This is a genomic window from Streptomyces sp. NPDC002870 (genome assembly GCF_042888505.1).
Classification (GTDB): domain Bacteria; phylum Actinomycetota; class Actinomycetes; order Streptomycetales; family Streptomycetaceae; genus Streptomyces.
This window is the reverse complement of record NZ_JBIAPW010000026.1, coordinates 56,311-112,574: the sequence shown is the minus strand read 5'-3', so window position 1 is coordinate 112,574 and position 56,264 is coordinate 56,311. Positions and strand designations below refer to the sequence as shown.

The window sequence follows — 56,264 nt, the reverse complement described above, 5'->3', positions numbered from 1 at the left end:
CCGGGCCGGGCCGACCCGGTTCGACGGGCCGGCGGCGTTCCAGCAATTCCCTAGAGTTCGGGGCAGTCGCTGGCCGGGGTTCCGCCAACCGTGCTGGGCTGGGGCCGTCCCACCGCCGATCGGCTCCTCGCCTCGGCTTGGCCCACCGGAAGCCGGCACTCGGACGGATGCCCCGGTTCGCCGGCACCCGAACCCCACCGACCACGAAGAGAGCGACGTCGAGTGATGGACCTGCAGAAACTCTCGGACCGGCCTGCGGAGCACGCCTGCCCCGTCCCGGTCGGCATGTCATGACCACCGCGGTCAAAGCGGCAATCAAGGCGGAAGATCTCAAGAAACGCTACGGGCACATCCAGGCCGTCGACGGGGTGTCGCTGACGATCGAGACCGGCGAGTTCTACGGCATTCTCGGCCCCAACGGCGCGGGCAAGACCACCACCCTGGAGATAATGGAAGGCGTCCGCCGGCCCGACGAGGGGCATATCGAACTCTTCGGTCTCAGCCCTTGGCCCCGCAACACCAAGCTGCTGCCGCGCATCGGTGTGCAGTTCCAGGCCTCGTCGTTCTACGAGCGGCTCACCACACGCGAGACCATCCGCCTCTTCGCCTCCTTCTACCGCATCAGCGCCCGCGATGCCGACATGTGGCTGGAGCGGGTGGGACTCTCGGAGTTCGGCGGGGTCCACGCCGAGAAACTCTCCGGCGGGCAGGCCCAGCGGCTGTCGATCGCCTGCGGTCTGGTGCACAACCCGGAACTCGTCTTCCTCGACGAACCCACCGCCGGCCTGGACCCGCAGTCCCGCCGCAACCTGTGGGATCTCCTGCGCGACATCAACCGGGAGGGCCGCACCGTGGTCCTCACCACGCACTACATGGACGAGGCAGAGATCCTCTGTGACCGGGTGTCGGTGATGGACCACGGCAAGGTGCTCAGGACCGGCCCCCCGGCCGCACTGGTCCGGGAGCTGGACGACACGGTGCGGGTGAGCGTGGAGTCCGGGCTGGTCTCCACCGACGCCGTGCGCGAGCTCCTCGCCGCGGGCAATGCCGAGATCTCGTCGGTGGAGGACGACGGCGTGTCACTGACGCTGTCCACCCGGGTGCCCGGGCCGGTGCTGTCGGTCCTGGCCGCCCAGGGCGCGCTGCGTGGCCTGCAGGTACGCGGCGCAACCCTGGAGGACGTCTTCCTCCAGCTGACCGGACGGGAGTTGCGCACGTGAGCATCGATCACACCGAGGAGGCGACGGCCGAAGGCACGCAGGGGCAGGCGGACCCGGCGCCGGAGAGGCGTACGGCGCCGGCGGGGGAACCGGGGTCGGACCGGAAGAAGGCCGAGCGGCTCAGCGCCTTCCGCGAGCTGTCCCGCGTGATGTACCTGGTCTTCGCCCGTGACAAGGCAGCGGTCTTCTTCCTGATCGTCTTTCCCGTGCTGTTCCTGCTGCTCTTCGGCACCCTCTTCAGAGGGGAAACGACCGGGCACGCAAAGGTCGCGGAAGTCGGCAGCGTGCAAGTGCTGGACGCCGTGCGGGGCAAGGACCGTGCAGAGCTGGACAAGGTGCTCAGCATTACCCGCGTGACGGACGAGGCGGATGCGCTGGCCAAGGTCAGGAAGGGCGAGTACGACGCACTGATCAAGCAGGGCTCCGGTGGCACGGTCGTGCTCCACTACAGCGCCACCGACCAGGTCAAGGCGGGCACCGTCCGGGGGGCGGTCAACGCACTGCTGGAGCGGGCCAATGTGGCCGCCACCGGCAAGCCGCCGACCTATACCCTGAGCAGTCAGACGGTCGAGGACGAGTCCCTCAAGCCCATCCAGTACATCACCCCGGGGCTGCTGGGCTGGGCGATCGCTTCGGGCGCGGTGTTCAGCACGGCACTGACGCTGGTGTCCCTGCGCCGCAAGAGGGTGTTGCGGAGGATGCGCCTGTCCCCGATCAGCGCGGGATCGGTCGTGGCTTCCAGGATCGGCGTGACCATGTTCATCGCCTTCAGCCAGACGGCGCTCTTCCTCGGCGTGTCCACGCTGCCGTTCTTCGGGCTCCGGCTGTCCGGCAACTGGTGGCTCATCCTGCCGCTGATCGCCTGTGCCACCCTTTCCCTCATGTCGATCGGCCTGTTGGTCGGTGCGGTCACGAAGACCGAGGAGTCGGCCGGCGGCCTCGCGCAGCTGCTGGTGCTGCCGATGTCGTTTCTGTCGGGCTCGTTCTTCACGCTCGACGACTCTCCGGGCTGGTTGCAGGGGATCGCTTCCGTGATGCCCCTGCGGTACCTGGTGACGGGCAGCGAATCCGTGCTCAGTCGCGGCGGCGGCGTCATGGACGTACTGCCGACGATGGGCGGCATGCTGCTCTTCGGTGCCGTGATGACCGCGATCGCCTGGCGCTTCTTCAGCTGGGACGACACGTAACCCGCACGCGCAACTGGCAACACACACGGAGCCGTACGCGCAGGTCTGGCGTACGGCTCCGTGCGTTGGGCCGAGATGGCCGGTGCCCGGCAGCGCCCGGCGGCGCCCGGCAGAGGCGACGAGTGCCGGACGCAACAGGGCCAAGCCCAGGACAGAGGCATAAGACGATGCAAACCCAGACCACACGGCGCATCCACCTTGACCCACCGGCCCGCCCACACCTGCCGACACTGTTGTCGGTTGATGAGACCTCTGATGAGACCTCGAGCTCGACGCTGGCTCTCAGGCTGGGCAAGGCCGGTCTCGCCCTCGGCGGGGCCGTGCGCTGGGGAAGCGAAGAGGCCTGCGCCGCCATGCTGGAACGAAGACCGGCGATGATCCTGCTCGATGTCCCCACGACCGAGGCCGACGGGCTGGCACGACTCGTCCGCGCCGCGTCATTGATCGCCCCCGTCGCCGTCCTGCGCCACCAAGGACGCGACGCCGTCGCAGCGTTCACCGCCGGAGCAGTAGACGTGCTCGACCGGCAAAGACCCGCCGCCGAACTCGCCTGGCGCATCCACGCCGACCTCAGACGTCGCCCGCCACTGCCCGCACCACCTCCGTCAGCAGCAGGAACCTCCGGTCAACGCCTGCTCTTCGACGTCATCGCCAGAGCGCAGGCCCCCATCTGCTGCCACCACCTCAGACTGCTCCTGGGAACACCCTGCCTCCCCATGACACTTCGGGCGCTCAAGGCACGAATCCAACGACTACTGCCTGTCTTTACCCATCACGGACTGACACTCGTCGTCCATCACCAGTGGGGGCTGGCGACCTACCACACCCGCAGCGCGATAGCCCCAGAGACCACAGGCTCCTGAACGTCCGGTCTCACCCGGTCGAAGGAGCCGGCTGTTCCACGGCCGGTCCGGTGATTGCGCTGTAGTAGACGGAATTCTGCTGCTTGGTGCGCTCGCTCTGGTTCTTTGCGACCGATGCTTCCAAGGCGTTGCGCACCAGTGTGACGTTCACCGTGCGCTTCGGGTGTGCCTGCGCCAGCTCCTTGGTGACTTCGGCCGCTGACCGCGGTTCATGGTGCTCAGCGAGCAGGGCGACGACGAGCTCGCGCAGCGGCGGCCCGGCAGGTTGGGCCTTTGCATCGGCCTTCGTCTTTGGCGCATTCTTGGGGCGTTTGGCCTTGCCGGCAGCCGTGTTGGCGCGCCGCGCGCCGGGAACCACTGCGGTCGTTGCCGCTGTGGATTCCGTTGCAGGGGCGGCCCCCAGGGCCGTCTGCATGCTCAACAGCAGCTCGTGATCCTGCTGCAGCGCCTCAAGCTGTTCCTGCAGTTCGGCAGCCTCGGACTTGAGGCGTTCTTGTTCTCTCGCGTTGGCCTCGATGTCGGCAGCGACCTGCTTCGCGTATTGAGACTTCAGGGTGGGGTTGTCCTCCGGCACGCCGGATCTCTCTTTCCTCGTGGGTATGTTGATGGCGGATGCTACCCACACTCACCCCATTTACAGAACGGTGAAGTAGCTGGTCAGTCTCGTACCCCACTGCCGGCGCGAGTGAGGCGCCGCCGTCGCCCAGTACCCCGTCGTGTGTCCAGCGCACCGAATTGCTCGTCTGCGAGCGGCAGTTCAGGGCACTTATGGTTCGGCCTCAACTGCGGCCCGCGGCCCCGGCCTCCCGAGCCTGGTCCGTCGTGCCACCACCGGGCTTCGCACGGAAGGACCTTCGGGTTGTCGCTCTTCACGCGCTCTTGTCAACTGCCGGATACGGACAAGGCAACCACCGAGGAGGGCCTGACGCCGGACGACACCGCCGCGGATCAGGACGACCCGGACGAGGCTGTCGCAGGTGACGGCCGGCGGGGCAGGCATCCGGCCGCGGCGCGGGCCGTGACGTGGGTGACCACTGCCCTGGCCGCCATGCTTGTGATCTTTGCCCTCCTCCTGCCGAACGAGCTCACCCGCCTCACTCCCGGCGCGTTCGCGCGCATTCCGGTGGAGGGGATACTCGGGGCCGCGTTGCTGCTCGTCCTGCCGCCCAGGGCCAGGCGGGTGGCGACGGTGCTCGCCGGCATGGGCCTGGGCGTGCTGACCATCCTGAACTTCCTCGACATCGGCTTCTACTCGTCTCTCGACCGGCCGTTCGACCTGATGCTCGACTGGATCCTGTTCGACGACGCACAGGCGTTCCTCAGGGACTCGGTCGGCCAGGCCGGCGCGATCGGTGCCGTGATCGGGGTCGTCGTCCTCGTCCTCGCCCTGCTCGTCCTCATGACGCTGGCGGTCGTCCGGTTGAGCCACCTCATGGTCCGGCACAGCACCACGGCCACCCGCACCATCCTGGTACTCGGGACCGCGTGGATCACCTGCGCGGCGCTCGGCGTGCAGATAGCCGGCGCACCGCTCGCTTCCAGAAGCAACGGCCGTGCTCGTCCAGGACCGTGCGCACCAGGTGCGTGCGGGCCTGACGGACGAGCGGGCGTTCGCCAAGGAGGCAGCCGACGACGACTTCCGCGACACTCCGGCCGATCAGCTGCTGACCGGGCTGCGCGGCAAGGACGTCATCTTCGCCTTCGTCGAGAGCTACGGCCGCAGCGCGGTCCAACGCCTGGAGCACGGCCAACCCGCGAGCCACTGATGGCGGAGATCATCCTGGTCTCCAGCCACAACCCCTGGGCGCCCCTCCCCAAGATGATCGGCTGGGATGAGGTCGGTGACGGCTCGGTCTACGACGCCATGAACATGGCGGGAAAGGACCCCAAAGAGGTGTGGAAGGACCCCAACCAGGTGCGCACCGAGTACCGGCGCTCCATCGAGTACTCGCTGAGCAGCCTGATCTCCTACATGGAGAAGTACGGCGACGAGAACACGGTGCTCGTCTTCCTCGGCGACCACCAGCCCGCCCCGATCGTCACGGGCGACGACGCCGGCCGGGACGTACCGATCGCGATCGTCGCCCACGACCCGGCCGTGATGGACCGTATCTCCGGCTGGGGCTGGCAGGACGGCCTGAAGCCCGGCCCGAAGGCCCCGGTCTGGCGGATGGACACCTTCCGCGACCGCTTCCTGACCGCCTACGGCCAGGGGCCGGGACCGGAGCGCGGGGGCGTCAGCCGTCCACCGGCAGGCCGCGAGGCTCCTTGATCCGCTTCATGACGATCTGCGAGTTGACCTCGGTGACGCCGGACAGCGTGGTCAGCTTCTCGATCCACAGGCGCTCGTACGCGCGCAGATCCGCGACCGCGATACGCAGCAGGCATCCCGGGCTGCCGAAGAGCCGGTACGCCTCGATGACGTCGGGGATGTCCTGGAGGCCGGCCTCGAAGGCCTCGACCACCTCACGGTCGCGCTTCACCTCGATGGAGACGAGGACTTCGAAGCTCCGGCCGACCGCCTCCGGATCGATCACCGCTCGATAGCCCTGGATCACCCCGTCCTGCTCCAGCTGCCGGACCCGGCGCATGCACGGTGAGGGCGTCAGCCCCACCCGCTGCGCCAGCTCCTGATTGCTCAGCCGTCCGTCGCTCTGAAGCTCACGCAAGATATCTCGGTCGATCGCGTCCATGACGCAATCATCCACGAGCCGGTGCCGCGGAAGGGCCAGAATTTGGCGATCACATTGCGGGGAAAGGCTCCTATCATTGCGTCGGACTGCCCCGGCATCCCCGGGTCAGCCATGGGGCGCAGCCCGGCCGGGGCCACGAGCAGGGCCGGGCAGCGTGCCCCGCCGAATTCGCCGCCACACCCGCGGCACGAACGAGGAGTGGGCACTGTGGGACGCGTCGTCGTCATCAGCACCGGCGGGACGATAGCCAGCCGCTGGCAAGGTTCGGGATTCGCCGCCGACGCAGGGGGCCAAGAGGTCATGGCGACCGCCGCGGTGCCCGAGGGCATCACCATCGAGGTCGTCGATCTGTTCAGCATGAACAGCCCGCGTCTCACCACCGCTCACCAACTCACCCTGCTCCGCACGGTGCACGAGGTACTCAGGGACCCCGACGTGCAAGGCATCGTCGTCACCCACGGCACCGACACCCTGGAGGAGTCGGCGTTCCTGGTCGACCTCCACCACGACGACCCGCGCCCGGTCGTCTTCACCGGCGCCCAGCTTCCGCTCGACGCGGCCGACGGCGACGGACCCGGCAACCTCCATGACGCGTTGCTGACCGCCGCGACGACGCGTGGTCTCGGGGTGCTGGTCGCCTTCAACGGCAAGGTGCACGCAGCCCGCGGCACCGTCAAGACGCAGACGCTCGCCGCTGACGCCTTCGGCGACCCGTCCGGCGCCCGCATCGGAAACGTCGGCTTCGGCCGGGTCTTCGTACTGCGCCACCCCCAGCGCCCGGCCGCGCTGGCCCTGCCCCACGTGCCGGACGACCTGCCCCGCGTCGACATGGTGATGCACCATTCCGACGCCGACCCAGTGCTGCTGGAGGCGGCCGTGAGCGCGGGGGCCCAGGGAATCGTCCTGGTGGCCACCGGCGCCGGCAACGCCACCCCCGAGATCGCCGAGGCCGTCGCCTCCGTCACCTCGCGCGGCGTGCTCGTCGCCCTGACCACCCGTGTCCAGGCCGGACCGGTCACCGAGATCTACACCCAAGGCGGCGCGGTCGACCTCGTGGCCGCGGGCGCCGTGCCGACCGGCACGCTGCGGGCCGGCCAGGCCCGGATCGGCGTGCTCACCGCGCTGCTTGCCGCCACCGACCCACGGGAGCGGGAACGGATACTGCGCCACACGCTCGGCGAGGCCGGGTCCGGCGACGCCGGCCCGTCGGCCGAACTCGTCCACGCCGTCGCCGGACGCCGTTGACACACCGTCATGGCTGACGGATCCGGTGTCGAGGGGGCGACATGAGTCTCGCGGAACTCGGAGCAGGAGATCGAAGGCGGCCCGGACCTCGTCCCAGTGGCGGGTCTGCGGCTTCTTGACGTCCGGGTGGAGGTCAGGCCTGCCCTGTTTGAGCAGCCCGTCCGGAACTCGCGCCCGGCTCGGATCCGGCCCAACCTGGAATCAGCCCCTCGATCTACGAAGCCTCGTGTACGAAGGAGCTGACAGCCATGACGATGACACCGGCGACTTACCCCCCGGTGAGAGTGGATGCGAATCTGGACGCACCGCTGTCGCGCTGGTTGTGGCTGGTGAAATGGCTGCTCCTGATCCCGCACTACATTGTGCTGATCTTCCTGTGGATCGCCTTCCTGCTGGTCAGCGTGGTCGCGTTCTTCGCCATTCTGATCACGGAGCACTATCCGCGGCCGCTGTTCGACTTCAATGTCGGGGTGCTGCGCTGGACCTGGCGGGTCACGTACTACGGGTACGGAGCGCTGGCCACCGACCGCTACCCGCCGTTCAGTCTCGGCGCGGAGCCCGGCTACCCGGCCCGGCTGGACATCGCCTACCCAGAGCGGCTGTCGCGCGGCCTTGTCCTGGTGAAGTGGTGGCTGCTCGCCATCCCGCACTACATCGTGATCGGCTTCTTCGTCGGCGGCTTCCACGGTGGCTGGTGCGACGGTGGGCTCGTCTCCGTGCTGGCCATCATCCTCGCCTTCACCGGCAAGTATCCCAAGGACCTGTTCGACCTCATCATCGGGCTCAACCGCTGGGTGCTGCGGGTTGCCGCCTATGCGAGCCTGATGACCGACACGTACCCGCCCTTCAGGCTGGACATGGGTGGTGCGGAACCCCCTGCCCTGCCATGACCGCGGCACGAGGCCGCTGTCCGCCAGTGCCGCCTCGTGAAGTCTGTTCGGATGGGCGTTCGAGGGTGTATGAAGGTGCCACCCCCTGCCGACGCCGCTGTCACCAGTCAGCATCGGCTCCGTCGGTCGCCTTGAAGGGGCGTCGGCCATGCCCGCGAAACCGAGATCAGCCATAGCCACACTCGCGATGCTGATGGCCGCACTCGCCCTTGCCGTGTCGGGGTGCCAGGGCGGCCAGAGTACGCAGCCGCCCGATCACCGCGCCCCGTCCACCGGGGAATCCGCGCCCCGCTCCCACGTCCTCGCGGTCAAAATCGACAACGTTGCGTCGGCCCGGCCCCAGACAGGGCTCGACAAGGCGGACATCGTCTACGTCGAACAAGTTGAGGCGGGACTCAGCCGGATACTCGCCGTCTACTCCTCCCAGCTGCCGCCCGTCATCGGTCCCGTGCGCAGCGCCCGTGAAAGCGACCTGGAGCTGCTTCGGCAGTTCGACCGGCCGACCCTCTCCTTCTCCGGGGCACAGACCAAGCTCTTGCCCCTCATCGAGGCAGCCCCAGTGGAGGCGCTTTTGCCGGAGGAGGCACCGGACGCGTACTTCCGCAGCCCGGACCGAGCCGCCCCGCACAACCTCTATCTACGCCCTGAGCGCGCCCTGCGCGACACGTCCGGTGTGAACGCCGCCGACTACGCCGGCTTCGGCTTCGGTCCCCCGCCGCCGGGCGGAAGACCGGTGACCGAGTACAGCGTCAACTATCCGGCCGCACGCTTCGGCTTCACCTGGTCGGCAGCCCGGCAGAAGTGGCTCGTGGCGATGGACGGGTCCCCCTCCCGCACACCGGCAGGGCAGCAGTTGGGTGCGGCCACCGTCGTCGTGCAGTACGTGACCGTGCGCTCGTCGCGCTTCCGGGACCGAGGGGGGAACACGTCTCCGTACACCGAGACCGTGGGCTCCGGCACCGCCCTCGTCCTGCGCAACGGCAAGGCACACGAGGCCGAGTGGGAACGGGGCACCGTCGAGTCAGGGACCGCATTCACGACCTCTGACGGCAGGGCCATAGCCTTCGTCCCGGGACAGATCTGGATCGTGTACGCGCCTCGCTGACGTCGTCCGGGTAGCGCACGATGGGACGGGTACCGGCGTGGCGCAGAGCGCTGAGAGGGCGGGAGTGGCGGATGGGTGGTGACGTTGGCGGGGGACGGGTGTTGGTGGTGGATGACGATCCGGCGATCCGGCGTTCGCTTGCGCGGGGACTGCGGTTGGCCGGTTTCACCGTGGCCCTGGCCGAGGGAGGGCGGCCCGCCCTGGTCCATGTGCGCCGGGGGCCGACGGATGTGGTCGTGCTGGACATTTCCATGCCGGATCTCAGCGGAATTCAGGTGTGCCAGGCGCTGCGCGAGGACGGTAACGACGTGCCTGTGCTGATGCTTTCTGCGCTCGACGAGACGACGGACCGGATTGCCGGGCTGCAGGCGGGTGGCGACGACTATCTGGTCAAGCCGTTCGCGTTGCAGGAGTTGGTGCTGCGGCTCGAAGCGCTGTTGCGCCGGCGGCCGCCGAGGGCCACGGACGTGGTGCGCATCGGCCGCCTGGTGCTGGATCCCGCGGCGCGCGAGGCGCGGCTGGGCGATGAGTCGCTGACGCTGACCCGGCGGGAGTTCGAGCTGCTGGAGGTCCTGGCTCGCAATGCGGGGATCGTGCTCACCCGGAGCCAGTTGCTGGAGCGGGTCTGGGGGTACGACTTCGACGTGCGCACGGATGCCGTCGACACCTTCGTCAGCTACTTGCGGCGCAAGCTGGAGAGCGGCGGCAGGGCACGCCTGATCCATACCGTGCGGGGAGTCGGCTTCGTTCTGCGCTCGGACAGCGGCTGGTCGGACAGCGGGGGCCGGAGCACGTGAAGCTGTCCGCGCGTATCGCTCTCGCCGTTGGCCTGACCGTGCCCGTCCTGGTGCTGGCGGCGGGATGGTTGCTGCTCCAGCTGGTCGCCCGCGATCTGCATGCCGAGCAGGACGCGCACCTGCGCGAGCGCGCGCTCGTGGTGGCCAAGGACGCCCGGCGGCTGCTGCGGGCCACCGCCGCCGACCGTCCCGCGGCTGTCGAGCAGGCGCGTGAGCGGCAGTTGTACGCCTCAGGCCTGGATGTCGGCATCCGGCTGACCGGACCGCAGGGCACCGTCTCGGGCGGACCGCAACCCGATGCTTCCGTGCCCCTGCCGGACAGCGCGCGGGGGCCGGTCACCATCGAAGACGGCGACCGGAGCTGGCGGGTGCTACTGGTCCGCGTGCAGGGCTCGCGTCCTGGCGTCGATGGCACGCTGTGGCTGTTCTCCCCTGACAGCGCGAGCGAGAACCAGTTGACTCTCGTACGTCGGCGCGTGGTGACGGTGGCGCTGCTGGCCGCTCCGGTTTCCGGTCTGCTGGCTCTGGCTGTCGCCTCACGGGCGAGCCGCCCGCTGCGCCGGCTGCAGCAAAGCACGAACGGTCTTGACCCGAGGGCGGATACGGCGAGGCTCGACCACACACGGACCGGGGTCACCGAGGTCGATGATCTCGCCCGGACGCTGCAGACGGTGCTTGCCCGCTACGACGAACAGGCCGCCCGGACCACGGGCGCCCTGGCCACCGCCCGGTCGTTCGCGGCCGCCGCGGCGCATGAACTGCGCACCCCGCTGATGAGCATGCAGACCAACCTGGAGATCCTCACCGAACATCCCGGACTCGGACCGGCAGACAGGGCGGAGGTGCTGGAGGATCTCCGCGCTGAGCACTCCCGGCTGCTGGGCCTGCTGGTGATGCTGAGGGAACTCGGGCGGGGCGACCTGATCGAGGCCGACGCGTTCGGCTCGGTGGACCTCTCGGAGGTGATCGACGCGTCGGTCGCCGACGCCCGGCGCAGGCATTCCGCGTCGGAGATCACTGTGCCGGTCATGCCACGTCTCAGGGTGCATGGTTGGGAGCCTGGAATACGGACGATCATCGACAACCTTCTGGCCAACGCCCTTGTTCACGGGCGGGACAGGGACGGTCGGGCCCGGATAGAGCTGGGCCTGCGAGCGGGCGGACATCCCGCGGGATCGGTCGCGGTGCTGACAGTGGACGACCGCGGGCCCGGCATCCCGCCGTCACGCCGTGACTCGGTCTTCCATCGCTTCGAGCGCGGGCCGGGCAGCCCCGGCTCCGGGCTCGGCCTCACCCTCGTCGCACAGCAGACCGCACTGCATGCAGGCAGCGTCCAGCTCCAGGACCGGCCTGGCGGCAGGGGCACTCGGATCGAGGTCCGGATCCCCGTCCGAGAGAGCAGGCAGACCGAGATCCCCTTGCCGGCCGAGCGGGACTGGCTGATCGGAGCTGCGGAGCACCCACAAGGTTTCCACAAGGACGGCTCCTAACTTCTGGGCACGCGCAGGCAATCGGGCCTCGCCGTTCGTTCTCGTTCCCGTCCCGTTCCCGTTCCCGGAGGAGAAGCCGTCATGAGGCTTGCATGGACCGCTGCCCTGGCTCTGACCAGCGCCACCGCACTTCTCGCCACCGCGGCAGGCACAGCCTCCGCCGGCGGGGGCACACCCTCGCCGGACACCGCGCCAACCGGTGACGGCGCGCAAGCCCTCTGCAAGCGGGTACCCAAGATCGAGAAGCGTCTTGAGCGGGCGCTGGACCGCCTCGACGGGGATGCGACTCAGCGCGGCTCCATCGCCCGGCTGGCGAAGCGGGTCGAGAACGCCAAGGCAGCCGGTCATACCGAGATCGAGACCTTCCTCAACGACAAGCTCACCTTCCGCCGCTCCCTCGTTCCCACCCTCGAGAAGCGCCAGAAGGACCTGGTCGCGGTCAAGACCTGGTGCAAGGCGAACAACAACGGGAGCGAGAAGTGATGCCACGCCGACGTACCGCTACGGCCGTCGCGACCGCCCTTCTGCTCCTCACGGCGCTCACCGGCTGCGGGCAGGACAGCGCCGGGCAAGGCAGCGGAACGACCGACAGCACCGCGACCACCGGACCGGCGGATGTCACCGAGATGAAGAGGCTCGTGGATGCCGCCGAATCGGCCGCGGCCGCAGCGGAATCCGCGGCAGCGGAGGAAGAGCAGGACTGACGCATCAGGAAGAACGCCGGAGCGGCTCAGTATCCGTACCGCCTGGGCGAGTTCGGCGCGCGCGCAGCGCCTCGGCCTCGCGGCCGGCATCGGGGCGGGGACGGCCGGGGCGGGCGCCGGGACAGCCGTGGGACGGGCCGCACCCGACACGGGCACACCACCGATGCGGTGACGAACGCGGCGCGTCCCGCTGGGGAGCGGACCTGTCGCGTAGCTCTGAACTACTACGGGTCGGGGGGCGGCTCGGATTGCGGAACCAGCAACTTTTCTCGCGACCGCCACGGCGCATGCCCATGATCGTGGTGGAGGGCGTGACACAGGTCCCGTGCCGAAGAGGGTGCCCCTCCGCCGCCCGCACGACGTCATCAAAGGTTTCAGGAGGACACATGTCGCAGCCCGCCCCTTCGGCTCCGGCCCCGGTTCCGGACGCAAAGCACCGATTGCTGGAGGTCCCCGGTGGTCGTATCCATCTGGTGGAGCAGGGCAGCGGCCCTCTGGTCCTCCTGGTCCATGGCTTTCCCGAGTCGTGGTACTCGTGGCGCAACCAGCTCCCGGCCCTCGCCGCGGCAGGATTTCACGCGGTCGCCATCGACGTCCGCGGTTACGGCCGCTCATCGAAGCCTCGTGAGGTTGAGGCGTACCGGATGCTGGCCCATGTCGCCGACAACGTCGGAGTCGTGAACGCGCTCGGCGCACAGACGGCGGTGGTCGTGGGCCACGACTGGGGTTCACCGATCGCCGCCAACTCGGCGCTGCTACGGCCCGACATCTTCACCGCCGTCGGGCTGCTGAGCGTTCCTTACACGCCGCGGAACGGGCTCCGTCCCACCGATGCGTTCGCCCGCATCGGCGGGAGCGAGGAGTTCTACGTCAGCTATTTCCAGGCGCCCGGACGGGCCGAGACGGAGATCGAGCTCGATGTCCGTGCCTGGCTGGCGGGGTTCTACTCCGGGCTCTCCGCCGACACGATGCCACCGGTCGGCGACAGCAGTCTCTTCTTCGTCCCCAAGGGAGCAAAGCTCTCCGACCGCTTCGTCAGCGACACCCTGCCCTCCTGGCTCACAGAGGCCGACCTCGACTTCTACGCAGCCGAGTTCGAGCGGACCGGACTGACCGGGCCGCTCAACCGCTATCGCAACGTCGACCGGGACTGGGAGGACCTCGCCGCATGGGACGGGGCACCGATCACCCAGCCCTCGCTGTTCATCGGCGGAGACCTCGACGCCACCACCACCTGGATGGCCGACGCCATCAAGGCCTACCCCACGACCCTCCCCGGCCTGGTCTCCTCGCACATCCTTGAAGGCTGCGGGCACTGGGTGCAACAGGAGCGGGCCGACGAGGTCAACCGGCTCCTGATCGACTGGCTCCAGTCCCTGCCCGCCTACGCACCGCCGCTGCACACGTCATCCTGAGACACACACTCATGTCCCCGCGGCGGGTCACGTGCCACGGGCCCGGTCACGCCAGAGCGCGACCGGGCCCATGACTTCACGTCAGCGTGAACCACCTGGATGTCAGGGGGCGTTGATCAGCTCATGCGGAGGGACGGTCACCTTACGGGCGCCCTTGGTGCCGCTCAGTACGACCTTGCGGAGCGCCACGTTGTTGTTCAGGTTGCTCTCGAAGAGCCGCTTTTCGGGGTTGGCGATCACCTGGATGTAGTACGTGCCGTTCGGCAGATCGGTGACGTCGAAGGACTGACCGGGACGGTACTGCGTGTACGTGTCACCGGAGCCGACGTCGAGCACTTCCCGTACTGAGAGCGAGCTCTGCTGGCCACAGGCGGTGGACAGGTCCGTGTTGTTCGGGTGCCAGTTGGCGTTCTTCACCGTGTAGTCGATGGCATCGGTGTTGGCGAGGCAGAAGGCTTCCTTGCCGCTGCGCACGATCTCCTTCTGGTCGGCGCGGAGCAGACGGTAGCTGGCGAAGTCGGTGAAGTGCCAGTGCTCGTGGCCGGCGCGCGGGTCCCACTCCATGGTGCCTGTGGGCGAGTAGCCGACCTGCTTTCCGGCGGAGTCGTAGAAGTACTGATAGGCATCCATCAGGTCCTTGCCCGGGGTGCGGAAGCCGTCCACGACCAGCGGTGCGGGGCCTGCGTTCCACACATTGGCGCTGAAGACCATGTAGTCCTTGCCCGGGACGTCCCCGTCCTCTCCGTCGGAGATGCCGATGTCCCAGGCGGGCAGCGAACGGAGGTCGGGCTTGGGTACGTTCGGCACGCTCGCCCGGCCGGCGGGGCGCTTCGCGTTCGCCTTCAGCGCGGGCGCGATCCGGGAGCCGTCGGTGTGCCCGGGCCCGTCGCCGAGATGCGCCATCGAACGGCCGGCCTTGAGTGCGTACGGCAGTGCGGGCGGCGCGGGGGCGTCGGCACCGCGGCCCTCGTGGTAGGCGTGGCCCGACCCGTTCGCCGGCTGCCCGGGCGCTCCCGCTCCGTGGCCAGAGTGTCCGGCCACCATGGAATCGTGCGAGCCCCGGGCGCCTGCGCCTCCCTCCTCAGGCTTGCGTTCGCGCACGGTCACCGTGAGCGTCTTGGGCTCGTCCGGCAGCTTGAACAGGTCGCGGTAGCGCTTCGTCACGGACACCTTGGCGGTGTACTTCCCGGCCGGCACGTCCACCGGACTGGAGTAGTAACCCGCATAGGTGTTGGACGCCCAGCCCTTCTCCACACCCCACACCGAGCCCAGTGTGAACGGGTTCGTGGGACAGCTCTCGGGATACTTCGACTTGGCCGGGGCGTCGGGGTGGATCCGTCCGGACGCATTGTTGGGGCAGAAGGTCTCCGCCCGCTTCGCCACTACCTTGCCGCGCGTGTCGGTGAGGGTGACCTCAACGAATCCCGGCAGGCCGGAGAAGTCCTTCACCAGACCCGCCGGAAGCGTCCTGGTCCGGGTCTTCTTCCCCTCCCGGATGATCTGCTTGGCGACGACGGGGTCCTTGTAGGACTTACGTGTCACGTTGAACTCAAGGGGACTGCCCTCGGAGGTGATGTACGTACCGAGATCCAGGTACACCCCCGGTTCGCCCTCCCACCGGTCGAGGGTCACCGAGGTCGACGCGGCGATCAGACGCAGCTTGGGTGAGGCCTCCGCCGGCTTGCCGACGGGCGAGGCGGCTGCCACGCCGGCGACCACTGTGAGTGCTGCGGAGGCGGCGAGCGCCGAACGCCATAAACGCTTGCGGTGCTGTCTGGTCATCAGTTCCTCGCTTGCGAGTGCCACTAGGACATGAGGCTGAACAGGCGGCGCACGGGCAGATCATCGGCCGGCTACGGTCCGACGGCTGCTGAGCAGAATCGTGGGCCGGCCTGTGAGATCGGGCGAAACCTCGACCGGTTGCCTGCCGACTCGCAAGTTCCTGATCGTTGTCCGGAAACGGACGGCTCATGGCGGATCAAGCCGTCCTGGCGCCATCTCCGCCCTGTGGACGCTCGGTTGTGGTACAGCACAGGACCGGCTCGCCGGCCGCCGCGGCAGCCTTCGCCGAGTTGTACAGCGGCAACGACACCGACTACTGACCCGCACCCGCGGCAGCCGGAGGGCAGCTCACTGCGCGACGGGGCTGCCGCGGAAGGCGGTTCGCAGTGGCTAGGCACCCACGTACTGGCGCAGGTGCTGTGCCGTCAGGGTGTCCGAGGAGGCCACGAGATCGGCGGGCGTACCGGTGAAGACCACACGCCCGCCGTCGTGGCCGCCGCCCGGACCGAGGTCGATCAGCCAGTCGGCGTGCGCCATCACGGCCTGATGATGCTCGATGACGACGACCGTGTTGCCCTCGTCGACCAGCCGGTCCAGCAGGGCGAGCAGCTTGTCCACATCGGCCATGTGCAGGCCCGTGGTCGGCTCGTCGAGGATGTACGTCGAGGACTTCTCGGCCATGTGAATGGCGAGCTTGAGCCGCTGCCGCTCACCGCCGGAGAGCGTGTTCAGCGGCTGTCCGAGGCGGAGATAGCTCAGGCCGACGTCGGCGAGCCGCCCGAGAATCGTGTGTGCCTGCCCGGAGGGGAAGAACGCGTGCGCCTCCGCGACCGACATCGCGAGCACCTCACTGATGTTCTTGCCGTTCAGCTGGTACGTGAGCACCTCCGGCGTGAACCGCTTGCCCTCGCACTCCTCGCACACCGAGGCCACGCCTGCCATCATCGCGAGGTCGGTGTAGATGAGCCCGAGCCCGTTGCACTTGGGGCATGCGCCTTCCGAATTGGCGCTGAACAGGGCGGCCTTGACGCCGTTGGCCTTGGCGAAGGCGGTGCGGATCGGGTTCAGGAGCCCGGTGTACGTCGCCGGATTCGAGCGGCGCGAACCACGGATCGGCGACTGGTCGGCGACGACAACGCCCTCCCGATCGGCGAGATAGCCGTGGATCAGCGAGCTCTTGCCGGAGCCTGCGACTCCGGTGACGACGGTGAGCACGCCGAGCGGGATGTCGACGCCGACGTCCTTCAGGTTGTGCAGATCGGCACCCTTGATGGACAGCTGTCCCTGCGATGTGCGGACGGCCTCGCGCAGGCGGGCCCGGTGCTCCAGGTGCCGGCCGGTGAGCGTGCCGGAGGCGCGCAGCCCGGCGACGTCCCCACTGAAGCAGACCTCACCGCCGGCCTCGCCCGCACCTGGACCGAGGTCCACCACATGGTCGGCGATCGCGATCACTTCGGGCTTGTGCTCGACCACGAGCACGGTGTTTCCCTTGTCCCGCAGGAGCAGCAGCAGATCGTTCATGCGCTGGATGTCGTGCGGGTGCAGGCCGATGGTCGGCTCGTCGAAGACGTACGTGACGTCCGTGAGGCTGGAGCCGAGGTGCCGCACCATTTTCACGCGCTGTGCCTCACCGCCGGACAGTGTGGAGGCGGGGCGGTCCAGGCTGAGGTAGCCGAGCCCGATCTCGGCCAGAGATTCCAGTAGATGGCGCAGATTGCCGAGCAGCGGGCCGACGGCGGTGTCGTCTATGGAGCGTATGAACGCGGCCAGATCACTGATCTGCATCGCCGAGCACTCGGCGATGTTCACGCCGTCGATCTTCGACGACAGAGCGGCCTGTGTGAGCCGCGTGCCGCCGCACTGCGGGCACTGGGTGAAGACCACGGCCCGGTCGACGAAGGCCCGGATGTGGGGCTGCAGCGCCTCACGGTCCTTGACGAGCCAGCTCCGCTGGATCTTGGTGAGGAGACCCTCATAGGTGAAGTTGTTGGACCCCACCTTGACCTTGACGGCCGCTTTGTGAAGGAAATCCTTCCACTCCTGATCGGTGAAGTCCCCGAGCTTCTTGTCCGGGTCGTAGAAACCGGACGCGACCATGATCGACCAGGGCCAGGAATCCACGGCGTAGCCGGGGACGGTGATCGCGCCCTCGTTCAGCGACTTCTCGCGGTCCACCAGCTGGTCCACGTCGATGTCCGACACCTGGCCGAGCCCCTCGCACCTGGGGCACATGCCCTCGGGCAGGTTGAAGCTGAAGGCGCCGGAGGTGCCGATGTGCGGGGTGCCCAGGCGGCTGAAGATGATCCGCAGCATCGTGTACGCGTCGGTGGCGGTGCCCACCGTGGAGCGGGAGTTGGCACCCATCCGTTCCTGGTCGACGACGATCGCCGCGCTCAGATTGTGCAGCCCGTCGACGTCCGGACGGCCGAGGCTAGGCATGAACGACTGAATGAAGGCCGTGTACGTCTCGTTGATCAGGCGCTGCGACTCGGCGGCGATGGTGCCGAAGACGAGGCTCGACTTCCCGGATCCGGAGACTCCGGTGAAGACCGTGAGGCGCCGCTTGGGCAGATCGATGTCGACGTTCCTGAGGTTGTTCTCGCGGGCTCCACGGACCTGGATCACCGTGTGGCCGTCGGCGGGGACCAACTCATGACTGGAATGGGCAGCGGGCATTCAGGTTTCCCCCCTTTTTCCTCTCCCTCGCACCCGCGGGCCGGGCATGGCTGAGGGCTGAGGGCTGACGCGGGCCGGACGGCATAGAGCCTGAGCCGGTCCGGCTGACCGACTGCCCGCGCCACGGTTCGAACATCATAGAGAGACGTACGCCTTCGGATGCGTGTTCGGCAGAGGTCGGCGTGTTCCCCTTCGCCACCCAGAAAACCTATCGGCAGAGTTATAGGGTCTATCCCTCGCGAGATGCATATTTTGCGCGTCTCATGACCGAGCGTGGAGCAAACTTCATGCTCGGCACTCACAGAGCCGACAGCGCCGATAGAGGAGCCTGGCCCGCGACGGCGGCGTTTCTGAGCCATATTTTCGTTTCGGGCGGGCACGCGGGAGGTACGGAGTCGGCAGCGGTACGGCCTCGGCGAGGACACTGGGGACAGATGGGAGCGATCGGGAGCCGCGGGCGTCGCCCGGGGCGGAGACCGGAACTGGGCTCGGAACTGGGCTCGGAACTGGGCTCGGAACTGGGCAAGGATGGCGACAGGCGGACGGAGGGTCTGGGATGTCAATCGAATCCTTCCCGGCCGACCCCGCCCAGCCGATCAGAAGCACATCCGAGCCCGGCGGCCTGATGGACGTACTGAGCGTCGCCGCCGTCGTGCTGGATGCGGACGGCCGGATCGTGCTGTGGAGCCCGCAGGCCGCGGAGCTGTTCGGGTACACCGCCGATGAGGCACTCGGCCGGTACGCAGGCCGCCTGCTCGTGCATGAGCAGCACCTGGCACTGGTGCGCCGCCTGTTCGCGGAGGTCATGGCGGACGAAGAGGGCTGGACAGGTGTCTTTCCCGTGCGGCACAAGGACGGCAGCACGCTGCTGGTGGAGTTCCGCAACATGCGGCTGGAGGACGACCAGAAAGACCTCTACGCCTTGGGCCTGGCCACCGAGCAGACGACGTTGCGGAGCGTGGAGCGCGACCTGGCGCTGTCCACCCGGCTGATCTCTCAGTCCCCCATCGGGCTGGCGGTCGTGGACACAGATCTGCGGTATGTCATGGTCAACCCGGCGCTCGAGCGCATCAACGGCCTGCCGGCTGCTGAGCATGTTGGCCGGAATGTCCGCGAGGCTGTGCCGTTCTTGGACACCGAGGCCATCGAGGCCGCAATGCGCGAGGTCCTCGCCACCGGCATTCCGATCCTTGACCGGGAGTCCGTCGCGCGCACCCCGGCCGACCCGGACCGAGAGCACGCCTGGTCAGTCTCGTTCTACCGGCTGGAGTCCTCCAACGGGAGAGTCCTCGGGCTGGCCACCTCAGTCGTCGATGTCACCGAGCGGCATCTCGCCACATCCGAGGCTGCCCAGGCTCGGCAGCGGCTCTCGCTCGTCGCCGACGCGTCCATACGGATCGGCACGACGCTCGACCTTGACCAGACTGCCCGTGAACTCGCCGGGGTGTCGGTACCCGAGCTGGCCGATGTAGCGGCGGTCGATGTGCTCGACAGCGTCCTGAACGGCCGCTCGGCCGTCGCGATGAACGAAGGGCCCGCGGAATTCCGCGCTCTCGCCGTGGCCGCCGCGTACGCCACCGATGCCATACGCGCAGCTGATCCGCCCGGCGAGGTTGCCCGGTACGAGGCCGACCGGCTGGTCACCCACTGCGTGAATACGGGTCGCCCAGTCCGCGTGTCCCGGGTGGACAGCGACGATCTGTCCCGTATCGCCAGGAGTCCCGAAGCCGCCGCGTTGCTGGCCGACGCGGGCGTGCACTCCTACCTTGCCGTGCCGCTGATCGCTCGCGGCGAAGTCCTCGGCGCGCTGGACCTGAAGCGCACGCGCAACCCGGAGCCGTTCAACGCCGACGACGAGGTCCTGGCCGGCGAGCTCGCCGCTCGTGCTGCCGTCTGCATCGACAACGCCCGCTGGTACCGGCAGGTACGCAACACCGCCCTCACCCTCCAGCGCAGCCTGCTCCCGCAGCAGCCACCGGACCAGCCGGGCCTGGAGATTGCCTACCGCTACCAGCCCGCCGAGGCTGCCATCGAGGTCGGCGGCGACTGGTTCGACGTCATCCCGCTGACGGGCGACAAGACCGCACTCGTTGTCGGCGACGTCATGGGCAGCGGTATCACCGCGGCAGCCACGATGGGTCAACTCCGCACCGCGACCCGCACCCTGGCGGAGCTCGACCTCGACCCTGCGGAAGTGCAGCGGCACCTCGACCGCATCACCGACCGCATGGGGCAGACCATCACGACGTGCATCTACGCGGTATACGACCCGCACCAGGGGCAGTGCCTCCTCTCCAGCGCCGGACACCTCCCGCCCGCCCTGGTACGCAACGGCCGACCCCCCGAACTGCTCGACCTGCCGACCGGCGCCCCGCTCGGCGTCGGCGGCGAGGTTGCCTTCCACACCACCGCGGTCACTCTGCACCCCGGCGACGAACTGGTCCTCTACACCGATGGCCTCGTCGAGACACGCGACCAGGCCATCGATGAACGTCTGGACGCTCTCCTTGCCCTCCTCGCAAAGCCCCAGCGATCCATCGAGGAGACCTGCGACGTGCTCCTGCATGCGTTGCGCCAGCCAGGAGACCACGACGACGTCGCCCTGCTCATCGCCCGCGCCCGAGCCTGACCTGTGTCCGGGGCGACGCCGCCGGCCGAACAGCTCCGCGCAGCCTGCCAACCCGCCGACAGTTATCGTTCGCCTCCAGCCCTTTCGCCAGTGCTCGCGGCACAGTGGGGGTATGAACGCAGACGACAGAATCAGTCTCGGCCGCGCACGCGTGGCGACCAGGCTGCCCGCCCAGGACCTGGACCGAGCACGCCGGTTCTACTCCGAACAGCTCGGTCTCGAGCCGGTCGACGAGCGGCCCGGTGGGCTGCTGTACCGGTGCGGAGGCGTGGACTTCGCCCTGTTCCAATCGGCGGGAGAGTCACCAGGCACGTTCACTCAGATGGGATGGGAGGTCGACGACATCGAGGCGGTCGTGTCGGAACTCAAACGGCGCGGCGTGGTGTTCGAGGAGGTCGACCTGCCCGGGTTGCGGACCAGGGACGGGATCGCCGATATCGACGGGAACTACCCGAGCAAGGGCGCACGGGGTGAACGCGGCGCCTGGTTCCGCGACAGCGAAGGGAACATGCTCGGCATCGGAGAGCCGGTCGTCTGAACAGGTCCCGCGACGGTCGGGCGTCAGGGACACCACGGGAACGCCGGTGGAGGCTTGGATCAAAGACTCTCGCCCGGCCTCCGCCACAGGGCCTGGCCGTTTGGTCGCATGGCGAGTTGGCAGAATCTGGATCAGAACTGCTCTACGAATCGCGCGTTGTCCGAGTCTGTTGCCTTACCGATGGAGTGTTCGTGGACCTGACCCACCGCAAGCTCTTCTCGCTCGATCCCAACGCTGATCCCGGTGAGGAGGCGAGACAGCTTCGTGCTCAAGGCCCCCTGGTTCCGGTGGAGTTGCCCGGCGGCGTAGCAGCCTGGGCAGCCACGGACTTCGCCACCGCCAAGGCCGTTTTCTGCCACGAGGATCTGACCAAGGACCCTGAGCACTGGCCTGCCCTGCAGGCCGGCCGGATACCGGACGACTGGGAGCTGATCGTCCTCGTCCGTGGAGCTGCGATGCTCCACGAGGGCGGTGACGATCACCGCCGGCTGCGGCAGCTGGTGAGCTCTGCATTCAACCGTGCGCCCATCGAAGCGCTCCGGCCGCGCATCGAAGAGATCGCCGACGAGTTGCTGGACGCTCTGGACTCCCCCGACCCGGGCGAGCCGGTCGACCTGCGCGAGCTCTTCGCATATCCGCTTGCGGTGCGGGTCATCTGCAAGGTCCTCGGAGTACCCGACACCGTCGTGTCCGAACTGCGCCACCGCTTCGACCGCCTGGTGACGCCTCAGGACGGGGCTACCGGAGAGGCGGACATCCGCACGGCCGTGGCGGACATCTACCGCTCCCTCTCGGCGCTGATCGCGATCAAACGCACGGATCCCGGGGACGATCTGACCACCGCGCTGATCCGGGCCCGCGACGACGGCGACCGGCTGAGCGAGCAAGAGCTGGTCGAGACCCTCTTCCTGATCCTCATCGCGGGACACGAGACGACGATCAATTCGATCACCAACACGGTGCACGCCCTGTTGCAGAACCCCGCCATGCTCGCCGTCGCCCGTGACGCCGACGACGACCGGACGTGGGCCGCCGTGGTCGAGGAAGGGCTTCGCTTCTCCTCGCCGGTGCGGCACGCCCTCATGAGGTATGCCGTCAAGGACACCGAGATTGCGGGTGTACGGGTGGCCGAGGGGGATCCCGTCATCGCCAGCCTGGTCGCCGCCGGCCGGGACCCGAGTCGGCACGAGAACGCCGACGACTTCGACGTCACCCGCCCGACGAGCCGCGAGCACGTCGCATTCGGCTTCGGCGCCCACTACTGCCTGGGCGCTCGACTGGCCAAGCTCGAGACCGAGATCGCACTGGCCACCCTCTTCAGCCGCTACCCCGGCCTCACGCCGGCCTCCGACCCCGACCGCCTCTGCTCCATCCCGCTCCAGGGCTTTGAGGCTCTGCCGGTCTATCTCCACGCCGACGAGCGAACCCGGCGCTGAGGCGGCTGCGAGCTCCCGGCATCACCACCGCCCGGGAACCGAGACCGCGGCCCGGACCACAATGCATCGTGGCCCGGACCACAACGCACCGTGGTCCGGGCCTCTGTCGCGCACTAACGCGATGTCCGCCGTCCAGTGAGCCTGCGCCACCAGGGCCCGCGGGCTACGGTGCCGGCCCGCGCAGACGAGGGCTCAGCCGTCGGCGCGGCCGCCGGCAGCGGCTGACCCAGCGAAGCCGCACGCGCGGCGGCGACGGTCGCGGCCGCGGTGGCTTCGCCCTCCTTCCCCGGGCGCCGGGGAGTGAACCGCGCGGGCAGGTTGTCCAGTCGACCGGAGACCAAGGAAGCGGTCACGTGCAACTCGGTCTCGGACACGGCGAGCTGCACGTCGGGCAGCCGCATCAGCAACGTGTCGATGCCGGTGTCCGCGATGGCCCGTCCGATGTCCTGGCCGGGGCACTCGTGCGGTCCGGCGCCGAAGGCCAGGTGTGAACGGTTGCCGTGCACCGGCGCGTTCAGGTCGGGACGGATCTCGGGGTCGACGTTGCCGGCAGCCAGACCCAGCATCACCATGTCTCCGGCCCTGATCTGCTGGCCGCCCAGGACCCTGTCGCCGGTCGCCCAGCGCGTGGGCACCACCCCGAGAGGCGGGGCGTCCCAGAACACCTGGTCCAGCCCGTCCGGCAGCGTCATCTGGCCGCCGGACAGACTCCCGCGGAAGCGGCGGTCGGTCAGCACCATCCGCAGCGTGTTGGCAATCAGGTTGACCGTGTTCTCGACCGCGGCGACGATCGCGTGCCGTAGATGCTCCATGACTTCGGTGTCGCTGAGATCCGACTCGTGGCGTAGCAGCGAGCTGGCGAAGTCCTCGCCGGGCTTCTCCTGCTTGCGCTTGACCAGCTCCCACATGGTGTCCACGACGAACTGGTTGCTCTGGAGCGCCGTCTGGGTGCCCTTGACCATGTCGCGCACGGCCTCGCCCAGTGGAAGGGCGTCCTTCTCGGGTATGCCGAACTGCACGGCCAGGACCAGAACCGGAAGCTTCTCGGCGAAGCCTGCCACCAGATCGGCCTGGCCTGTTGTGGCGAAGTCGTCGATCAGCTGGTTCGCATACCGCACGACGTACCGGCGGATTCCGTGACGGCTGAAGCGATCCAGGCTGTCGGTGATCGCGCTCCGCAGCCGGGCGTGCTCGTCGCCGTCGGTGAAGGCCACCAGCGGCTGCCATGCGGTGATCGGGAGCAGCGGGGAGTCCGCAGGCAGCTTGACGTTCCAGTTGTGCGAGTCGCAGGAGAACAGCGACGGGGTGCGCATGACCTCCAGGTTTTCGCGATGCCCCAGGACCAGCCAGGCCGGCACATCACCAGGGAGCAGCACCGGCGCCACCGGGCCGTGCTCCTGGCGCAGCCTCTCGTACAGCGCCTGCGGCGAACCCTCGGCCTCCGGCCCGTACAGCCGCCGAAGCCCACTGGGCGCTGGAGAATGCGCGGGGCACCCGGGAGGTGGGACAGGCGCGGACGAGGTGCCGGTCGGGTCTGAGTACGGGGTGGTCACGAGGCCTCCGAGAAGCAACGCTTGGACGGTACGGCGAAGCGCCCGCAGCATATCCCCCGTGGCATTCCGCTCACGCAGCGAGTCCACGGTGAACTCACCTGCGTAGCTGCATATTTGGCGATCCCTCAGCTCGCCCGGGCCGGTGACCGCTCGGCCGGGGCAGCTCTCTCTCCACACATGCCCCCGCTCGGCGACTGGTTCAGCCGATGGGCGCGTGCTCTCAGCGGGGCGATGCCCCCTCGCGCTGCCTGACCGCAGGTGATGGGATCTCCTCCAGCACGAAACCGCACGTCGCGCGGCACACCGGATGGTGCGCCGCACCGCTCAGAGCAAAGGATCACTCGGTGTCAGTTGGGTTGCAGTCGGTCGGATTGCAGTCGGTTCCGCGCGCTCCCGGGGCGGTGCCACTTCTCGGGCACGTCCCGAAGCTGCTGCGTGATCCCTTCCTGTTCCTGAAGTCGCTGCGGGAACACGGGGATCTGGTCCGTGTCGACTTCGGCACGATGCCCGTGTACGTCACCACCTCCGCCGAGCTGGTCCACGAGGTGACGGTGAACCAGGCGCGCAGCTTCGAGAAGGGCCGGTTCTTCGACCGGCTGCGGCCGCTTGCGGGCAATGGCCTGGCGAATGCCGACGGGGAGGTGCACCGCAAGCACCGGCGCATGGTTCAGCCGATGTTCTCCAAGGAGCGCATCGCGGTCTATTCCGACACCATGGGTCACCACGCGCGCGCCCTGGCCGACTCCTGGACCGCGGGGCAGGAGATCGAGATGGAGCAGGCGATGGCCGAGTACGCCATCGAGACGCTCGCGTCGACGATGTTCTCCACCGACATAGGGCTGCCGGCGGTGGAGGCCGTCCGCAAGAACCTGCCCGTACTACTGAAGAACCTGCTGATACGCGCGGCATCGCCCAAGCTCCTGGACCGGCTGCCGATCCGTGCCAACCGTGACTTCGACGCCGCGGCGGCGACCTTGCGCAAGGTCATCGACGAGGTCGTCACGACCGCCCGCCGCTCCGGACACACCGACCGGGACGATCTCCTGTCGCTGTTGCTCGCCGCGCAGGACACCGACACCGGAGAGTCGCTGTCCGACCTCGAGGTCAGGGACGAACTCAGCACCATCCTCTTCGCCGGCGCCGAGACCACGGCTTCCACGCTCGCCTGGACGCTCCACGAGCTGGCCCACCATCCCGACGTCCAGAAGCAGTTGGTCGCGGAGATCGAGGAAGTCGTCGGCGACCGGCCGGTGGCCATCGAGGATGTGCCCCGGCTGAGAGGGATCCGGCGCGTGCTGGACGAGGTGATCCGGCTGCACGGCGTCACGTTCCTGATGCGCCGCACGACGGCACCGGTGGAACTGGGCGGCGTCACGTTCCCTGCCGGCACAGAGGTCGGCTTCAGTCTCTACGCCCTGCACCGGGACCCGACTCTGTACAAGGATCCCGATCGCTTCGACCCCGGCCGGTGGCTGCCGGGACGCCGGGAGGAGATCCGGCGTGAGGCGTACATCCCGTTCGGGGCGGGCAACCGGAAGTGCATCGGGGACACGTTCGTGTGGACGGAGGCGACCATCGCCCTGGCAACGTGGCTCGCCCGATGGCAGCTGGTCCCGGTGCCAGGGCACACGCCCAAAGAAGTGGCGTCGGCGGTGGCGCATGCTGACCGTGTCCCCCTGACAGTCGAGTCGCGTCAGCTCTGACACCGGCATTGCGATTGCAGCCAAGGGCTCTGCGTCGTAGGGCGAGTGGTCTGTCAGCGCGTCATCATCCTCGCGGAGATGACGCGTTGACGCCGCTCAGTGACCCGCGAGGAGCTTCACCGCCACGACGAATGCGCCGATCGCAGTGTCCAGAAGGCCTGAGACGACTGCGCTCAGCGGCCCGTTGCCCATCCGCAGGCCGGTCTGCCAGCCCAACAGGAACAGGCTCGCCACTTCCACGACGGCGCTGATCAGCAGCGCGGTGACCAGCACCATGACGCCCATTGCCGACATGCCGATCAGCACCAGCGGCCCCGCGGCGCTCAGCAGCAGAGGACTGGAGACATACATCGCCGTCCGGATTTCCGCCCGGCTCGCGCCCCGCCCGCTCATGGCGCGGTGCGCCTGCTCGTCGGCGACCAACGTGGCCAGCCAGACCCCGAGCGCGGTCGACGCCACGGTGAGCGCCGCTTCGGCGTGGTCGGTCGCCTCCGCCTCGGCGAGCGTCACCACGACGGCGACGAGGGTGATGGTCGCGTAGATCCGTTCCTTGAGTCGCGCGGCCGCGGTGTCGCCGGCGCGGGCGGCGGTGGCGTTCCGCTTGGAGGCGACCGGACGCGGATCCGGGTCCGGTGTCGTCATACCGACACGGGTTCGGACGTGCCGAGCACAGCGCCGGCCAGGATCGGAGTCATGAGTGCACCCTTCCGCCGTGAAGTCTCGTACGCGAAGCGCACATTTCAGGGCCAAACGGTATCCGACCGGACAGCGCGCAGACGCGCATCCGGGCCGCACCCACCGCTCGTACACCGTCCGGCGAGTCGGCCAGGGAAGTGGGCGTGTGCGGCCCGTTCGCCGTCATCGGGGGTCACTGCTCGCGCAAGCCCCAGGGTGAGCCGTACTCCGTCAGCAGGTCCAGGAAGGGCCGGGCGGGGAGGGCCTCGGGGCCGAGGACGCCGCTGCCGGACCAACTGCCGGCGGCGATCAGTTCCAGGGCCACGACGGGGTTGATGGCGGTCTGCCACACGACCGCCTGGCAGCCGTACTCGCGCATGGACCACTGGTTGTCGACCACGTGGTACAGGTAGACCTCACGCGGGCGGCCGTCCTTGGTGCCCTTGACCCAGGTGCCGGCGCAGGTCTTGCCGTGCATGCGCTCTCCGAGGGCCGCCGGGTCCGGCAGGCAGGCGGCGACCACGTCACGCGGGGAGACGTGGACCGTGCCCGATCCGTCCGCCGCGGGCACCGGGACCGGATCGGTGCGGTCGAAGCCCAGCAGGTGCAGCGTCTGCAGCGTACGGATGAAGTCCTCGCCGAGGCCGTACTTGAAGGTGACGCGTCCCGCGTCCACCCAGCGCGGCACGAGCAGGACCTCCTCGTGCTCGACGTTGACGCACTCGACAGGCCCTATGCCCTCGGGGAAGTCGAATACCTCGGGCTCGCTGAAGGGGGCGGTGGTGAACCAGCCGCGGTCGGCCTCGTAGACGACGGGCGCATTGAGGCATTCCTCGATGGTGGTCCAGATGCTGAACGAGGGCGCGAAGTCGTAGCCGTCGACCGTGAGGTTCGCCCCGTCGCGGATGCCGATCTCCTCGATCTCGTCGAAGAGTTCGTCGGCGGCGTGGCGGGCGAAGACGTCGGACAGTCCCGGCTCGACGCCGATGCCGACGAGGGCGAGGGATCCGGCCTTCTCCCAGTCCGCGGCGCGCTCGAACTGGGCGTCGCCGAGCTTGACGCCGCAGAGCTCGTAGGGGCGCTCCGGGTGCGGGCGGGAGAGCGACATCGCCATGTCCAGGTAGTGCGCCCCGGCGGCCAGGGCCGCCTGGAACAGCGGCATAACGAAGCGGGGGTCGGTGGCGTTGAGCAGTACGTCGCAGCGCTCCCGGTGCAGCAGGGAGGTGACGGCGGCCTCGTCGCTCGCGTCGATCCGTTCGGCGCTGAAGCGACCGTCCGGCTCCAGCGCCGCGACGGCGGCTTCGGCGCGCGAGAGGTCATAGTCGGCGACGACCACATGGTCGAAGAAGGACCGGCGGGCCGCGATCCGGGTGATGGCGGTACCGACGCCGCCGGCCCCCACGAGAAGAACACGCATGGCCAAACTCCATTTCCAGACACAGCGTGCAGGGCGCTGCTGGTGGGCGCGGTGTCTGTCGGACCCGATCCAACGCGCACACCGCTGTTAACGTCAATGCTGTTGGCATAAGCTCGAAGGGTCATGGCGGCGATCGTGGAGGGAGCGTGCCGTGCCCAAGCCCGTGGTACCGGAGGACGCCCGGAGGCGGCGGCGACCCACGAAGAACGGCGCGGTGCTCTCGGAGCAGCTGATCGTGGAGACCGCGCTGCGCATGCTCCGGGAGCACGGGAGCGCGGGCCTGACCGTCCGCCGCCTCGGCATTGCCCTGGGGGCGGACCCGAGCACGCTGTACCGGTACTTCAGCGGCATCGACGACCTGACGCTCGCCATCGGGAACGTGCTCGTCGGACGCGCCCTGGCGGGATGGCAGGCCACCGGCGACTGGCGCGCCGACCTGCGGGAACTGGGGCTGCGCATCCACAGCGCGTATCTCGGACACCCGCAGGCGGCGGTGCTGACCGCCAGCCGGGTGAGCGGCAAGGGCTGGGAAGTGGCGGCTGACGAAACGATCCTGGGGCTGCTTCGCACAGCCGGCTTCGCGGACGCCGACGCGGTCCGGATCTATCAGGCGTTCATCGACCAGAGCCTGGCGTTCGCCGCGCTGGACGCGGCCTCGCTGGCGCTGCCTGCGGCGGCACGCTCCGCGGACGAGGAGGTCTGGCAGGCCACATACGCACGGCTGCCCGCCGCGACCCATCCGCACATCGCGGCGACCGCGCACCTGCTGGTCGCCCGGATGAACCAGAGTGCGTATCCCACCGCGCTGGAGATGCTCCTGGACAGCGCATCAGCCCAGCTCAGCGACGCACAACGCGAGAACGGCGGCGTAAGCGGGGGCAGGGGCGGAAGCCGGGGCGGAGTCGGCTGAGCCTGTGCTGAACCCAGCGCGCGCCCCGCCTGCCGGGTTACATCCGGACCCGCGGACGCCCTCACGCATGCGGGCCACGCCGATGCCGGGTCAGCCGGGCCAGGTTCCGGTCAGGCGGTGCACGGTGCTGGCGCCGCTGCGGTCGACCGCAGCCTTGACCGCCGCGAAGATCGCGCCCTGCAGCGTCGCGGCGATCAGTACTTCCCGCCAGCTGCGGTCCTGGTCGGTGGCGTCCGGGGCATCGTCCTCGTGGCCGATGGCCTTCCACACCTGCTTGAAGACTGTGCTGGCCACCGCACCGCTCACGGCACCCAGCGCAAAGCCGACCGGCTTGTAGGCGACCTTCGACGCCTGCATCAGTTCCTCCTGCTGCGTCGCATGAGGACGAACACGGCGAGCACGGCCACGCCGGCGGTGATGAGCAGGAGCCGGTTACCGCGCGCCACTTCGACTGCATGACCGGCCCTGGCCCGTACCGGCTCCGGAGTGCTGCCCTCGATCTTCTCTCCCAGGACGTGGGCAGTCTCTGTCAGCTGCTGCCTGGCGTGCGCGGCCTTCTCACGTACCGGCTCGGGGGTCTTGTCCTGGGCCCGGTGCAGAGCGTGGGCGGCCTTGTCGTGCACCTGACTCTTCACCTTCGCCGCCTTCTGCTGTGCCTGTGCTTTGACGTCCGCCTTCCCGGCCAGCGCTTCGACCGTCTGACCGAGCTCCTCGCGGGTGACCTCCACCTGCTCGCGCAGTTGCTCAGGGGTGGGCGTGGAGTCCTTCTGGGGCTTGTCCGTCATCGGTGTGCCCTCTCCTTGATCTCGGCCACGTCGGCCTTCACACTGTCGATGGCTTGCGCGGGGGCGGGCGGGACGGCCTGCTTCATCTGCTTCTTGCCCATGGCGGCGAGTACGGCCGCCACCGCAAGCAGGACGGCGGCTACGACAAGCGCCGAGACCCAAAGCGGCCAGACCAGGTCCAGCGCCACGATCGCGGTGGCCGCAAAAGCCTGCAGGGCGATGAAGCCGATCACTCCGGCCCCGCCGAACAGACCGCCGCCGGTCTTGAACCGCTTGCCCTTCTGCTTCATCTCCGCCTGCGCAAGATGCAGCTCCTGCCGCATCAGCTGTGAGACCTGCTCAGATGCCTGCTTCACCAGATCGCTCACCGTGGCCTCTGTGTACTGCCGCGGCGGTGCATGTTCCACTGTCCTGCTCATCGTCGTGACCTGCCTTTCGTTGCTCAGCCAGCATCCACATCCCAGGTCAGTCGCTGCCCATCTCCTTGCGCTCCTCCTCACTCCACTTGCGGGTGTCGCGGGGCTGGACGTAGGGCTCCTCAGCCTCGGGGTGGCCGCCGATGATCGCGCGTTCACGGGCCAGCTCCGCGTCGAACTCCAGGCCCAGCAAGATCGCCAGATTCGTGATCCACAACCAGACAAGGAAGACGATCACCCCGGCCAGGGTGCCGTAGGTCTTGTTGTAGGAGGCGAAGTTCGCCACGTACAGCGCGAAGCCGGCCGAGGCGATCATCCAGATCACCAGGGCCAGGAAACTGCCCGGGGTGACCCACTTGAAGCCGCGGCCCCTCGCGTTCGGTGACGCCCAGTAAAGGATCGCGATCATGAAGGTGACCAGCAGGACCAGGACCGGCCATTTGGCGATCGACCATGCCGTCAGCGCCGTTTCTCCCATGCCGAGCGCCGTACCCACCTGCTTGGCGAGACCGCCGGTGAACACCACGATCAGCGCGCTGACGCACGCCACGATCATCAGCACCAGCGTAAGAGCCAGCCGCAAAGGGGTGACCTTCCACACCGGCCTTCCCTCGGGGATGTCGTAGACGGCGTTCGAGGAGCGGATGAACGCGGCCACATACCCCGACGCCGACCACAGGGCGACCAGCAGACCGACGATCGCCAGGACGGATCCGGTGCCGCTGCTGGCCTGCAGCTGCTCGACCGCGCGCGTGATGATGTCGCGGGCCGACCCGGGAGTGAGCTGCTTGAGGTTGTCCAGGATGCTCTTTGTCGCCGACTCACCCGCGATCCCCAGCAGCGAGACCAGCACCAGCAGCGCGGGGAAGAGCGCCAGCACCCCGTAGTACGTCAGCGCCGCCGCCCGGTCGGCCAGCTCGTCGTCCTTGAACTCCGCCACCGTCCGCCGAAGCACCGCCCACCACGACTTCTTGGGCATGTCGGTCGGTTGGCTCGGCGCCTCCCGCTCCACCTGCGGATCGGGCCCCACATCCCCGTCCGCCAGGGCGCCCGGTCCCCCGCCCCCGGGCTCGCGCCGGCCATCCTCGTGGCGGCCCTCCTGGGGCTGCCCATCCTCGCGCCGGTGTCGCTGAATCCCTGCCATGACTTGCGGGTAGCCGCAAGTCCCGCCACGAAACGCCATGCAAAGCTGCAAATCACTGTTCATCGCCGCCGGCCGACCAAGGTCCAGTCATGGCGAGTGCCCACTTTGCAGGCTTTCAAGGGTTTGCGTGATGTTCGAGGCAGACGGGGTACCCCGAAGCAGTGAATGCGGTCCCTCGCGCCAGGAGGTGACGTGGATGAGCAGCACTGGCACCGAGAACCCTGGACAGCAGTACGACGCCACCCCCTACCTGCCCGACCGTGGCGGTATTCCGGCATTCCGACGCGCCGCGGCGGAGTGCCAAGGCTGCCCGCTGTTCGAGAACGCCACGCAGACCGTGTTCGGAGCGGGAAAGGCCACAGCACGGATCATGCTCGTCGGGGAGCAGCCCGGCGATCAGGAGGACCGGCAGGGCGAGCCGTTCGTCGGACCCGCGGGGGGCCTGCTGAGGAAGGCGCTGCGGGAGGCGGGCATCGACGCGGAAGAGGCGTACGTGACCAATGCGGTGAAGCACTTCAAGTTCACCGAGACCCGGGGCAAACGACGTATCCACAAGTCACCGGAGTTGCGTGAGATGACCGCCTGCCGCCCCTGGCTGGCGGCTGAGCTGCGCGTGGTCGGCCCGGACGTCGTCGTCGCGCTGGGTGCGACGGCCGGCAAGGCCCTGCTGGGCACGTCGTTCCGGGTGAGCAAGGAGCGGGGCGCGTTGATCCCGCTCCCCGGCGAGCAGCCGAAGGCGTACGTCGTGGCGACCCTTCATCCCTCGGCCGTCCTGCGCTCGGACGACCGCGAAGCCGCCTACACCGGCCTCGTGTCGGACCTGCGGGTGGCCGCCGAAGCCCTCCAGCGGGTGCCGCGATGACCCGGACGGGGTGAAAAGACCCGGCGAAGTTCAATCGCGAATGACACGCTCGGCCGCCCCGGGGCACGGGGCGGCCAAGCATGACCTCGACATCTCCCCACCGTCGGTCACGGCACAGCGGGATCGAGCACGACAGGCAGCTCCGCGAGACCACGGAAGGCGGGGAAGGGAACCTCCATCCAGCGCGCTTCACTCGCGGGGGCGGCCAGTGCCAGCTTCGGGAAGCGGCTGAACAGGCCGGTGAGAGCGAGTTGCATCTCCAGTCTGGCCAGAGGCGCTCCCAGGCAGTAGTGACTGCCGTGCCCGAACCCCAGGTGCGCACTTTGCGCGTTCTGCGGTCGCGTCACGTCGAACTGGTCCGGGGAGTCGAACTTCAGCGGGTCGCGGTTGGCCGAAGTGAGCGAGATCTGAACCAGGGCGCCCTTCGGAATCCGCGTCCCGGCGATCTCCACATCCTCGGTTGCGAAACGGAACGTCGCGGTCTCCACCGAGCCGTCGTAGCGCAGCAGTTCCTCGACCGCCTGTCCGACCAGCTCCGGGTTCTCCTGCACGGCGCGGAACTGCGCAGGATTGGCGAGGAGATGATAGACGGCGTTGCCGATGAGGTAGGCGGTCGTCTTGTGACCCGCGAACATCAGCAGAAACGACGTGGAGATCAGCTCGTTCTCGGTGAGCCCGCCGTCATTGTCCCGGGCTACGATGAGGGCGCTGAGCAGGTCCTCACCCGGGTGGCTGCGCTTGCGCGCAAGGAGATCCGCGAAGTACGCGTGCAGACTCTCCTCCGCCTTCTGCTGGGCCTTCTTGGACTCCTCGCCGAACCCGGTGTTCGCCACCGTGGTTGACCAGCCCTGCACCTGCGACCGCTCGTCCTGCGGCACACCGAGCAGTTCGCAGATCACGGTGATCGGCAGCGGGAACGCGAACGCAGGCAGCAGGTCGACCGGTTCCCGGGTCGGGCATTCGTCCAGCAGCGTCTCGACGACGTCCTGGATCTGCGGCCGCAGCGCCTGTACGCGGCGCGGGGTGAACTCGGAGTTGACCAGCTTGCGCAGCCGGGTGTGCTTGGGCGCGTCGGAGTTGAGCATGTTGTCGTCCAGAGCCACCGACGAGTCACCGAAGATCCTTCGGTAGGCGTCCATGGCCCCGTACATGTCCTTGCTCAGCCGCGGATCCGACAGGGCTGCCCGCGCGTCCTCGTACCGCGTGATCAGGTAGGTCTCGACACCGTGCGGCGGCTTCATGGGGCAGACGGGCGCCGTCTCCCTGAGGTGCGCGTAGACGGGGTGCGGGTCCCGTCTGAACTCGGGGGTGCAGCGCGCGGCTGCGGCGACAGGGTCTTCCACGGTGGTCACGGACGGCTCCTGAGGTCGAAGAGGGCCTCGGCGTTGCCACCGAGGATGAGCTGCCGGGACGCCTTGTCGATCGGCAGCTTCTCGATCATGCGCATGAACTCTTCCAGTGGCACGGACATCGGCGGTGAGTCGGTGCCGAAGAGCATCCGCTCCGGCCCCAGTACCTCAGCGTTGAGGCCCAGGTGCGCCGGGCTGAATGTGCTGGTGTCGACGTACATGCGCTGCAGCGCCGCGCCCGGGTCGGCCGCCGGCGGGGCGGAGGCCGACGCCGACGGGGCGCCCCCGCCCCAGTGCCGGGGACGCGCCGCCGTCTGGAGACGTTCCGTCAGCAGTGACAGAGCGCCGCCGCCGGTGGCACCGATCAGTCGCAGGCCGGGATACTTGTCCAGCCATCCCGCGAACGCGATCATGGCCATGCCCATGGACACGTCTCCGAACCGGCCGATCTGCTCGACGAAGCCGAAGTCGTCGACCCGCTCCGTGCCGATCGGTTCGGCCGGTGGGTGCACCAGGACCGGCACTCCCATCTCGGCGGCCAGCGCGAAGAAGGAGTCGGCTCGCGGAGAGCCGAGCAGTTCGCCGTGGACACTGGAGGTGGTGATCAGGCCGACGAAGGCGGGGTCTGCCAGCGTCTCCCGTACCCCTTCCAGGTGATCGTCGTCGCCGAACGGGTTGGCGTACACGTACCCGCGCAACTGGTCCGGGAACGAGCCGATCAGGCCTGACATCCAGGCGTGGAAGCCCCGCAGCCGGTCTCGTGGTTGCGCGTAGTTGTCGACGCCCGGGACTCGCGCCATCGCGCCGGCGCCGACCGGACTGCCGATAATGGTGAGGTCGATCCCGGCCTGAGCGCGGGCGGCGAGCATTCCGTCGACGTCGGTCAGGCTGGGGGGCATGGGGAAGCGTTTGGCGGCCTCAGGTGGCGACAGATGGCCGTGTATGTCGATGATCATGTGTGAGTTCCCGGGTTCGGTGTGAGTGCGTGGGCGACGGCGACACAGTCCTCGTCGCCGAGTCCCTGCTCGGTGGCGCGGAGGTGGGTCTCCGCGGCTGCGACTGCGAGCGGAAGTCGCAGTCCGGCCGCGGCTGCCTGGTCCGCGACGAGCATGAGGTCCTTGGCCATCAGGCGCAGCCGGAAGTCGGGCTTGTCGAAGTGACCGGCGGCCAGGCGCTTCGACTTGAACGCCATGACCGGCGAGGCGAAGCCGCTGCCCGCGATGGTGCTGAGGACGAGTTTTCTGTCGAGTCCGGTGGCCGCCGCCAACTCGACCGCCTCGGCCAGAGCCTGCACCTCGATCCCCATCAGCAGGTTGAGGAGCAGCTTCATCCGCATGCCGGAACCGAGTTCGCCGAGGTGGACGACCTGCTTGCCCAGCAGTTCGAGCAGCGGCCGCCCCGCGGTGAAGACCCGCTCCTCGCCGCCGACGAACAGCCGCAGCTCGCCCGTGCGGGCGTGCTCCCGGTTGCCCAGCATGCCGACGTCCAGAACGGAGTGCGTGTCCCCGGTGAGGCGGACGACCTCTTCGGGGGCGACCGTGCTGGCACAGACCAGGGCGCCGGGATACGGCTCCCGGGTCAGGACCCCGTCCGGTCCACGCAGCACGGCGCCGAGGGCTTCGCCATCTGCCACGGTGCAGATGGCGGCGCTCGTACCCTCGACGGCATCTGCCGGATGGGCCGCGGCGAAGGCGCCGGCCTTGGCGAGCGGGCCGGTCCGCTCCGCGGTGCGGTTCCAGACCCGTACCTGAACACCCTGGTCGAGAAGGCGGGTGGCCAGGCCGGTGCCCATTGTGCCGAGACCGAGGACGGCGACGGGGCCGCTGGGGCGCGTCATGCCTTGCCCCCAACGGTCTCCTGAATGACCCGGAATCGCAGCGACTGGGTCTGGTCGACCCACTCGCGCAGCGGAGCCACGAGTGCGCGGTGGTCCTCGCCCTGCTGCCAGGCGAAGAAGTGCTCGGGCGTCTCCCACTCGCTGGTGATCACCCACTGCCGGGAGTCGTCGAGGGGTTCTCCCAGTCGGTCGATGAGGTGTCCGGGTACGCGGGAGACGGACTTGCGTATTCGCTCGTACACGTCTCGAAACCCTTGCTCGCCGCCCTCGACGACGTGGACCGCGTACACCACGGACAGCCTCTCGGCCGATTGGCCCTTCTGCGCAGTGCTCATGTCTCCTCCTGATGGTGAGATCTGGCAGAACACGATTCCCACCGACTCATGGCTCCCGTGGCCACGCAACTCCGACCTGGGGACAGCCCAACGGGGAGAAGGGCTCCCCCGCGTTTGCTAGCCCGTACGGGTGAGGATTTGAGGGGCCCTTTCTGAGGTGTTTCCGAGGTGGTGCTGGACGCCTCACACGACATCAGCGAGGGCCGCCGGCGCCTTGCCGATCGGTAGCGGCCAGGCTGCCGCGAGACCGGCTCGTACCTGAGAACGGCAGCCCGGGGCAGGCGTGCTGCGCCCCGGCCCGGCCCTTCCTGTCCTGTTCTGGCGCCCTGCTGGGGGCGATCCGGCGTTCGCGAGGTCGAGGCAGCCGCGGGGTGCGGCTGACGAGCGGCCGGGCGTGGGTGCAGCGGGGGTGGGCGCATCGGGCGTGGGTGTACCGGTCACGTGGGTGTGGCCGGGCACGTGGGTGTAGCCGGGCGCCCGGCTGGATGCGGCGTCGAGACGACAGCGCGCTTCTGCTGATGCCCGACCGACGCCACCCGACCGCCCGTTCACAGCGGCGTGGAGCTGGTGTGACGTAGATCATCGGCGAGGTTGCGGAGACTCTCCGCGGGGGGCGCGGTCGTGTGGGATCGTCAGGCCAGTTGTTACTCGCTGGTATTCGCGAGTTTCTTCATGTTGCGCGTAACCCCCCACCACACGCTCTGAGGATTTTCACGTGCGTAAGCTGTCTGCCAGGCATGCCCTATTGGCGGCTCTGGCCACCGTTTCCCTGCTCACCACCGGGTGTTCGGCCGAGACCGGGGCGTCGCCCCCAGCTGCGGCTGGCGCCGATGCGCCGCGTCCCACGGGCATCGCGAGCCCCGCCCCCGACCCCACACGGCAGCTGGCCGTCGCCGGGACGCCCGAAGGGGAACCGACCGCCGTCGCCCGGGTCGGCGAGGACGGGAAGGCGGAGAAGTCGCCGCTCAAGGTCGCTTCCTACGACCGCGGCAGCCGACGGGCCGTCATATCCGTTACGGAAAAGGCGTCATCCCCGGCCGCCTCCCCCGATGACGTTCCCGCCGTCGGGGACGTCATCGCCAGCGGACCCGCGCCCGGGGCTCCTGACGGGCTGCTCGCCAAGGTCACCGACGTGACCGGAAAGACCGGGAAGGGCACCGAGGTCAAGACCGAGCCTGCGACGCTCGGCGCGCTGCTGGGCGACGACAAGGCTGACGGGACCGTACCGGTCGATCCGGCGACCGTCGACGTCGAACCGCTGGTCCGGGGCGTGAAGGTCTCCTGGGCCAAGGCCGGGAACATACGTGTGGGTCCCGAGGGTGCGAAGGTGCCCCTGGGCAGCCTGCGGATCGACGTCGGGGGGGCGGTTCCGCTCCCGGTCACCGAGGGCGCTCCGGTGTCGGGATCGGCGTCGGTGGCGGGCTACGTGCAGCTGGCCCCCGAGGTCGAGTTCTCGTACGACGGGTCCTCCGCCCTCACACCTGACTCGGCATTCCTGGGCCTCACCGGTGACTGGACGTCACAGTGGGCGCTGAAGGGCAGGGCGGCGGCGGGCGGCAAGCCGGTGCGGATTCCCTTCGCCAAGCTTCATGCCGATCCGGTGATCCAGGTCGGGCCGGTGCCGGTCGTGGTGAACCTCGACCTCACGGCGTACGTCCAGGTCGCCGCGGACGGCTCCGTCAGCGTCGACGTCAAGCAAGACCTCAAGGGCGGCTTCCGGATCGGCGGCAGTTACTCGAAATCGGGTGGCTGGAAGCCGGTCAGCACCTCCGACATGACCGGCACCCCGGTGCAGGCGAAGATTGCGGCCGCGGGCACGGTGAAAGCCGCCCTCGGCGCGGAGGCCACCGTCGGGCTGTACGGCGCGGTCGGCCTCACCGCGGATCTCGCCCCGTACGTACGAGGCGAAGCCCGCGCCGAGGCCACGCCCGGGTCCGTCGTGGGGGCTTGGAAGATATACGGCGGCGTGGACCTGACAGGGTGGCTGCAACTACAGCTGTCCATCTTCGGCACGCCGATCTTCGAGCACCGCATCCCCTTGGGGGCCCTGCACCGGGAATGGCTGCTGGCACAGGGCAAGGGCGGAACCGTCGCCTGACACCCCAAGACGGCAACGAGGAGCCCCTGCCGGGAAATCCGGCAGGGGCTCCTGAGTCACCGCCACTCCTGCACCGCGCGTCACTCGACTGGCGAACTCAGCCAGCGGGCCACCGCTTCGGCGATCGGCTGCCCGGTCTGCAACTCCACGAAGCCGAACTGACCTCCCTGGTTGCACTCCAGGAACCACCACGTTCCCTCCGAGTCCTCCGCGAAGTCGAAGGCGCCGTAGGCGAGATTGGCGAGCTCCTTGTAGGCGGCAACGGCGCGCGCGACGCGAGCGGGCACCTCGACGGGTTCCCAGTTGTGTCCGGTGTCTCCGTACCGTCCGTCCACCTGTCCCGGCTCCGAGACCTTGCGCGCGGCGAACTGCTCGTCACCGACGCTGGTCAGCCGGATGTCGGCGCGCTTGGGGATGTACCGCTGCAACAGCGTGGGACCGGCGGCAACACCGGCGAAGTCCGCATCCGGCGGCACCAGAGTGGTGGGCAGCACCATCGGCGGATTGCTGGGCGGCTTGCCCGACACGGTCTTCACCACAACGTGCCGGTACTGCTCCGCGAACTGACGCGCCATCTGCGGATAGGTGGTGATGATCGTGGCCGGCACCGGGAACCCGCTCCGGTGGGCAAGGCGAAGCTGCCACGACTTGTTACGCGCCTTCGCCGCCGCGCCGGGATCGTTCATCCAGCGTGCGGCCGTGCAGTCCAGCATCCCGTACAGCGCCTGCCCGCTTTCCGCGGACAGCCACGCGGACGGTTCCGCGGCGTGCGCCGCCGGCTCGTTGGGCCTGCGCATCCATATCGAACGCAGTCCGCTCATACTCACCACGCGCCCGCCCGCCGACAGATAGCCGCGGAACTCGCCCCGTACGTATTCGGCCGACAGAGCACTCTCACCGGGCAGGTCACCGGGATCGAACCGCACCAGAGGAACGCCTCGTTCGTGCAGCTGAGCCACCACCATGTCCGCGGTCACATCCTGCTCGGAAGTCAGGATCAGCACCGTCATCGCGTACGGTCACTCAGTCGTCGAAGTGGGTCGCGGAACCGGCTTTCGAGGTGGTGGTGCCGACTGCCGCCAGCAACGCCTTGTCCATGATGGCCGGTCGACCGTCGGACAGAACGTTCAGCTGAAGGATGGGGTCATACGCATACTGGTCGATCACCGGTGACAGCTCAGCCGGACGCGCATAGTTCCACACAAACGGTCTCATGCTTCTCTCCCTCCCCTACAGGGCCCGCCCACAGCCCACACTCCACATGAGTAACAGTACGTATCAAAGGCGTGATGGTTTCATCACATACCGTCATAATGTGGAAATTGTTCGCCAGCCCGAAGGCAGATCCGGACGCCTGCGCGAGCCGAGCCCGCGAGCACACCTGCTCGCGCGGCCCGCTGACGTCTCCTTGACACAGAGAGAGACGCCGGAATGAGCCATCGGGTGCACCGGCAGACCGAGTGACCTGTGTCACCACTCGGCTCAGGCCTGGTCCGAGGCTGTCAGACCAGTACAGCCGCCGCCGCGTCGAAGAGGATGTTCAACGCGGTGAGGGCGTCCGGGTGGCCGAGCCCTTCCGGGCGCCAGGACTCCTCTGCCAGCGAGTCCATGACGGCGAACGCGGTGGCGAACTCCACGCCCCGGTGCAGCGCGACGGCTGCCAGTGAGGCGGCTTCCATCTCCACGGTGAGCACGCCCTCTGCGCGGTAGTGCAGCACCTCTTCGCGGGTCTCACGGTAGGGAGCGTCGGTGGTCCAGGTTCCCCCGGTCACCACGCCGTCGGAACGTTGCTCGACGGCTTCCAGCAACCGGGAGGTCAACGCCGCGTCCGGGCGGACATATCGTTCATCGGGTGGCAGGTAGTGGTAGGAGACGCCCTCGTCCCGTACAGCTCGATCGCAGACTACGAGGTCGCCGATCGCCTGGGCCGGATGCAGTCCGCCGGCTCCGCCGATGCTGACGAACCGTCGCACGCCGACTCCTGCCATCTCCTCCATGGCGGTGGCGGCCGCCGGCCCCCCGATGCCGAATCCACCCGCGAGGGCGACCCTTCCCCCGGGCACCTGGACATCATGGACGTTCAAGTAACCGGGGCCGACGTGGCGTTCACTCACCTCGTGGCGTTCCAGGATCTGCCGCAGCAGCTTGCGGCTGTAGACCAGCACGGCCCCCTCGGACATGGAGGTTCCGTCCGGAGACTTCCCTGCTCGTAGCCGGCCGAGAAAGTCGGCCGGCTGGAACAAGGCGGTCAACTCATGCTTTCCGGGAAAGTTCGGCATCGGCATCCGCCGAGTCTGCTGATCTCCCGACGGACCGTCAACAACAGAGTCCGGCAAGAGGCGGCAGCCAGGTGAGCTACCGCGGCGTGGCACGCGCCGCAAAAGCGCCGATCACGCCCATGGATGGGGCAGCATCCATGGCCTCGGGGCCGCCCACGGTCCGGCGTTGCCCCGCATCCACCACCCCTGGAGTCCTGATGGAGCTGCACCTGGCCGGCAAGGCGGCCGTCGTCACCGGCGCGAGCAAGGGGATCGGCCTGGCGGTCACGCAGGCTCTGGCCGCCGAAGGCGTGAGCGTGGCCGCGGGCGCCCGCACCCTCACAGACCCCCTGGCCGAGCTCACGGCCGGCTCCCAGGTCCGCCCGGTACTCGTGGACCTCTCCACCGCCGACGGCCCCGCCCAGCTCGTCGACGAGGCCGTCTCCCTGTTCGGCGGGCTGGACATCCTCGTCAACAACGTCGGCGCCGTACGGCCGCGTCTCGGCGGCTCCCAGTCCGTCGACGACGACGACTGGTCCTGGAGCCTGACCATCAACTTCCTCGCCGCCGTCCGGACCACCCGAGCGGCCCTGCCCCACCTGACGGACCGTGGCGCCGGCGCCATCGTGACCGTCAGCTCGGTCAACGCCTTCCTGCCCAACCCGTCCATCATCGACTACTGCGCGAGCAAGGCCGCCTTGACCAACTACTGCAAGGCACTGTCCAAAGAGGTCGGACCGCGCGGAGTACGTGTCAACACCGTCAGCCCGGGACCAGTCGAAACGGCCATGTGGTTCGGCCAGGACGGCGTCGCCGCCACAGTCGCGCAGCACAGCGGCACGACCCCCGACGCCGTCGCGCAGCAGGCGGCAACCGAGTCGGCCACCGGCCGCTTCACCCGCCCACAGGAAGTAGCCGATCTCGTCCTGCTCCTCGCCAGCGAACGCGCAGGCAACATCACCGGCTCGGACTTCGTCATCGACGGCGGACTCATCACCACGCTCTGAGCCCGCCACTCATCCTTGGGCTCATCCGCCGTTGTTCTCATGGTGGGTGAGGTTCACACCGGTGCGTGGGTCGAAGACGTGGATCCTCGAGGTGTCCACCCACAGCTCGGCCCGGCTTCCCGCGCGGATCCGTGTCGCGGTATTGAGCCGGGTGACGATCTGGTGGCCGCTGCCACCGGTCTCTGTGAGGCCGGAATCGGCCGCCAGCTCCTCCAGTTCCGTGGTGGCGGCCGGCTGCCAGTCCTCCTCGGTGAAGTAGGCGTAGACGTCCGAACCCAGGGACTCCACCACGTCCACGGTGGTGGTGAAGGTGGTCCCCGGCCGACCCGGGTCGATCAGTGCGGCGTCCTCGAAGGCTTCGGGCCGCAGGCCCACGATGAGGTCCCTGGGCGCGTTCTGGCGCTCCAGGCTCTGGCGCACGCCGGCGGTCAGGGGAATCTCGCCGATGATGGTGCGCAGCACGTTCTCCTCCAGGGTGGCGTGGAGGAAGTTCATGGCGGGTGAGCCGATGAACCCGGCGACGAAGAGGTTGCGTGGCTCGTCGTAGAGATACTGCGGGGTGCCGACCTGTTGAACGATGCCGCTGCGCATGACGACCACGCGGTCCCCGAGCGTCATCGCCTCGGTCTGGTCATGGGTGACGTAGACGGTGGTGGTGCCCAGCCGCTGCTGGAGGCGGGAGATCTGGGTACGCATCTGTACCCGGAGCTTGGCGTCGAGGTTGGACAGCGGCTCGTCCATCAGGAAGGCCTTGGGATCGCGGACGATGGCGCGGCCCATGGCGACGCGCTGGCGCTGGCCACCGGAGAGGTTCGCGGGCTTGCGGTCCAGATGAGCCGTCAGGTCGAGGATGCGGGCGGCTTCCTCCACCTTGTTCCTGATGGTGGCCTTGTCGGCCTTGGCCAGGCGCAGGGCGAAGCCCATGTTCTCGCGCACGCTCATATGCGGATAGAGGGCGTAACTCTGGAAGACCATCGCGATGTCGCGGTCCTTGGGCGCCTTGTCGTTGACGACCTGGTCGTCGATGCGGAGGGTCCCGTCGGTGATGTCCTCGAGTCCGGCGATCATGTTGAGCGTGGTGGACTTGCCGCAACCGGAGGGCCCGACCAGGATGACGAACTCACCGTCGCCGACTGTGAGGTTGACGTCCTGCACGGCCAGGGCGCCGTCGGGAAACCTCTTGGTGATGCCCTCGAGAACGATCTCGGCCACGGTCGGTGCTCCTTGTCCTGACGGCCGGCTGCTGCCGGTCAGCCCTTGACGGCCCCGGACGTCAGTCCGGCGACGATGCGCCGCTGGAACAGCAGCACGAAGACGATGATCGGAATGGTGATCACTACCGCGGCTGCGGCGATCGAACCCGTGGGCTGCTGGAACTGACTGCTCCCGGTGAAGAAGGCGATCGCCGCGGGCACTGTGCGGGCCCTCGTCGTCGAGGTCAGGGAGATCGCGAACAGGAAGTCGTTCCAGCAGAAGATGAAGACCAGGATCGCGGTGGTGAACACACCGGGCGCGGCCAGCGGCGCGATCACCAGCCGGAAGGCCTGGGCGGGCGTGGCCCCGTCGACCTTGGCCGCCTTCTCCAGATCCCACGGGATTTCCCGGAAGAACGCCGAGAGGGTGTAGATCGCGAGCGGCAGCGAGAAGGTCATGTACGGGATGATCAGCCCCGGCCAGGTGTCGAAGATCCCCAGGATGCGCTCGATGTTGAACAGCGGGGACACCAGGGAGATCGGCGGGAACATCGCGATCAACAGGGACATGGCGATCAGCAGCTTCTTGCCGGGGAAGCGCAGCCTCGCCACCGCGTAGGCGGCCATGGTTCCCAGTACGACGGCGATCACGGTGGCGATCAGGGCGATCCCGATCGAGTTGATCAGGGCACGGGTGAACTCCGAGGTCTCGAAGATGCCGCGGTAGTTCTCCATCGTCCACTTCTCCGGGACGAAGTTGCCGTCGGTGAGGGTGCTGGGCTCCTTGAACGACAGGGCCGCGATCCACCAGACCGGGAACAGGGCATAGGCGATCACCACGGTGTTGGCGATGGCCCAGCCGGTGAGATGCCTCTTGCCTGCTCCGGCCATCAGCGTCCCGCCTCCCGTGCGCCGGGGGCGGCAGCCCCGAAGAGTTTGATGAAGGCGAAAGCGATCACGCCGACGCAGAGGAAGATGAGCACGGAGATCGCCGATCCGATGCCGAGGTTGAGCGCGGTGAACAGGTTGTCGTAGCCGAGGATCGACACCGAGCCGGTGCCATGAGCACCCGAGGTCAGCACATAGATGTTGTCGAAGATCCGGAACGCGTCCAGGGTGCGGAACAGCAGGGCGACCAGGATGGCCGGCTTCATCAGCGGCACCGTGACCAGAGCGAAGCGCTGCCAGGCGGACGCACCGTCGACCATGGCGGCGCGCAGTGTCTCCTCGGGCACCAGGGCGAGTCCGGCAAGCAGGAGAAGTGCCATGAAGGGGGTGGTCTTCCAGACCTCGGCGAGGATGATCAGCCCGATGGCCGGCCACTGCTCGGTCAGCGGGGCGTCACCGGACGGCAGGAGTGCGGCGAGGTAGCCGGTGTCCGGGGTCCAGGCGTACTGCCAGGAATAGGCGGCGACCACGGTGACGATGCCGTAGGGGACCAGGATCGCGGTACGCACGCTCCCCCGGCCGAAGATGGTGCGGTGCATGACCAGGGCCAGCGAGAAGCCGAGGACGAGTTCCACGGCCACGGAGACGACGGTGATGAACAGGGTGACCCAGAACGCCTGCCACCAGAACTCCGAGGAGAGCACGGCCGCGTAGTTGCTCAGGCCCACGAAGCGCGCCTGGTTCGGGAAGCGCAGGTCGTAACGTTGCAGGGACAGATAGATCGCGTAGCCGATGGGGTAGGCCGTGACGGCGAGCATCACGACCACCGCGGGCGCGCAAAGCAGCCACCCGAGCCGTCGCTCCTGTCGTGCGCCCTCGGACAGCGCCTCGGTCCTGCCGGGCGCCGGGGCCGGAGCCGTCGGCGTAGCGGGAGTCGGGGTGTTCACGGGATCAGCCCCTTGGACTGGAGGGCGTCCTCGATCTGGCCGCCGATGTTCTCGACGTCGCTCCGGGGCTGGATCCCCGACGGCGGGGAGAGCGTGTGCGAGATCGCGATGGACACATTCTGGTAGGCGGGGGTCTGGGGGCGGACGCTGGCGTTCTCCAGGGCCGAGAGCACCTCGGAGGCGAACGGGTAGCTCTTGACGAGTGCCTTGTCGGAGTAGAGCGCGCGCAGAGTGGGCGGCAGTCCACCCTTGAGCGCCGCGGCCATCTGGTTCTGCCGATTGCGCAGGCACAGCGCGGCCTCGAACGCGAGGTCCGGGTGGCGCGAGTAGGCGCCGACGGCGAGGTCGATGCCGCCGATCGTGGGCTTCGAGGGCCGGTCCGGGTCCACGCCGGGGTACGGCGCCCAGCGGAAACTCTTGAACAGCTCGGGCTGATTCGCCTTCATCGACGGATACACGAACGGGTAGTTCAGCTCGAAGGCGGCAGTGCCCGACTCCATGGCCAGCCGGTTCTGGTCCTCCATCTGGTTGGACAGGGAGGGGTCCGCGGCGGGTGAGGTGGCCAAGTCGTGCATGATCGTGGCCGCTTCGACCGCGGGCGGGCCGAGCGAGGGTGCTGTGGCCGTGGCGTTGAGGATGGAGCCGCCCGCGCTCTCCACCAGCGTGTTGAACCAGACCGTCAGCCCCTCGTACTGGGCCCCCTGGATCTCGACGTAGTGGGGCTTGCCCTCCTTGGCGAGGTCGCGCGCCATGTCCAGCATCTCGGCCCAGGTCTTGGGGGGCCTCGGCACGAGGTCGCTTCGGTACCACAGCAACTGGGTGTTGGTGTTGTACGGGACCGCGTACAACTTGCCCTTCCACGTGGCCGTTTGCAGCGGCACCTCAAGAGTGCCCTCGACGGCGCCGCGCCGGTTGCTTCCCGTCCACGGCAGGATCCATTTGGCCTCGGCGAACTCCGCGGCCCAGGTGACATCGAGGCCCAGGATGTCGAGGGCGGCGTCGTGCGCGGCGAGCCGGCGGACGAGTTGCTGACGCTGGCCGTCCGCGCCGCGCGGAAGCTTGTTGTAGGCGATGCGGTACCGCCCGCCTGAGGCGCGGGTGCAGTTGACCGCCGCGTCGGCCAGGGCGCCTGAGTCGTCGGGAAAGTTGTACCAGTTCAGGCTGACCGGGCCGCCGGATTCACTGGAGCCGCAGGACAACAGCCCGGCCAGCAGGGGAAGCACGGTGAGGCATCGCAGCCTCCGCGCTCCACCTCGACCGGCGGCGCGCGGTGAGGCTTCGCCGCGCGCCCCTGGCGGCTGGACAGGTCCGTTCGTGCGCCCCACCATTCACCTCCCGGACCGGCGGTCACCGGGTGGCTGGTCACACCGCGCAGCGCCGTCGTCCCGGCGAACGTAGCCGTTGCCCCGCTGCTACCAGGGCAACGCGTCGTGGCGGAGACGGGAGATCCCTCGGATGGCTTGCCCCCGCCGGTGCGGGGTCAGGCCCGGATGACGTCCAGCTCATCGTCCGCGTACCACTTGCGGATCGCCTTCTTGTCGAACTTCCCTAATGCGACCACCGCCATGTCCTTCCGGGCCTCCAAGCTGGCGGCGCAGTGCGAGGGGGCACGCACCCCCGGACTGGTCCGAGTGGACTCGGCGATTCCGCTGACCCGGCGCGAACTCGACGTTGCCCTACTGGCCTCGCGGGGTACGGCGAGCAAGGAGATCGCGGAGCGGCTGGTCCTTTCGCACCGGACCGTCAACAACCACCTGCAGCGGGCGTACAGCAAGCTTGGTGTGACGTCCCGCACCGAACTCGCCGGGGCGATGGGGCCCCCGGACGGCGGCAGCCCTGCGGAGCGTGCCGCCCTCTGACGCTTGCGGCGGCGCCTGCCCGGCCGGGCACACGGTCAGCGGCACGCCGCGACCACCGCCCGCTCCGGAGCGCGGACGCCCCACGAGCGCGTGCGGCGGTGCGCGGGGGCATGGCTGAAAAGCATGGCGTGCTCCTGTTCCCCCCTTGTGTGGCCTATGCCACGTCCCACGCTCTCCCTAGCATGGTCGCCCTACAAAACCTGATCTCGACAGACGCGGGTGGGAACTGGATGCAAGGGGAGCCGTTGCGCCCAAGCGCCATCGACACGACAGTGCCGAGCGTGGCACGCATGTATGACTACTTTCTGGGGGGCGACGACAACTACCAGTCGGACCGCGACGCGTGCGAGCAGCTGCTGAAGCAGGTGCCCAGCACCAAGGTGCTGGCGGTGAACAACCGCCGGTTCCTGCAGCGTGTGGTGCGGCTGCTGGCCAGCGAGTACGGCGTGCGGCAGTTCATCGACCACGGCTCCGGTCTTCCCACCCAGGACAACGTCCACCAGGTCGCCCAGGCCATCGATCCCACCTCGAAGGTGGTCTACGTCGACAGCGATCCCATCGTGCTGGCGCACGGCCGAGCGCTGCTCGACGAGAACGACCGCACTGCGGTCATACAGGCCGACATGCGGGACACCGATGGCATCTTCGGCCATGCGGAGACGACGGGACTGATTGATTTCAGTCAACCTGTCGCGGCTCTCTTCGTGTCGGTACTGCACTGCATCCCGGACGAGGACGACCCGGCCGGCCTCGTCCGGCGCGTCGCGGAGCGTCTGGTGCCGGGCAGTTTTCTCGTCGTGTGCCAGCTCGTCAGCGACCGACCGGAAATCCGGAAGTTCGTCACCGATTTCATGGCCGAGGCCACCGGTGGCAACTGGGGCCGAGTGCGTGAGGAGCGCGAGGTCACCGAGTACTTCACCGGCCTGGAGATTCTTGAACCGGGCCTGGTGGAGGTTTCGACGTGGCGACCGGACAACGATCTGGCCCCCACCCAGCTGACCGACGAATGGATCGAGTGGGGCGGCCTCGCCCGGGTCGGCTGACTCCGCACGCCCGCCATCGGCCGTGTGCGGGCCCGGGTACAGCGCCCTCGGCGCGCCGTACCCGGGCCGCCACCGTTTCACGTCAGAGGGTGAGAATGCGCTCGCGCAGCACCGCGAGTGACTCCGCAGGCGTGAGCGCACATGCCCCCAGCCGGTCCAGCATGTTCCGGTACTGCTCCACGACCTGCGGCTTCTGAGTGAACGTCGAGTCGGTCAGGTGCTCGACATACACGGCGTCCCTGAGATCGCTCAGGGCGAAGCGCAGACAGGTCACGCCGGTGCCGACTCCGACCGCGGCTGTCACATCCAGCGCGGCGATCTGCAGGGTGACCCGGGGACGCTCCATCATCTTGACGAGGTGCTCGAGCTGCGCGCGCATGACCTCAGGTCCGCCGACCGCCCGCAACAGGACGGACTCGTCGATCACCGCCCACAGTCGCGGCGCATCCGGCAGGTCGAGCTGCCGCTGCCGTTCCTGCCGCAGATCGACGCGGCGCGTCACCTCATGCGCGAGGAGCTGGCCGGGGCCGGCCTGGATCACGGCGCGGGTGTACGCGGGGGTCTGCAGCAGCCCGGGCACGTAGAACGGCTCGTACGTGCGGATGCGTTCGGCTGCTCCTTCCAGAGCGACCAGCGGGGTGAAGAAGTCGGACAGCACGTCGCTGAACGAGCGCCACCAGTCGGGCCGACGGGACTGGTCCACCAGGTGGAGGAACTCGGCGATGCGCTCTTCGCTGTCCACTCCGTAGAGGCTCAAAAGGGCCAGGGCGTCGGTCGACTTGCAGCCGTGCCGCCCCAGCTCCATTCGGCTGGTTTTCGACCGCGAGAACCCGAGCCGGCCGTCGACGTCCACGGGGTCGAGCCCGGCCTCAATGCGCAGCTCGCGCAATTTGCCGCCGAGGATCAGCTTCAGCGCAGTCGGGTTGTTCTCAACCGCCCCTAGCGGTCGTACGAACAACGACGCATTCGGGTCGGCTGCAGCCATCAGGCGCTCCTGCGGACTCTAGGGAGACGCCAGTATCCACCACCTACACTCCCCCGACGCGGAATCTGACATTCCCACGGGCCTTTTTCAGCCGATGACAGAGTCGAAGTCGCCATCTTGGGCACCCGCCACGAACGCCGCAATCTCATCACGCGTATAAATCAGCGCCGGCCCCTGCGGATCACGGGAGTTGCGAATCGCCACATGCCCACCAGGCAACTCCGCCATCTCCACACAGTTCCCCGTCGCGTTGCTGTGACTGCTCTTGGTCCACGTCGCCGAGCCCAGTGCACTTGCCTGCATGCCGTTGAAGAAGTGCTCCACTGCAACAGCCCCTTACCGTTCGCACATTCGTTCTCCCAAACCTCCATCGAATGCAATCCCAGATGCAATTGCATTCTCCGGTGGTGCTAGACCATACTCGCTCCACGGCGGCTGCCACAGCGTCGAAGTCCCAAGCCCCCAGGGGGACATGACCAGTGACGACCCACCTGTCAGCCTCAATGGGCACGAGCACCGGGCACGGAAGCCGGTTCTGCGGTGCCGAGCCTGGCGCGGAACTGCCACCCGGGTTACCCCGTTCAGACGATCCGGAACGGGGACTGGTCCAAGGCGACAGCCCGGTCGGATTCGCCGCATGCGGCCTGGACGGACAGCTCAGAAACGCTCCTCAGGCACGGCATTTCGTCGCCGCGACCCTCAACGGATGGGCACTGCACAGTCTCGTTCCTGACGCCGCGGTGGTCGTCAGCGAGCTTGTCACCAACGCCGTCCAGCACGCGCTGGACCCCGCCTCGCCGGACGACGGGGACTACCCCGTCTGGCTCGGCATCTTCCTCCACCCCGACGACCTCGTCTGCGCGGTCACCGACCCGAGCTCCGATCCGCCGCGTCCGCGCGACGCCGACGCCTGCGCAGTCGGCGGCCGGGGCCTCAAGCTCATCAGCGCACTGAGCAATACCTGGTCGTGGTCACTGACACCGCCGCGGGGCAAGACCGTCTGGGCGACGCTCCCCCTTCAACCACCGGCCCGCTGACACGGCGGTTCCGGCTCAGCCGTAGGGCTTCCGGGTGCCTTCGGGCGAATATCCCGCCATTGGCGTGGCACGAAGGGCTCCCGGTGGTACGAGCTTGTGGATGTCCAGGCCATCGGATCCGCAGCCCAGGGACCCGGACCCCGGCGCGCCGTCCGCCGGGCGCCGGCACCGGATCCGCGCAGCATCGCGTCAGGCGCTGCGCAGCATCACCCGCCGGCCGGCCGGGAACCCGGGCACCCGGCTCCCGCCGCCCCACTCCCGTTCCGGCGGCGAACTGCGGGTGATCCCCGCCCTGCAGACGGCTGCGGCCTACGCCTGGCGGATCCTCGTGGTGGGCGTCCTGGTATACGCGGTCTTCTCGGTGCTGGGGCGGTTCCACGAGATCGCCGTGGCGGTCTTCCTCGGCATGGTCATCACCGCGATGCTCCGGCCGGTGACCGACCTCCTGGGGCGCGTCCTGCCCCGACCGCTCGCCGTCGCCGTGTCCCTGCTCGGCAGCATCGTCCTCGTCCTCGGGATCCTGGCCCTGGTCGGCGAGGCCGTAGCGGGAGAGCGGGCCGGGCTGGCACGGGAGTTCAAGGCAGGCGTCGGCAGGATCGAGAGCTGGCTCGAGGAGCCGCCGTTCCGGCTCAACCCCGAGGCGCTCACCGACATCCAGTCCAGGATCGGGCAGTTCCTGTCCAGCCACCGCTCCACCATCATCAGTACGGCCCTCAGCGGCGCCGGCCGGCTGGTCGAAGTCCTGACCGTGCTCGCCCTGGCCCTGTTCTGCTCGGTCTTCTTCATTCACTCCGGCGACCGGCAGTGGGGCTGGTTCGTGGCCCAGCTTCCACCGGCCGCCCGGAATCGGGTATCGGCCGCGGGCAGCGCGGCCTGGCGGACCTTCACCGGCTACACCCACGGCATCGTGCTGGTGGCCGCGACCAACGCGATCCTGGTCGGCGTGGCCCTCTTCGCTCTCGGCGTGCCGCTCGCCATCCCGCTGGCCCTGCTGGAGTTCTTTGCCGCCTTCATCCCGCTGATCGGCTCACCCATCGCCCTCGCGATCGCCGCCGTGGTGGCCCTCGCGGCGAAAGGTCCACTGATCGCGGCCATGGTCGTCGCCCTCATCGTGATCATCGGGCAGATCGAGGGCCATCTGCTGCACCCGATCGTGATGAGCTGGGCCGTCCGGCTGCACCCGCTGGTGGTCGCGATTTCGGTCATCGGCGGCGCCATCGCGGCCGGAGTACTGGGCGCGGTGGTGGCCGTACCGCTGGTGTCCGTCCTCTGGTCGGCCCGTCAGGCACTGCGCCGGGCGCCCGAGCCGGATACACCGCAGGCCCCTGCCGCCGCCCGAGGGCCGGACTCGTAGGACCTTGACGACCGTCGCCGCCGACAGCCGGAGTCACAGCACTACGTGCTTGACCTGGGTGTAATCCAGCAAGCCGGCCATGGACAGGTCGCTGCCGTAGCCGGAGTGTTTGACTCCGCCGTGCGGCATCTCGGACTCGGTCGTGCCGTGGGTGTTCACCCACACGATCCCGGTGTGCAGCGCCCGGGTCGCCCGCATGGCGCGGTCGTGATCCGCGGTCCTTACGCCGGCCGCGAGACCGAAGCGCACGTCGTTCGCCAGCCGTAGCGCCTCGGCCTCGTCGGCGAACCGCTGCACGGTGACGACCGGGCCGAAGATCTCATCCAGCACGATCTCGTCGGCCTGGCGGACACCGGCGACCACGGTGGCCTCGTGGAAGTAGCCGGGCCGCTGGATCCGGCAACCCCCCGTGATGTACGAGGAGTTCCGGGAGCCGCTGTACGCGCCGCCGCCGCTGCTGGCTCGGATGGTCGACGCGGGTCTGCTCGGCCGCAAGTCGGGCAGGGGCTTTCACACGTACCGGTGAATGCCGTGCCACAGCCGCCCGGTACGCCGCGGCGACCGCCGGAGCCGGACTGGGCGGCGATACGCGAAGATGGAAGCGGCGGCGACGGGCCAGGCAGCCCGCCCACCGCTCTGTGACGCCGAATCGACCCCCGGGAGCACCGACGTGGCCATGGCAGAACGCACGCGCGAAACACGTGAGCGGATTCTCGCCGCGGCGTGCGAGGTGATCGCCGAGGTCGGCTTCGAGAAGATCCGTATGCGCATGGTCGCGGAGCACGCCGGTGTCTCGACGGCGCTGCTCCACTACCACTTCGAGAACCGCGAGAAGCTCTTCGCGGAAGCGATGACGTACTCCTTCGCCCAGACGGGCATCGAGCTCGAGCGGGACGCCGACTCGGTGCCCGCCTCGCTCGTCCTGGCGCGCATCCTGCACAGCCTCCTCCCGACCGACCCTGAGCTACGGCAGGACTGGAGACTCTGGCAGGAACTGTGGGTGCGGGCCCTGCGCGACGAAACCGCGCAGCATTTCGCGGTCGATCTCTACGACCAGCTTCACACCTGGGTCGGCCAGGCAATCAAGCGCGGAATCGACTCCGGGGAATTCGCCGACTGCGACGTCGACGCCACGAGCACGCTGCTGCTCGCCCTGTGTGACGGGTTCGGCATCCGCCTGATGCTGGGTGATCCAAAGGTCGGCCTGGACGGGGCTCAGGCCGCAATCTGGGGAGCAGTCGCTCCCACACTCGGGGTGTCGGCGGAGTTCCCGACGCTGTGAACGCCGCTGAGGCCGTGACCCCGGTCCCTCGTTGATCATCGCTCGGGCCTGAGCCGACTGCGTACGAGCTGCGGCCCGACAGCGACAGCGGGGAGCCGCCGCCCGCAGTGGTCCGGGCGGCCCTGGAGTGGGACGCTGATGGAGGGGTGTCCGCCGAGGAGACTCGGGAGGGTCGATGGGACGAGATGTCCCGGCACTGGTGTTCACCCGTGACGACCGTCGCCAGTACCGGAACAAGATGCAGAACTGCCTCGACGCGTTCGCGCAGATGCTGCGTGAGGAACGTTTCGAGGTGGAGCGGCCGCAGGTGGGTCTGGAGATCGAGCTCAACCTGGTGGACGCGGCCGGAGAGCCGACCATGCGGAGCACCGACATACTCGAGGCGATCGCGGATTCCGCCTGGTCGAGTGAGCTGGGCCGGTTCAACCTGGAGATCAACATCCCACCGCGACGGCTGACGGCTGGTGGTCCCGACGCGTGGGAGAAGGAGATCAGGAACGCGCTCAACCATGCCGAGGCGCGGGCCGCCGCAGCGGGGGCGCATCTGATCATGATTGGGATCCTGCCGACGCTGCAGCAGACCGATGTCGGTGAGGGGGCACTTTCCGAGAACCCGCGGTACCGGTTGCTGAACGAGCAGATATTCGCGGCCCGGGGTGAGGATCTGCAGATCTCCGTGGACGGGGTGGACAGACTGCGGACCTACGCCGACACCATCACCCCCGAGGCGGCGTGCACCAGCACCCAGTTCCATCTTCAGGTATCGCCGGACGAGTTCGCGGACTACTGGAACGCGGCACAGGCGATCACGGGCGTGCAGGTGGCCCTGGCGGCGAACTCGCCCTTCCTGTTCGGCAAGGAACTCTGGCGCGAGACCCGTATCCCCCTCTTCGAGCAGGCCACCGACACCCGCCCGGCGGAGATCAAGGTGCAGGGGGTGCGGCCCCGGGTGTGGTTCGGCGAGCGGTGGATCACGAGCGTCTTCGACCTCTTCGAAGAGAACGTGCGCTACTTTCCCGCGCTGCTGCCGCTGTGCGGCGAGGAGGATCCGCAGGAGACGATCGACGGCGGCGGCATTCCCGAACTGGCCGAACTCACCCTGCACAACGGCACGATCTACCGGTGGAACCGGCCGATCTACGACGTCGCCGGCGGCAAACCACATCTACGGGTGGAGAACCGCGTGCTGCCTGCCGGCCCCACAGTGGCCGACGTCCTCGCCAACGGCGCCTTCTACTACGGGCTGACGCGCGCTCTGGTCGAGGAGGAGCGGACGGTCTGGTCACGGATGTCGTTCTCGGCCGCGGAAGACAATCTGCACGCCGGGGCACGGCACGGAATCGACGCGCGACTGTACTGGCCCGGGATGGGCGAGGTGCCGGTCGCCGAACTCGTACTGCGACGCCTGCTGCCCATGGCACACCGCGGGCTGGAGCTGTCGGGCATGGATGCGACATGGCGGGAGCCGCTGCTGGGCATCATCGAGCAGCGGTGCGTCACCGGCCGCAACGGCGCGGTATGGCAGTCGGAGATGTTCCACCACATCAGTGAGACCAGCCACGTCGACAACCACGAGGCGCTGCGCCGGATGACACGGCAGTACATGGAATTCATGCACCTCAACGCCCCGGCACACACCTGGCCGGTCGACTGAACCCGGCGACCTCAGGCCGCAACTTCAGCCGCCTCCAAGTGGCCCTCGGCGACCGCCAGTGCGGCAGCCATGATGCTCAGCTGCGGATTGACCTCGGGGCAGCCCGGCAGCACCGATCCGTCCGCGATCAGCACCCCGTGCACTCCGCGCAACCGCCCCAAGGGGTCGGCCGGGAAGCGCTGCGCGTCGGCGCCCGCGGACACCGTGCCCGTGGGGTGGTACGCGGACAAGTGCAGCCGGCCCGGGCCCACGTGCGCGAGGATCTCATCCAGTTCGGTCAGCGAGCGGGCGCGGGGCGCGGTGGGGATTCCGGTGAGTACCTCCTGAGCACCCGCCGCGAAGAGGACTTGGCCCATGGCGCGTACGGAGCGCATCAACCGGCCCCCGTCGCGCCGGTCCAGGTCGTAGCGGAGCAGGGTCCGGTCCCTGCCCAGCACGCGGCCGGACGGACGGTCGGCGATCATCGCGCCGAGGGTGGCAAGCCGGTCGGCGCTCTCCAGTTCGCGCCGCAACTCGCTGCCCAGGCCCGGCAGTACGAAGGAGCCCATTCCCGGCGGGGTCGCGGTGGCCTCGATCAGTACACCGTCGTGGTGCAGTTCCTCGACGCCGACGCTCTGCAGCACTCCCTCCCAGGCGGTGACCGGCTCGGCGAAGCGGCCGGCGACGCTCGTCGCCGGATGGACGCTGAGATTGCGGCCGAGCCGCGGGTGGCCGCCGAGGCCCGAGCGGCGCAGCAGAGGCGGCGACTGCAGGGCGCCCGCCGCGACGACGACCAGCGGTGCGAGGATCTCGAATTCGCTGCCGTCCTGCCGTTGTACGAGGACTCCCGCCGCGCGCGGGCCGCCCGGACGGTCGGCCTCCACCAGGACACGCCGGGCCTTGGCGCCGGTGACGATGCGGGCTCCCGCGGCGCAGGCATCGGGCAGCACCGACAGCTGCACGCTCTGCTTGGCGCCGGTCGGACAGCCCACCACGCACTGGCAGGACCCCTTGCAGCCGGTCGCGTTGCGGCGCAGGGGCGCCGCCTTCCAGCCGAGGCGTTCGGCCCCGGCGAGGGCGAGCCGGCCGTTGTTCCCGAGCACGTCCAGCGGCTGGGTGGCCACCCGCAGCGTGCGTTCGACCTCGTCGAGGTACGGGCCGAAGCCCTCGGCGAGCGAGAAGCCGAAGTCGCCGGTCCACCGGGCCAGCACATGGTCCGGAGTGCGGTAGCAGGTCCCGGAGTTGACGACCGTGGTGCCGCCGACAGCCCGGCCCACCGGAAGCAGCAGCGGCGGACTGCCCACGGCGACGGTGGCCCCGCCGTCCCGGTAGAGGTCGGCGAACCGGTCGAGCGGGGTGCGCCGCCCGAACGACGCCGTGGAGTGGTGCTGCCCTTCCTCCAGTACGACAACGCGGAGACCGCCCCGGGCCAGGGTCCGCGCGGCCATGGCTCCCCCCGCGCCGGAGCCGATGACCACGGCGTCCGCGGTGGAGCGCGCCCGCCATTCGTGTGCAGGCGTGCAGTCGAGCGGGGGATCCTCCCGCGCGAACTCAAGCTTGCGTACACCGTGTTCGAGCATGCGCTCGGTGCCGGCGGCGAGCAGGACGGGCACTTTGAGTACGTCGAGGAGCGGCAGGAGCGCGGGGCGCGCGCCGAGGGAGCCGAGCACGCTCTCTCGCTCCGCGGTGGTGAGGACGGCGAGCCTGCGGCCGGTCCGGGCCACGGCGTACGCGTCGATGGCGCCCGCCGCCGCCCGCACCCCGGCACGCGCCGGGGACGGCATCGAGCCGATGACGGTCTCCAGCCTCCCGGGGACCCGGGCGGGCCAGTCGGCGGTGCCGTCGTCGGCGATGAGGGCGGCCACCAGACCGGCGAGGCTCATCGTGTGCCCACCTCCGCGTGCGCCGTACCGGCCAAGGTCCACTCGGCCTCGGTGCGCCAGCCGCGCCACCATCGTTCGAGCAGGACATGCGCATCGGCACGTTCGCTGTTGCGGCAGGTCGCGTGGCTGCCGTCCGGGTCGGCGTAGTCGAGCGCGAGCGTGCGCTCCTCGGGCTGGGTGACCTCGACACGGATACGGCGCAGGCCCGCGCGCCCGGTCACCGTCCAGGTGGGCAGGCCGATGGCGGCGCGGAACCGGCCGAAACCGGCCCAGCCGACCGCCGTGCGCTCCGCCCTTCGCGGCCAGGTGCGACCGCCCTGGCGAAGCCGCAGGAAGACCAGTGGCGGCAGTCGGCGCAGCCCCGGCCTGGTGGAGACCGCGGCGACGAGCTCCAGCACATCGCCCGCGCCCAGATCGGCGTGCAGCCAGGACCAGAGGTGCGCGTTGCCGTGGCCGTAGATCCGGGCAGTGGCTCCGGGCGCGCCGACCGGCGTCAGGGTCGTGTTCTCGTACGTGAATGTCCCGGCGTACGTGGCCCGCGCGGCCGGCAGCATCTGCGCCGCCGGCAGCAGGGGTCGACGCCAGGACCAGCGAGGGAAGGTGAACAGCGGTGCCCCGTCGGCCTGTTCGGCCAGGTCCCAGCGCAGTGCGCCCGCCGAGCCGGACAGCCGGCCGGATGCGGCAAGGACGCCGTCAGCGGTGAAGCCGTCCCCGCCCCCGGCCCACTTCTCGGGGCCGAAGCGGGCGTGCCGTACCGGACCGTCCTTGGGGAACACCGCGGCCCAGCCGTGAGCGAACGGGTCGGACCCGTCGGCCGGCGCGGTGAGTTCGTGGTGCAGCCACAGTCCGGTGCCGGTCGCCGGGTCGGTCACCGTCGTGTACCAGACTTCGGTGCGGCCCGGCTCGCCGTTCCAGCGCGGCGCCATGTGCGAACCGGGGTTTTTCTGCCGCGGATGCCGCGGGAAGCGGAAGCTCGCGAGGAAGGGTGCGAGTCCCGTCGTCACCGGAAAGCGCAGCGTGCCCTCGCCCGCTGGTACTCCCTCTTCGTACAGTGTGAACGGCAGCATCGTCATCGACGTCACCGGTCGGCGTGGCGTCACGGACTTCCAGCCGTCGAGGGTGAGACGGCGATCGCCCACCG

At 68.8% G+C, this 56,264-nt stretch carries 53 protein-coding genes and 1 pseudogene (1 of these 54 running past the window's edge); 27 read left to right on the top strand and 27 right to left on the bottom strand.

Going from position 1 to position 56,264, the window contains the following annotated elements:
* The first annotated feature begins 290 nt into the window (after positions 1-290).
* From ACFYWY_RS27245 to ACFYWY_RS27235, 3 genes are all read left to right on the top strand, one after another.
* The gene (locus tag ACFYWY_RS27245; protein ID WP_389190658.1) at positions 291-1,220 is read left to right on the top strand and encodes an ABC transporter ATP-binding protein; all 930 of its coding nucleotides are present in this window, start codon (positions 291-293) and stop codon (positions 1,218-1,220) included.
* Positions 1,217-2,407, top strand: a complete 1,191-nt coding sequence (locus ACFYWY_RS27240) for an ABC transporter permease (RefSeq protein ID WP_389190657.1) — start codon at positions 1,217-1,219, stop codon at positions 2,405-2,407. The genes ACFYWY_RS27245 and ACFYWY_RS27240 overlap by 4 nt, the downstream gene beginning before the upstream one ends.
* Before the next feature lie 353 nt (positions 2,408-2,760).
* Positions 2,761-3,270, top strand: coding sequence for a hypothetical protein (locus tag ACFYWY_RS27235; protein WP_389190656.1), 510 nt, complete (start codon positions 2,761-2,763; stop codon positions 3,268-3,270).
* 10 nt (positions 3,271-3,280) lie between these two features.
* On the opposite strand, the gene ACFYWY_RS27230 is transcribed toward ACFYWY_RS27235, so the two are convergent.
* Positions 3,281-3,844 carry a hypothetical protein gene (locus tag ACFYWY_RS27230; RefSeq protein ID WP_389190655.1) on the bottom strand — a complete coding sequence of 188 codons (564 nt, stop codon included), beginning with the start codon at positions 3,842-3,844 and terminating at the stop codon, positions 3,281-3,283.
* A gap of 285 nt (positions 3,845-4,129) precedes the next feature.
* On the opposite strand from ACFYWY_RS27230, the gene ACFYWY_RS27225 reads away from it, so the two are divergent.
* Positions 4,130-5,542, top strand: coding sequence for a hypothetical protein (locus tag ACFYWY_RS27225; protein ID WP_389190654.1), 1,413 nt, complete (start codon positions 4,130-4,132; stop codon positions 5,540-5,542).
* Here the strand turns inward: ACFYWY_RS27225 and ACFYWY_RS27220 are convergent.
* Entirely contained in the window at positions 5,508-5,963 is a 456-nt protein-coding gene (locus ACFYWY_RS27220) for an Lrp/AsnC family transcriptional regulator (RefSeq protein WP_389190653.1), read from the bottom strand. The two genes, ACFYWY_RS27225 and ACFYWY_RS27220, sit on opposite strands and share 35 nt — an antisense overlap.
* A gap of 207 nt (positions 5,964-6,170) precedes the next feature.
* Between ACFYWY_RS27220 and ACFYWY_RS27215 the strand changes: the two genes are divergently transcribed.
* From ACFYWY_RS27215 to ACFYWY_RS27180, 8 genes are all read left to right on the top strand, one after another.
* A complete protein-coding gene (locus ACFYWY_RS27215; RefSeq protein WP_389190652.1) occupies positions 6,171-7,208 on the top strand; it encodes an asparaginase in 1,038 nt (345 codons plus the stop codon).
* Between the two features lie 254 nt (positions 7,209-7,462).
* Positions 7,463-8,098 (top strand): DUF4389 domain-containing protein, encoded by a 636-nt coding sequence (locus ACFYWY_RS27210; RefSeq protein WP_389190662.1) that lies wholly within the window; start codon positions 7,463-7,465, stop codon positions 8,096-8,098.
* Positions 8,099-8,246: 148 nt separating this feature from the next.
* Positions 8,247-9,203: a DUF3048 domain-containing protein gene (locus tag ACFYWY_RS27205; protein WP_389190651.1), complete on the top strand. Its 957-nt coding sequence runs from the start codon at positions 8,247-8,249 to the stop codon at positions 9,201-9,203.
* A gap of 71 nt (positions 9,204-9,274) precedes the next feature.
* The gene (locus ACFYWY_RS27200) at positions 9,275-10,000 is read left to right on the top strand and encodes a response regulator transcription factor (RefSeq protein ID WP_389190650.1); all 726 of its coding nucleotides are present in this window, start codon (positions 9,275-9,277) and stop codon (positions 9,998-10,000) included.
* Complete coding sequence (locus ACFYWY_RS27195; protein ID WP_389190649.1) at positions 9,997-11,490, top strand: sensor histidine kinase; 1,494 nt, start codon at positions 9,997-9,999, stop codon at positions 11,488-11,490. The genes ACFYWY_RS27200 and ACFYWY_RS27195 overlap by 4 nt, the downstream gene beginning before the upstream one ends.
* Before the next feature lie 81 nt (positions 11,491-11,571).
* Positions 11,572-11,973 (top strand): hypothetical protein, encoded by a 402-nt coding sequence (locus tag ACFYWY_RS27190; protein ID WP_389190648.1) that lies wholly within the window; start codon positions 11,572-11,574, stop codon positions 11,971-11,973.
* Positions 11,973-12,194, top strand: a complete 222-nt coding sequence (locus ACFYWY_RS27185) for a hypothetical protein (RefSeq protein WP_389190647.1) — start codon at positions 11,973-11,975, stop codon at positions 12,192-12,194. Before ACFYWY_RS27190 ends, ACFYWY_RS27185 begins: the two co-directional genes overlap by 1 nt.
* Before the next feature lie 386 nt (positions 12,195-12,580).
* Positions 12,581-13,609, top strand: a complete 1,029-nt coding sequence (locus tag ACFYWY_RS27180; protein WP_389190646.1) for an alpha/beta fold hydrolase — start codon at positions 12,581-12,583, stop codon at positions 13,607-13,609.
* 102 nt (positions 13,610-13,711) lie between these two features.
* Here ACFYWY_RS27180 and ACFYWY_RS27175 read toward each other — a convergent pair whose 3' ends face one another.
* Entirely contained in the window at positions 13,712-15,391 is a 1,680-nt protein-coding gene (locus ACFYWY_RS27175; protein ID WP_389190645.1) for a lysyl oxidase family protein, read from the bottom strand.
* 390 nt (positions 15,392-15,781) lie between these two features.
* A complete protein-coding gene (locus tag ACFYWY_RS27170; protein ID WP_389190644.1) occupies positions 15,782-18,067 on the bottom strand; it encodes an ATP-binding cassette domain-containing protein in 2,286 nt (761 codons plus the stop codon).
* A 556-nt stretch (positions 18,068-18,623) separates the two neighbouring features.
* Between ACFYWY_RS27170 and ACFYWY_RS27165 the strand changes: the two genes are divergently transcribed.
* From ACFYWY_RS27165 to ACFYWY_RS27155, 3 genes are all read left to right on the top strand, one after another.
* Complete coding sequence (locus tag ACFYWY_RS27165) at positions 18,624-20,696, top strand: SpoIIE family protein phosphatase (protein WP_389190643.1); 2,073 nt, start codon at positions 18,624-18,626, stop codon at positions 20,694-20,696.
* A gap of 112 nt (positions 20,697-20,808) precedes the next feature.
* Positions 20,809-21,234 carry a VOC family protein gene (locus ACFYWY_RS27160; RefSeq protein ID WP_389190642.1) on the top strand — a complete coding sequence of 142 codons (426 nt, stop codon included), beginning with the start codon at positions 20,809-20,811 and terminating at the stop codon, positions 21,232-21,234.
* Positions 21,235-21,425: 191 nt separating this feature from the next.
* Positions 21,426-22,670, top strand: coding sequence for a cytochrome P450 (locus ACFYWY_RS27155; RefSeq protein WP_389190641.1), 1,245 nt, complete (start codon positions 21,426-21,428; stop codon positions 22,668-22,670).
* A gap of 113 nt (positions 22,671-22,783) precedes the next feature.
* On the opposite strand, the gene ACFYWY_RS27150 is transcribed toward ACFYWY_RS27155, so the two are convergent.
* Positions 22,784-24,223, bottom strand: coding sequence for a cytochrome P450 (locus tag ACFYWY_RS27150; RefSeq protein WP_389190640.1), 1,440 nt, complete (start codon positions 24,221-24,223; stop codon positions 22,784-22,786).
* 344 nt (positions 24,224-24,567) lie between these two features.
* On the opposite strand from ACFYWY_RS27150, the gene ACFYWY_RS27145 reads away from it, so the two are divergent.
* Positions 24,568-25,926, top strand: coding sequence for a cytochrome P450 (locus ACFYWY_RS27145; protein ID WP_389190639.1), 1,359 nt, complete (start codon positions 24,568-24,570; stop codon positions 25,924-25,926).
* A 96-nt stretch (positions 25,927-26,022) separates the two neighbouring features.
* On the opposite strand, the gene ACFYWY_RS27140 is transcribed toward ACFYWY_RS27145, so the two are convergent.
* Together ACFYWY_RS27140 and ACFYWY_RS27135 are read right to left on the bottom strand one after the other, a co-directional pair.
* The gene (locus ACFYWY_RS27140; protein WP_389190638.1) at positions 26,023-26,568 is read right to left on the bottom strand and encodes a hypothetical protein; all 546 of its coding nucleotides are present in this window, start codon (positions 26,566-26,568) and stop codon (positions 26,023-26,025) included.
* A gap of 226 nt (positions 26,569-26,794) precedes the next feature.
* On the bottom strand, positions 26,795-28,018 hold the full coding sequence (locus ACFYWY_RS27135) for a saccharopine dehydrogenase family protein (RefSeq protein WP_389190637.1): 1,224 nt from the start codon (positions 28,016-28,018) through the stop codon (positions 26,795-26,797).
* 151 nt (positions 28,019-28,169) lie between these two features.
* Between ACFYWY_RS27135 and ACFYWY_RS27130 the strand changes: the two genes are divergently transcribed.
* Positions 28,170-28,928 (top strand): TetR/AcrR family transcriptional regulator, encoded by a 759-nt coding sequence (locus tag ACFYWY_RS27130; RefSeq protein ID WP_389190636.1) that lies wholly within the window; start codon positions 28,170-28,172, stop codon positions 28,926-28,928.
* A gap of 90 nt (positions 28,929-29,018) precedes the next feature.
* Here the strand turns inward: ACFYWY_RS27130 and ACFYWY_RS27125 are convergent, their stop codons facing one another.
* The 4 genes from ACFYWY_RS27125 to ACFYWY_RS27110 are packed head-to-tail and all read right to left on the bottom strand — an operon-like array spanning position 29,019 to position 31,273.
* Positions 29,019-29,285 carry a DUF4235 domain-containing protein gene (locus ACFYWY_RS27125; RefSeq protein WP_389190635.1) on the bottom strand — a complete coding sequence of 89 codons (267 nt, stop codon included), beginning with the start codon at positions 29,283-29,285 and terminating at the stop codon, positions 29,019-29,021.
* Entirely contained in the window at positions 29,285-29,713 is a 429-nt protein-coding gene (locus ACFYWY_RS27120; protein WP_389190634.1) for a DUF3618 domain-containing protein, read from the bottom strand. Before ACFYWY_RS27120 ends, ACFYWY_RS27125 begins: the two co-directional genes overlap by 1 nt.
* Complete coding sequence (locus ACFYWY_RS27115; RefSeq protein WP_389190633.1) at positions 29,710-30,132, bottom strand: phage holin family protein; 423 nt, start codon at positions 30,130-30,132, stop codon at positions 29,710-29,712. The genes ACFYWY_RS27120 and ACFYWY_RS27115 overlap by 4 nt, the downstream gene beginning before the upstream one ends.
* Before the next feature lie 46 nt (positions 30,133-30,178).
* Positions 30,179-31,273 carry a YihY/virulence factor BrkB family protein gene (locus ACFYWY_RS27110; protein WP_389190632.1) on the bottom strand — a complete coding sequence of 365 codons (1,095 nt, stop codon included), beginning with the start codon at positions 31,271-31,273 and terminating at the stop codon, positions 30,179-30,181.
* A gap of 196 nt (positions 31,274-31,469) precedes the next feature.
* Here ACFYWY_RS27110 and ACFYWY_RS27105 point away from each other — a divergent pair, with 196 nt between their 5' ends.
* Positions 31,470-32,135: a UdgX family uracil-DNA binding protein gene (locus ACFYWY_RS27105; RefSeq protein ID WP_389190631.1), complete on the top strand. Its 666-nt coding sequence runs from the start codon at positions 31,470-31,472 to the stop codon at positions 32,133-32,135.
* A 107-nt stretch (positions 32,136-32,242) separates the two neighbouring features.
* On the opposite strand, the gene ACFYWY_RS27100 is transcribed toward ACFYWY_RS27105, so the two are convergent.
* From ACFYWY_RS27100 to ACFYWY_RS27085, 4 genes are read right to left on the bottom strand one after another with little or no spacing between them, the layout of a single operon-like run.
* Entirely contained in the window at positions 32,243-33,487 is a 1,245-nt protein-coding gene (locus ACFYWY_RS27100; RefSeq protein ID WP_389190630.1) for a cytochrome P450, read from the bottom strand.
* Positions 33,484-34,440, bottom strand: a complete 957-nt coding sequence (locus ACFYWY_RS27095; RefSeq protein WP_389190629.1) for an amidohydrolase family protein — start codon at positions 34,438-34,440, stop codon at positions 33,484-33,486. Before ACFYWY_RS27095 ends, ACFYWY_RS27100 begins: the two co-directional genes overlap by 4 nt.
* Positions 34,437-35,321: an NAD(P)-dependent oxidoreductase gene (locus ACFYWY_RS27090; RefSeq protein WP_389190628.1), complete on the bottom strand. Its 885-nt coding sequence runs from the start codon at positions 35,319-35,321 to the stop codon at positions 34,437-34,439. The genes ACFYWY_RS27095 and ACFYWY_RS27090 overlap by 4 nt, the downstream gene beginning before the upstream one ends.
* Positions 35,318-35,656 carry an antibiotic biosynthesis monooxygenase family protein gene (locus ACFYWY_RS27085; RefSeq protein ID WP_389190627.1) on the bottom strand — a complete coding sequence of 113 codons (339 nt, stop codon included), beginning with the start codon at positions 35,654-35,656 and terminating at the stop codon, positions 35,318-35,320. Before ACFYWY_RS27085 ends, ACFYWY_RS27090 begins: the two co-directional genes overlap by 4 nt.
* Before the next feature lie 715 nt (positions 35,657-36,371).
* Here ACFYWY_RS27085 and ACFYWY_RS27080 point away from each other — a divergent pair.
* The gene (locus ACFYWY_RS27080) at positions 36,372-37,754 is read left to right on the top strand and encodes a hypothetical protein (RefSeq protein ID WP_389190626.1); all 1,383 of its coding nucleotides are present in this window, start codon (positions 36,372-36,374) and stop codon (positions 37,752-37,754) included.
* 80 nt (positions 37,755-37,834) lie between these two features.
* Here ACFYWY_RS27080 and tgmB read toward each other — a convergent pair whose 3' ends face one another.
* The 3 genes from tgmB to ACFYWY_RS27065 all read right to left on the bottom strand — a co-directional run bounded on the left by tgmB (position 37,835) and on the right by ACFYWY_RS27065 (position 39,934).
* Positions 37,835-38,764 carry an ATP-grasp ribosomal peptide maturase gene (tgmB, locus tag ACFYWY_RS27075; RefSeq protein ID WP_389190625.1) on the bottom strand — a complete coding sequence of 310 codons (930 nt, stop codon included), beginning with the start codon at positions 38,762-38,764 and terminating at the stop codon, positions 37,835-37,837.
* Positions 38,765-38,777: 13 nt separating this feature from the next.
* A complete protein-coding gene (tgmA, locus tag ACFYWY_RS27070; protein WP_307659487.1) occupies positions 38,778-38,969 on the bottom strand; it encodes a putative ATP-grasp-modified RiPP in 192 nt (63 codons plus the stop codon).
* Positions 38,970-39,256: 287 nt separating this feature from the next.
* Positions 39,257-39,934 carry a nucleoside phosphorylase gene (locus ACFYWY_RS27065; protein ID WP_389190624.1) on the bottom strand — a complete coding sequence of 226 codons (678 nt, stop codon included), beginning with the start codon at positions 39,932-39,934 and terminating at the stop codon, positions 39,257-39,259.
* 296 nt (positions 39,935-40,230) lie between these two features.
* On the opposite strand from ACFYWY_RS27065, the gene ACFYWY_RS27060 reads away from it, so the two are divergent.
* Entirely contained in the window at positions 40,231-41,019 is a 789-nt protein-coding gene (locus ACFYWY_RS27060) for an oxidoreductase (protein WP_389190623.1), read from the top strand.
* A gap of 21 nt (positions 41,020-41,040) precedes the next feature.
* Here ACFYWY_RS27060 and ACFYWY_RS27055 read toward each other — a convergent pair whose 3' ends face one another.
* From ACFYWY_RS27055 to ACFYWY_RS27040, 4 genes are read right to left on the bottom strand one after another with little or no spacing between them, the layout of a single operon-like run.
* Positions 41,041-42,231, bottom strand: a complete 1,191-nt coding sequence (locus tag ACFYWY_RS27055; protein ID WP_389190622.1) for an ABC transporter ATP-binding protein — start codon at positions 42,229-42,231, stop codon at positions 41,041-41,043.
* Between the two features lie 38 nt (positions 42,232-42,269).
* A complete protein-coding gene (locus ACFYWY_RS27050) occupies positions 42,270-43,103 on the bottom strand; it encodes a carbohydrate ABC transporter permease (RefSeq protein WP_389190621.1) in 834 nt (277 codons plus the stop codon).
* A complete protein-coding gene (locus tag ACFYWY_RS27045) occupies positions 43,103-44,047 on the bottom strand; it encodes a carbohydrate ABC transporter permease (protein WP_389190620.1) in 945 nt (314 codons plus the stop codon). Before ACFYWY_RS27045 ends, ACFYWY_RS27050 begins: the two co-directional genes overlap by 1 nt.
* The gene (locus ACFYWY_RS27040; protein WP_389190619.1) at positions 44,044-45,270 is read right to left on the bottom strand and encodes an ABC transporter substrate-binding protein; all 1,227 of its coding nucleotides are present in this window, start codon (positions 45,268-45,270) and stop codon (positions 44,044-44,046) included. Before ACFYWY_RS27040 ends, ACFYWY_RS27045 begins: the two co-directional genes overlap by 4 nt.
* 312 nt (positions 45,271-45,582) lie before the next feature.
* On the opposite strand from ACFYWY_RS27040, the gene ACFYWY_RS27035 reads away from it, so the two are divergent.
* On the top strand, positions 45,583-45,906 hold the full coding sequence (locus ACFYWY_RS27035) for a response regulator transcription factor (protein WP_389190618.1): 324 nt from the start codon (positions 45,583-45,585) through the stop codon (positions 45,904-45,906).
* A gap of 230 nt (positions 45,907-46,136) precedes the next feature.
* Complete coding sequence (locus ACFYWY_RS27030) at positions 46,137-46,949, top strand: SAM-dependent methyltransferase (protein WP_389190661.1); 813 nt, start codon at positions 46,137-46,139, stop codon at positions 46,947-46,949.
* Positions 46,950-47,031: 82 nt separating this feature from the next.
* Here ACFYWY_RS27030 and ACFYWY_RS27025 read toward each other — a convergent pair whose 3' ends face one another.
* Complete coding sequence (locus ACFYWY_RS27025; protein WP_389190617.1) at positions 47,032-47,934, bottom strand: helix-turn-helix domain-containing protein; 903 nt, start codon at positions 47,932-47,934, stop codon at positions 47,032-47,034.
* Between the two features lie 87 nt (positions 47,935-48,021).
* Positions 48,022-48,258, bottom strand: coding sequence for a DUF397 domain-containing protein (locus ACFYWY_RS27020; RefSeq protein WP_389190616.1), 237 nt, complete (start codon positions 48,256-48,258; stop codon positions 48,022-48,024).
* Positions 48,259-48,437: 179 nt separating this feature from the next.
* On the opposite strand from ACFYWY_RS27020, the gene ACFYWY_RS27015 reads away from it, so the two are divergent.
* Complete coding sequence (locus ACFYWY_RS27015; RefSeq protein WP_389190615.1) at positions 48,438-48,971, top strand: ATP-binding protein; 534 nt, start codon at positions 48,438-48,440, stop codon at positions 48,969-48,971.
* 100 nt (positions 48,972-49,071) lie between these two features.
* Positions 49,072-50,325 carry an AI-2E family transporter gene (locus ACFYWY_RS27010; RefSeq protein WP_389190614.1) on the top strand — a complete coding sequence of 418 codons (1,254 nt, stop codon included), beginning with the start codon at positions 49,072-49,074 and terminating at the stop codon, positions 50,323-50,325.
* A gap of 33 nt (positions 50,326-50,358) precedes the next feature.
* On the opposite strand, the gene ACFYWY_RS27005 is transcribed toward ACFYWY_RS27010, so the two are convergent.
* Positions 50,359-50,688, bottom strand: a complete 330-nt coding sequence (locus ACFYWY_RS27005; RefSeq protein ID WP_389190613.1) for an aldehyde dehydrogenase family protein — start codon at positions 50,686-50,688, stop codon at positions 50,359-50,361.
* 49 nt (positions 50,689-50,737) lie between these two features.
* Between ACFYWY_RS27005 and ACFYWY_RS27000 the strand changes: the two are divergent.
* The 3 genes and pseudogenes from ACFYWY_RS27000 to ACFYWY_RS26990 all read left to right on the top strand — a co-directional run.
* Positions 50,738-50,851, top strand: a pseudogene (locus ACFYWY_RS27000) (3-hydroxyacyl-CoA dehydrogenase family protein); the annotation flags it as partial.
* A 150-nt stretch (positions 50,852-51,001) separates the two neighbouring features.
* Positions 51,002-51,607 carry a TetR/AcrR family transcriptional regulator gene (locus tag ACFYWY_RS26995; protein ID WP_389190612.1) on the top strand — a complete coding sequence of 202 codons (606 nt, stop codon included), beginning with the start codon at positions 51,002-51,004 and terminating at the stop codon, positions 51,605-51,607.
* Between the two features lie 175 nt (positions 51,608-51,782).
* Entirely contained in the window at positions 51,783-53,261 is a 1,479-nt protein-coding gene (locus ACFYWY_RS26990) for a glutamate--cysteine ligase (RefSeq protein ID WP_389190611.1), read from the top strand.
* Between the two features lie 11 nt (positions 53,262-53,272).
* On the opposite strand, the gene ACFYWY_RS26985 is transcribed toward ACFYWY_RS26990, so the two are convergent.
* Both ACFYWY_RS26985 and ACFYWY_RS26980 read right to left on the bottom strand, forming a co-directional pair.
* Complete coding sequence (locus ACFYWY_RS26985) at positions 53,273-55,123, bottom strand: GMC family oxidoreductase N-terminal domain-containing protein (protein ID WP_389190610.1); 1,851 nt, start codon at positions 55,121-55,123, stop codon at positions 53,273-53,275.
* Positions 55,120-56,264 carry the 3' portion of a hypothetical protein gene (locus tag ACFYWY_RS26980; RefSeq protein ID WP_389190609.1) on the bottom strand. Its footprint extends 280 nt past the window's final position, so the window shows 1,145 of its 1,425 coding nt (coding positions 281-1,425); its start codon lies off the right edge, out of view; it ends in the stop codon at positions 55,120-55,122. The genes ACFYWY_RS26985 and ACFYWY_RS26980 overlap by 4 nt, the downstream gene beginning before the upstream one ends.

Excerpts from the sequence above, each read along its gene's own strand:
- ACFYWY_RS27175 (WP_389190645.1), bottom strand. The coding sequence starts at position 15,391 with ATGACCAGACAGCACCGCAAGCGTTTATGGCGTTCGGCGCTCGCCGCC.
- ACFYWY_RS27115 (WP_389190633.1), bottom strand. The coding sequence starts at position 30,132 with ATGAGCAGGACAGTGGAACATGCACCGCCGCGGCAGTACACAGAGGCC.
- ACFYWY_RS27135 (WP_389190637.1), bottom strand. The coding sequence starts at position 28,018 with ATGCGTGTTCTTCTCGTGGGGGCCGGCGGCGTCGGTACCGCCATCACC.
- ACFYWY_RS27140 (WP_389190638.1), bottom strand. The coding sequence starts at position 26,568 with ATGACGACACCGGACCCGGATCCGCGTCCGGTCGCCTCCAAGCGGAAC.
- ACFYWY_RS27060 (WP_389190623.1), top strand. The coding sequence starts at position 40,231 with ATGGAGCTGCACCTGGCCGGCAAGGCGGCCGTCGTCACCGGCGCGAGC.
- ACFYWY_RS27180 (WP_389190646.1), top strand. The coding sequence starts at position 12,581 with ATGTCGCAGCCCGCCCCTTCGGCTCCGGCCCCGGTTCCGGACGCAAAG.
- ACFYWY_RS27200 (WP_389190650.1), top strand. The coding sequence starts at position 9,275 with ATGGGTGGTGACGTTGGCGGGGGACGGGTGTTGGTGGTGGATGACGAT.
- ACFYWY_RS27235 (WP_389190656.1), top strand. The coding sequence starts at position 2,761 with ATGCTGGAACGAAGACCGGCGATGATCCTGCTCGATGTCCCCACGACC.
- ACFYWY_RS27085 (WP_389190627.1), bottom strand. The coding sequence starts at position 35,656 with ATGAGCACTGCGCAGAAGGGCCAATCGGCCGAGAGGCTGTCCGTGGTG.
- ACFYWY_RS27170 (WP_389190644.1), bottom strand. The coding sequence starts at position 18,067 with ATGCCCGCTGCCCATTCCAGTCATGAGTTGGTCCCCGCCGACGGCCAC.
- tgmB (WP_389190625.1), bottom strand. The coding sequence starts at position 38,764 with ATGACGGTGCTGATCCTGACTTCCGAGCAGGATGTGACCGCGGACATG.
- ACFYWY_RS27090 (WP_389190628.1), bottom strand. The coding sequence starts at position 35,321 with ATGACGCGCCCCAGCGGCCCCGTCGCCGTCCTCGGTCTCGGCACAATG.
- ACFYWY_RS27245 (WP_389190658.1), top strand. The coding sequence starts at position 291 with ATGACCACCGCGGTCAAAGCGGCAATCAAGGCGGAAGATCTCAAGAAA.
- ACFYWY_RS27010 (WP_389190614.1), top strand. The coding sequence starts at position 49,072 with ATGTCCAGGCCATCGGATCCGCAGCCCAGGGACCCGGACCCCGGCGCG.
- ACFYWY_RS27185 (WP_389190647.1), top strand. The coding sequence starts at position 11,973 with ATGCCACGCCGACGTACCGCTACGGCCGTCGCGACCGCCCTTCTGCTC.
- ACFYWY_RS27030 (WP_389190661.1), top strand. The coding sequence starts at position 46,137 with ATGCAAGGGGAGCCGTTGCGCCCAAGCGCCATCGACACGACAGTGCCG.
- ACFYWY_RS27050 (WP_389190621.1), bottom strand. The coding sequence starts at position 43,103 with ATGGCCGGAGCAGGCAAGAGGCATCTCACCGGCTGGGCCATCGCCAAC.
- ACFYWY_RS27095 (WP_389190629.1), bottom strand. The coding sequence starts at position 34,440 with ATGATCATCGACATACACGGCCATCTGTCGCCACCTGAGGCCGCCAAA.
- ACFYWY_RS27210 (WP_389190662.1), top strand. The coding sequence starts at position 7,463 with ATGACACCGGCGACTTACCCCCCGGTGAGAGTGGATGCGAATCTGGAC.
- ACFYWY_RS27190 (WP_389190648.1), top strand. The coding sequence starts at position 11,572 with ATGAGGCTTGCATGGACCGCTGCCCTGGCTCTGACCAGCGCCACCGCA.
- ACFYWY_RS26985 (WP_389190610.1), bottom strand. The coding sequence starts at position 55,123 with ATGAGCCTCGCCGGTCTGGTGGCCGCCCTCATCGCCGACGACGGCACC.
- ACFYWY_RS27015 (WP_389190615.1), top strand. The coding sequence starts at position 48,438 with ATGGGCACGAGCACCGGGCACGGAAGCCGGTTCTGCGGTGCCGAGCCT.
- ACFYWY_RS27110 (WP_389190632.1), bottom strand. The coding sequence starts at position 31,273 with ATGGCAGGGATTCAGCGACACCGGCGCGAGGATGGGCAGCCCCAGGAG.
- ACFYWY_RS27065 (WP_389190624.1), bottom strand. The coding sequence starts at position 39,934 with ATGTCCGAGGGGGCCGTGCTGGTCTACAGCCGCAAGCTGCTGCGGCAG.
- ACFYWY_RS27165 (WP_389190643.1), top strand. The coding sequence starts at position 18,624 with ATGTCAATCGAATCCTTCCCGGCCGACCCCGCCCAGCCGATCAGAAGC.
- ACFYWY_RS27160 (WP_389190642.1), top strand. The coding sequence starts at position 20,809 with ATGAACGCAGACGACAGAATCAGTCTCGGCCGCGCACGCGTGGCGACC.
- ACFYWY_RS27205 (WP_389190651.1), top strand. The coding sequence starts at position 8,247 with ATGCCCGCGAAACCGAGATCAGCCATAGCCACACTCGCGATGCTGATG.
- ACFYWY_RS27025 (WP_389190617.1), bottom strand. The coding sequence starts at position 47,934 with ATGGCTGCAGCCGACCCGAATGCGTCGTTGTTCGTACGACCGCTAGGG.
- ACFYWY_RS26995 (WP_389190612.1), top strand. The coding sequence starts at position 51,002 with ATGGCAGAACGCACGCGCGAAACACGTGAGCGGATTCTCGCCGCGGCG.
- ACFYWY_RS27125 (WP_389190635.1), bottom strand. The coding sequence starts at position 29,285 with ATGCAGGCGTCGAAGGTCGCCTACAAGCCGGTCGGCTTTGCGCTGGGT.
- ACFYWY_RS27105 (WP_389190631.1), top strand. The coding sequence starts at position 31,470 with ATGAGCAGCACTGGCACCGAGAACCCTGGACAGCAGTACGACGCCACC.
- ACFYWY_RS27120 (WP_389190634.1), bottom strand. The coding sequence starts at position 29,713 with ATGACGGACAAGCCCCAGAAGGACTCCACGCCCACCCCTGAGCAACTG.
- tgmA (WP_307659487.1), bottom strand. The coding sequence starts at position 38,969 with ATGAGACCGTTTGTGTGGAACTATGCGCGTCCGGCTGAGCTGTCACCG.
- ACFYWY_RS26990 (WP_389190611.1), top strand. The coding sequence starts at position 51,783 with ATGGGACGAGATGTCCCGGCACTGGTGTTCACCCGTGACGACCGTCGC.
- ACFYWY_RS27220 (WP_389190653.1), bottom strand. The coding sequence starts at position 5,963 with ATGGACGCGATCGACCGAGATATCTTGCGTGAGCTTCAGAGCGACGGA.